41 protein-coding genes (2 of these 41 running past the window's edge) are annotated in these 57,671 nt (G+C 67.7%); 26 read left to right on the forward strand and 15 right to left on the reverse strand.

Translation table 11 applies throughout. The features are described from left to right. The 6 genes from ACEN9Q_RS07725 to ACEN9Q_RS07750 form a co-directional block, all read left to right on the forward strand. Window positions 1–783 carry the final stretch of a glycoside hydrolase family 3 C-terminal domain-containing protein gene (locus tag ACEN9Q_RS07725; protein WP_495628925.1) on the forward strand. It extends 1,428 nt beyond the left edge of the window, so 783 of the gene's 2,211 nt are visible here — the last part of the coding sequence; its start codon lies off the left edge, out of view; it ends in the stop codon at window positions 781–783. A 142-nt stretch (window positions 784–925) separates the two neighbouring features. Next, the gene (locus ACEN9Q_RS07730) at window positions 926–2,134 is read left to right on the forward strand and encodes a helix-turn-helix domain-containing protein (RefSeq protein ID WP_495627921.1); all 1,209 of its coding nucleotides are present in this window, start codon (window positions 926–928) and stop codon (window positions 2,132–2,134) included. 246 nt (window positions 2,135–2,380) lie between these two features. After that, a complete protein-coding gene (locus tag ACEN9Q_RS07735) occupies window positions 2,381–5,446 on the forward strand; it encodes a TonB-dependent receptor (RefSeq protein ID WP_495627922.1) in 3,066 nt (1,021 codons plus the stop codon). A 75-nt stretch (window positions 5,447–5,521) separates the two neighbouring features. Continuing rightward, a complete protein-coding gene (locus ACEN9Q_RS07740; RefSeq protein WP_495627923.1) occupies window positions 5,522–7,039 on the forward strand; it encodes a tryptophan halogenase family protein in 1,518 nt (505 codons plus the stop codon). Between the two features lie 95 nt (window positions 7,040–7,134). Next, window positions 7,135–8,766 (forward strand): alpha-L-fucosidase, encoded by a 1,632-nt coding sequence (locus ACEN9Q_RS07745; RefSeq protein WP_495627924.1) that lies wholly within the window; start codon window positions 7,135–7,137, stop codon window positions 8,764–8,766. A gap of 26 nt (window positions 8,767–8,792) precedes the next feature. Further along, window positions 8,793–9,713, forward strand: coding sequence for an alpha/beta hydrolase (locus tag ACEN9Q_RS07750; RefSeq protein ID WP_495627925.1), 921 nt, complete (start codon window positions 8,793–8,795; stop codon window positions 9,711–9,713). A 6-nt stretch (window positions 9,714–9,719) separates the two neighbouring features. Here the strand turns inward: ACEN9Q_RS07750 and ACEN9Q_RS07755 are convergent, their stop codons facing one another. Next, complete coding sequence (locus ACEN9Q_RS07755; RefSeq protein WP_495627926.1) at window positions 9,720–11,843, reverse strand: beta-galactosidase; 2,124 nt, start codon at window positions 11,841–11,843, stop codon at window positions 9,720–9,722. A 322-nt stretch (window positions 11,844–12,165) separates the two neighbouring features. Here ACEN9Q_RS07755 and ACEN9Q_RS07760 point away from each other — a divergent pair, with 322 nt between their 5' ends. The 4 genes from ACEN9Q_RS07760 (at window position 12,166) to ACEN9Q_RS07775 (ending at window position 17,591) form a co-directional block, all read left to right on the forward strand. Further along, window positions 12,166–13,575: a glycoside hydrolase family 5 protein gene (locus ACEN9Q_RS07760; protein WP_495627927.1), complete on the forward strand. Its 1,410-nt coding sequence runs from the start codon at window positions 12,166–12,168 to the stop codon at window positions 13,573–13,575. A gap of 195 nt (window positions 13,576–13,770) precedes the next feature. Beyond that, window positions 13,771–14,988, forward strand: a complete 1,218-nt coding sequence (locus tag ACEN9Q_RS07765) for a helix-turn-helix domain-containing protein (RefSeq protein WP_056442784.1) — start codon at window positions 13,771–13,773, stop codon at window positions 14,986–14,988. A gap of 430 nt (window positions 14,989–15,418) precedes the next feature. After that, window positions 15,419–16,618, forward strand: coding sequence for a XylR family transcriptional regulator (locus ACEN9Q_RS07770; protein ID WP_056442936.1), 1,200 nt, complete (start codon window positions 15,419–15,421; stop codon window positions 16,616–16,618). A gap of 103 nt (window positions 16,619–16,721) precedes the next feature. Next, entirely contained in the window at window positions 16,722–17,591 is an 870-nt protein-coding gene (locus tag ACEN9Q_RS07775; protein ID WP_495627928.1) for an aldose epimerase family protein, read from the forward strand. Window positions 17,592–17,617: 26 nt separating this feature from the next. On the opposite strand, the gene icmH is transcribed toward ACEN9Q_RS07775, so the two are convergent. Both icmH and tssK read right to left on the reverse strand, forming a co-directional pair. Continuing rightward, the gene (icmH, locus tag ACEN9Q_RS07780; protein ID WP_495627929.1) at window positions 17,618–18,382 is read right to left on the reverse strand and encodes a type IVB secretion system protein IcmH/DotU; all 765 of its coding nucleotides are present in this window, start codon (window positions 18,380–18,382) and stop codon (window positions 17,618–17,620) included. A 16-nt stretch (window positions 18,383–18,398) separates the two neighbouring features. Further along, complete coding sequence (tssK, locus tag ACEN9Q_RS07785; RefSeq protein ID WP_495627930.1) at window positions 18,399–19,760, reverse strand: type VI secretion system baseplate subunit TssK; 1,362 nt, start codon at window positions 19,758–19,760, stop codon at window positions 18,399–18,401. Window positions 19,761–20,077: 317 nt separating this feature from the next. Between tssK and ACEN9Q_RS07790 the strand changes: the two genes are divergently transcribed. The 14 genes from ACEN9Q_RS07790 to ACEN9Q_RS07855 all read left to right on the forward strand — a co-directional run bounded on the left by ACEN9Q_RS07790 (window position 20,078) and on the right by ACEN9Q_RS07855 (window position 40,518). Then, complete coding sequence (locus tag ACEN9Q_RS07790) at window positions 20,078–20,683, forward strand: outer membrane protein assembly factor BamD (RefSeq protein ID WP_495627931.1); 606 nt, start codon at window positions 20,078–20,080, stop codon at window positions 20,681–20,683. A gap of 29 nt (window positions 20,684–20,712) precedes the next feature. Further along, window positions 20,713–21,216 (forward strand): type VI secretion system contractile sheath small subunit, encoded by a 504-nt coding sequence (gene tssB / locus ACEN9Q_RS07795; protein WP_495627932.1) that lies wholly within the window; start codon window positions 20,713–20,715, stop codon window positions 21,214–21,216. Window positions 21,217–21,218: 2 nt separating this feature from the next. After that, a complete protein-coding gene (tssC, locus tag ACEN9Q_RS07800) occupies window positions 21,219–22,712 on the forward strand; it encodes a type VI secretion system contractile sheath large subunit (protein WP_495627933.1) in 1,494 nt (497 codons plus the stop codon). A gap of 55 nt (window positions 22,713–22,767) precedes the next feature. After that, entirely contained in the window at window positions 22,768–23,262 is a 495-nt protein-coding gene (locus ACEN9Q_RS07805) for an Hcp family type VI secretion system effector (RefSeq protein ID WP_056442839.1), read from the forward strand. A gap of 15 nt (window positions 23,263–23,277) precedes the next feature. Further along, complete coding sequence (gene tssE / locus ACEN9Q_RS07810; RefSeq protein WP_056442842.1) at window positions 23,278–23,772, forward strand: type VI secretion system baseplate subunit TssE; 495 nt, start codon at window positions 23,278–23,280, stop codon at window positions 23,770–23,772. Between the two features lies 1 nt (window position 23,773). Further along, the gene (tssF, locus tag ACEN9Q_RS07815) at window positions 23,774–25,615 is read left to right on the forward strand and encodes a type VI secretion system baseplate subunit TssF (protein ID WP_495627934.1); all 1,842 of its coding nucleotides are present in this window, start codon (window positions 23,774–23,776) and stop codon (window positions 25,613–25,615) included. Next, complete coding sequence (gene tssG, locus ACEN9Q_RS07820) at window positions 25,579–26,658, forward strand: type VI secretion system baseplate subunit TssG (protein ID WP_495627935.1); 1,080 nt, start codon at window positions 25,579–25,581, stop codon at window positions 26,656–26,658. Before tssF ends, tssG begins: the two co-directional genes overlap by 37 nt. 30 nt (window positions 26,659–26,688) lie before the next feature. After that, on the forward strand, window positions 26,689–29,304 hold the full coding sequence (tssH, locus tag ACEN9Q_RS07825) for a type VI secretion system ATPase TssH (protein ID WP_495627936.1): 2,616 nt from the start codon (window positions 26,689–26,691) through the stop codon (window positions 29,302–29,304). A gap of 378 nt (window positions 29,305–29,682) precedes the next feature. Further along, window positions 29,683–34,167, forward strand: a complete 4,485-nt coding sequence (locus tag ACEN9Q_RS07830; protein ID WP_495627937.1) for a discoidin domain-containing protein — start codon at window positions 29,683–29,685, stop codon at window positions 34,165–34,167. A gap of 12 nt (window positions 34,168–34,179) precedes the next feature. Next, window positions 34,180–34,812: an NF038129 family PEP-CTERM protein gene (locus ACEN9Q_RS07835; RefSeq protein WP_495627938.1), complete on the forward strand. Its 633-nt coding sequence runs from the start codon at window positions 34,180–34,182 to the stop codon at window positions 34,810–34,812. Between the two features lie 86 nt (window positions 34,813–34,898). Continuing rightward, on the forward strand, window positions 34,899–35,912 hold the full coding sequence (locus ACEN9Q_RS07840) for a hypothetical protein (RefSeq protein ID WP_495627939.1): 1,014 nt from the start codon (window positions 34,899–34,901) through the stop codon (window positions 35,910–35,912). Between the two features lie 121 nt (window positions 35,913–36,033). Beyond that, window positions 36,034–37,971, forward strand: a complete 1,938-nt coding sequence (locus ACEN9Q_RS07845) for a glycoside hydrolase family 97 protein (RefSeq protein WP_495627940.1) — start codon at window positions 36,034–36,036, stop codon at window positions 37,969–37,971. A gap of 44 nt (window positions 37,972–38,015) precedes the next feature. Next, complete coding sequence (locus ACEN9Q_RS07850) at window positions 38,016–39,671, forward strand: glycoside hydrolase family 43 protein (protein WP_495627941.1); 1,656 nt, start codon at window positions 38,016–38,018, stop codon at window positions 39,669–39,671. Window positions 39,672–39,798: 127 nt separating this feature from the next. Next, a complete protein-coding gene (locus ACEN9Q_RS07855; RefSeq protein WP_056442866.1) occupies window positions 39,799–40,518 on the forward strand; it encodes an SDR family oxidoreductase in 720 nt (239 codons plus the stop codon). Here ACEN9Q_RS07855 and ACEN9Q_RS07860 read toward each other — a convergent pair. The 6 genes from ACEN9Q_RS07860 to ACEN9Q_RS07885 are packed head-to-tail and all read right to left on the reverse strand — an operon-like array spanning window position 40,472 to window position 48,957. Then, window positions 40,472–41,404, reverse strand: coding sequence for a LysR family transcriptional regulator (locus ACEN9Q_RS07860; RefSeq protein WP_495627942.1), 933 nt, complete (start codon window positions 41,402–41,404; stop codon window positions 40,472–40,474). The genes ACEN9Q_RS07855 and ACEN9Q_RS07860 overlap by 47 nt on opposite strands. A 42-nt stretch (window positions 41,405–41,446) precedes the next feature. Then, entirely contained in the window at window positions 41,447–42,478 is a 1,032-nt protein-coding gene (gene tssA, locus ACEN9Q_RS07865) for a type VI secretion system protein TssA (protein WP_495627943.1), read from the reverse strand. A 19-nt stretch (window positions 42,479–42,497) separates the two neighbouring features. Beyond that, window positions 42,498–43,292: an OmpA family protein gene (locus tag ACEN9Q_RS07870; protein WP_495627944.1), complete on the reverse strand. Its 795-nt coding sequence runs from the start codon at window positions 43,290–43,292 to the stop codon at window positions 42,498–42,500. Window position 43,293: 1 nt separating this feature from the next. Further along, complete coding sequence (tagF, locus tag ACEN9Q_RS07875) at window positions 43,294–44,280, reverse strand: type VI secretion system-associated protein TagF (protein ID WP_495627945.1); 987 nt, start codon at window positions 44,278–44,280, stop codon at window positions 43,294–43,296. Then, on the reverse strand, window positions 44,277–48,065 hold the full coding sequence (tssM, locus tag ACEN9Q_RS07880; protein ID WP_495627946.1) for a type VI secretion system membrane subunit TssM: 3,789 nt from the start codon (window positions 48,063–48,065) through the stop codon (window positions 44,277–44,279). Before tssM ends, tagF begins: the two co-directional genes overlap by 4 nt. 52 nt (window positions 48,066–48,117) lie before the next feature. Beyond that, on the reverse strand, window positions 48,118–48,957 hold the full coding sequence (locus ACEN9Q_RS07885; protein ID WP_495628926.1) for a M15 family metallopeptidase: 840 nt from the start codon (window positions 48,955–48,957) through the stop codon (window positions 48,118–48,120). A gap of 202 nt (window positions 48,958–49,159) precedes the next feature. On the opposite strand from ACEN9Q_RS07885, the gene ACEN9Q_RS07890 reads away from it, so the two are divergent. Together ACEN9Q_RS07890 and ACEN9Q_RS07895 are read left to right on the forward strand one after the other, a co-directional pair. Next, complete coding sequence (locus ACEN9Q_RS07890) at window positions 49,160–49,960, forward strand: hypothetical protein (RefSeq protein WP_495627947.1); 801 nt, start codon at window positions 49,160–49,162, stop codon at window positions 49,958–49,960. A gap of 119 nt (window positions 49,961–50,079) precedes the next feature. Continuing rightward, a complete protein-coding gene (locus tag ACEN9Q_RS07895; protein ID WP_056442898.1) occupies window positions 50,080–51,348 on the forward strand; it encodes a cytochrome P450 in 1,269 nt (422 codons plus the stop codon). On the opposite strand, the gene ACEN9Q_RS07900 is transcribed toward ACEN9Q_RS07895, so the two are convergent. The 6 genes from ACEN9Q_RS07900 to ACEN9Q_RS07925 form a co-directional block, all read right to left on the reverse strand. Beyond that, complete coding sequence (locus tag ACEN9Q_RS07900; protein ID WP_495627948.1) at window positions 51,335–51,970, reverse strand: hypothetical protein; 636 nt, start codon at window positions 51,968–51,970, stop codon at window positions 51,335–51,337. The genes ACEN9Q_RS07895 and ACEN9Q_RS07900 overlap by 14 nt on opposite strands. A 106-nt stretch (window positions 51,971–52,076) precedes the next feature. After that, window positions 52,077–53,162 (reverse strand): protein-glutamate methylesterase/protein-glutamine glutaminase, encoded by a 1,086-nt coding sequence (locus tag ACEN9Q_RS07905; protein WP_495627949.1) that lies wholly within the window; start codon window positions 53,160–53,162, stop codon window positions 52,077–52,079. Further along, on the reverse strand, window positions 53,159–53,980 hold the full coding sequence (locus ACEN9Q_RS07910) for a CheR family methyltransferase (RefSeq protein ID WP_495627950.1): 822 nt from the start codon (window positions 53,978–53,980) through the stop codon (window positions 53,159–53,161). The genes ACEN9Q_RS07905 and ACEN9Q_RS07910 overlap by 4 nt, the downstream gene beginning before the upstream one ends. A 7-nt stretch (window positions 53,981–53,987) precedes the next feature. Then, entirely contained in the window at window positions 53,988–54,494 is a 507-nt protein-coding gene (locus tag ACEN9Q_RS07915) for a chemotaxis protein CheW (RefSeq protein ID WP_495627951.1), read from the reverse strand. Window positions 54,495–54,509: 15 nt separating this feature from the next. Beyond that, on the reverse strand, window positions 54,510–56,669 hold the full coding sequence (locus ACEN9Q_RS07920) for a HAMP domain-containing methyl-accepting chemotaxis protein (protein WP_495627952.1): 2,160 nt from the start codon (window positions 56,667–56,669) through the stop codon (window positions 54,510–54,512). 21 nt (window positions 56,670–56,690) lie between these two features. Further along, window positions 56,691–57,671, reverse strand: the 3' portion of a protein-coding gene (locus ACEN9Q_RS07925; protein ID WP_495627953.1) for a HAMP domain-containing methyl-accepting chemotaxis protein. 921 nt of this gene lie beyond the right edge of the window; the window shows 981 of its 1,902 coding nt (coding positions 922–1,902); the start codon falls outside the window, past its right edge; it ends in the stop codon at window positions 56,691–56,693.

Genomic DNA, 57,671 nt, shown 5'->3' on the forward strand with positions numbered 1-57,671 from the left:
GCGCTGCCCGACCGCCAGGACGCCCTCGTCGCGGCCGTGGCGGCGGCCAACCCGCGCACCGTGGTCGTGCTGGAAACGGGCGGTCCCGTCACCATGCCGTGGCTGGCCGACGTGGGCGCCGTCCTCGAAGCATGGTATCCGGGCACGAGCGGCGGCACGGCCATCGCGGACATCCTGTTCGGCATCGTCAATCCGTCCGGGCATCTGCCGGCCACGTTCCCGGCCTCGGAAGCGCAGTTGCCGCGTCCCGCGCTGGACGGCTTTCCGTACGTGGCCGACCGCCGCTTCGAGACCGATTACCACGAAGGCGCGGCCGTCGGCTACAAGTGGTTCGACCTGAAGGGCCTCAAGCCCCTGTTCCCGTTCGGGCATGGCCTGTCGTACACCGACTTCACGCTGTCCGGCCTTGCCGCCGACGTGAAGGACGGCATCGTGCACGCCGCGTTCACGGTGACGAACACGGGCAAGGTGGCGGGCCGGGAGGTGGCGCAGGTGTACGTGGCGCCCGTCGAGGCGCACTGGGAAGCGCCCAAGCGCCTGGCCGGGTTCGTGAAGGTGGACGTGAAGCCGGGCGCCGGCGTCGGGGCATCGGTGACGGTCGATCCGCGCCTGCTGGCCGTCTTCGACGCCACGGCGAAGACGTGGAACGTGGCAGCGGGCGACTACCGTGTCATCCTCGCGGCCAGCGCGGCGGACGCCAAGGCCGTCGCCACGACGGTGCACCTGGACGCGGCCGTGTACGACGTGCGCGGCAAGCTTCTGCGCGCGCGGACGGCGCCGTGAGCGCGGAGCGCCACCGCGTTGTGTAAGTGCAACGCGGCGGCGCCGCGGCGGGGAAACCGCGACCCGGCGAGAGTGGGTGTTATGATTCCAGCGACGTCCCCATCAGAGGTGACGGACCGGAGACAATCACCCACCATGCCATATGCAAGAGTTTTATAAGAAGGCGCTGCTCGCGTTCATTCTCATCGTGCTCGCGGATGCGCTGCTGGCGGCCATACTGGTCGAGCGAAGCTATCTGTCGGCGTCGATCCTGCCCGGGAGCGGCCATGCCGGCCGGGACGCGGTGCGCTGGCGCCGCGGCTTCACCACGGCCCCGTGGGCCTGGAACGCGGGCGTCATCCGCGTCGACGACGCGGCCTCGGACCAGCTGCGCTTCGACCTGAACCTGCCGGCGACCGGCGGGGACCCCAGCGTGTCCGCCGACCTGCTGGCGGTGGACGACAAGGACAAGCCTGCGCTGGCGGACCTGTCGACGTACAGCACCGTGTCGTTCGTCGCCCGTTGCGCGCCCGCCAATTCGATGGTGTTCATCGTGTCGATCTACGACGAACACATGTCGAAGCCCGGCAACTTCCTGACCTATCCGCCGGCCCTGACCTATTTCTCGTGCAACGAGGCCGGCGTGCCGGTATCCCTCGACCTGACCCGCTTGACGGTGCCGGAGTGGTGGTTCGAAACGCTGCACCGCGACCTGTCGCACCAGGACTTCAAGCTGGACCGGGTCGCGCGGCTCGTGTTCGGCGTGACGTCGCAGAGCCCGCGCGGCGTTCCGTCCCACGTGGAGATCGGCAAGCTCACGCTGCGCGGCCGCGATTACCGCTACCTCGCCTGGCTGGCCGGCATCGTGGCGGCGGGCTGGATCGCGTTCGGCATCTGGTTCTTCCGCGCCCATGCGCGCGCGACGATCGCGGGCCTCGATGCGCAGCTCAAGAAAGACCTGCCGCTCGTGGCCTACCGCCAGCTCACGCTGGAACCCTACCGCGACAAGGAAAAGGCGTCGGTCCTGCGCTTCATCGCGACGAACTACACCAATCCCGAACTGGACCTGGAGGCCGTCGTCGCCGCGACCGGGACGAACCGCACGAAGGTCAACGACGTGCTGAAATCGGAACTCGGCATGACGTTCACCAGCTACCTGAACAAGCTGCGGCTGACGGAGGCGGCGCGGCTCCTCACCGAGCAAAGCGGCACGGCCGTCGCGGAGATCGCGTACTCGGTCGGGTATGCGAACGTCTCCTATTTCAACAAGCTGTTCAAGGAAGAATACGGCTGCACGCCCAAGGCGTTCCGCACGCTGGCGACCCAGCAGGAGCAGGGCGCCGGTCCCGTCCAGGAACCCGCGGCTCCCTAGCCGCCGGCCTCTCCGGCCGCACGACCTTCCATCCCGCGTCTCATTCGTCACGCCCGCGCGCCCACGCGCGCGGCGTCGTTGTGCATTTCCCACACATCGCATTTTTCATGCATCGTGTTGGTGATTTTAAGAATTGTCCTACACGTGGCTGCAAATCAGAATGAATTCACCGGTACAGGCGCGGATGCCGCCGCCTTCCGGCACCCACAAGAACGGACGCACAGAATGTCGCAGAGGAGAATATCAGTGAAGCAGTTCCAAAGAACAGCCATCGCCGCAGGTGCGGCCCAGTTTGTGTTGATGGCGAGCGGGGTCCTGTTTGCGCACAGCGCACTGGCCGACGACACCACCACGAAGAAGGACGACACCACGACCACCGTCGTCGTCGTGGGCCAGCGCGCCGCGCTGGAATCGGCCGCGATGCGCAAGAAGAATTCGGACGAGATCGTCGATTCGATCGTCGCCGACGACATCGGCAAGCTGCCGGACAAGTCGGTGACGGAAGTGCTGCAGCGCGTGGTCGGCGTGACCATCGACCGTACCATGAACGTGCCGGACCGGCTGCAGAGCGTGGGCGACGGCATCAACCACTTCGCCGCCGAAGGCACGGGTGTGTCGGTGCGCGGCATGTCGTACGTGCGCTCCGAACTGAACGGCCGCGATTCGTTCTCCGCCAACGGCGGCCGCTCGCTGAGCTTCGAGGACGTGCCGCCCGAGCTGATGGCCGGCGTGGACGTCTACAAGAATCCGTCGGCCGAGCAGATCGAAGGCGCCATCGGCGGCCTCGTGAACCTGCGTACCGCGCTGCCGTTCGATTTTAAAGGCGCCAAGGGCGCGGTGTCGGTGGAAGAATCGCGCTCCCAACTGCGCGGCAAGAATTCGCCGTCGTTCTCCGGCCTGCTGTCGAACCGTTGGAAGACCGGCTTCGGCGAGTTCGGCGTGCTGGTCGACCTGGCGCGTTCGAAAATCGACACGCGCAGCGACGGCATGCAGATCTCGCCGTACGTCGCGCGCACCGATGCCGTGGTGGCCGGCGAGGCCGCCGGCCCCACGCGCTGGATCTCGGGCGGCGGCAGCTGGACGACGAACAACTTCGAACGCGAGCGCGACGGCCTGTACGGCGCGCTGCAGTGGAAGAAGGATTCGCTGTCGTCGCACCTGACCTATTTCCGCTCGAAGTACGACATGCACACGTCGGAATACTCGCTGTCCGCGGGCGCGAATCCGGCCACCATCATGCTCGATCCGGGCGCGGTGTTCGACGACCAGGGCGTGCTGCTGGCCGGTACGATGCGCGCGCCGAAGGACCCGGGCGTCGGCTTCGGCACCCAGACCCGCAGTTCCGGCCGCAAGTCCGATACGCGCGACGTCGCCTGGAACCTGCAATGGCGCGCGAACGACCAGTGGACGTTCACCGGCGACCTGCAGCATACGCGCGCCACGACGTACGGCTTCGACAACCTGGTCGGCCTGGGCGGCTACATGCCGAAAGAGGGCATCGACCTGCGCACCTCGCCGCCGACGCTGACGTTCGACTCGGCGGACCGCGCCTTCCTCAACGATCCGAACAACTACTACTGGTCCTCGACCCAGGAACACCGCGACGACGCCGTCGCCGCCCAGAACGCGGCCCGCCTGGACGCCAAGTTCATCTTCGACAGCCCGGTGCTGAACGACCTGCGTTTCGGCGTGCGCTTCACCAACCGCACGGCCGACACGCGCGCGACGCACGGCAACAACCAGTGGCACGAGATCACGGCGCCCTGGGCCGTCGGCAGCGACGGCTGGCAGCCGTTCAGCAAGCTGGCCTACCTGAGCGACCCGCGCTTTGCCGGCGACAAGGTCGCGCCGATGTCGTTCAATAACTTCTTCGGCGGCAAGACCACGATGCCGCCGTCGGTCGTCGTCGCGAACATGGGGCTGACGGACGGCGCGCCGCCGGCGGGCTTCGCCCAATTGCACGATATGGTGAAGGTCCTCTGCAGCACCGACCCGTGCTCGGGCGACGCCCTGTGGGATTATGCGAAGTTCGGCGATCCCGAAAGCCTGAACCAGCAGCATGAGAAGACCAAGGCCGCGTATGCCCAGCTGCGCTTCGGCTTCGACACGTTGCGCTATCCGGTGGACGGCAATGTGGGGGTGCGCGTCGTGCGTACCGACATGTCGGCGAACGGCTACCTGCTGTTCTCGCCGCCGGATACGTCCAAGCTGCCGACCGTGCCGAAGATCGCCGCGCTGTCCGACCAGACCCAGTTCGACAACAAGTACACGAACGTCCTGCCCAGCCTGAACCTGCGCATGAAGGCCAGCAACGAGCTGCAGTTCCGCGCCGCATACTCGAAAGGAATGACGCGTCCGGACTTCTACCAGATGCAGACTTATACGACGCTGAGCCAGAACGTCCACACGCATACGGACAAGGACACGAACGCCACCATTCTCGACGGCGTCGACTACACCGGCTCCGGCGTCGGCAACCCGATGCTCAAGCCCACGCGTTCGAACAACTTCGACCTGACGGCCGAGTACTATTTCGGCCACGGCGGCCAGCTGACCCTCGCGCTGTTCAACAAGCGCCTGTCGGACATCATCATCGGCAAGACGTCGATCACCACGCTCAACGACGAGACCGGCCAGCCGCACGACTTCGCGGTCACGTCGCCCGTCAACGGCGCGACCGGCCGCGCCAGCGGCGCCGAGATCGGCTACCAGCAGTACTTCGACAAGCTCCCCGGCCTGCTGTCCGGCCTCGGGGTGTCTGCCAACTACACCTATATCGACAGCCGCCAGGACCTCGGCAAGCCGCTGGCGCAGGTATGGTGCACGCCGCAGGACAACACGGCCACGCTGCTGGCGCGCGACCTCTCCGGTTGCGACACGGACGGCCACCTGCTGAACGTGGGTAACGTGCCGATGACGGGCCTGTCCAAGAACGCCTTCAACGCCGCGATCCTGTACGACAAGGGCCCGGTGTCGGCACGCGTGGCGTACAGCTGGCGTTCGAAGTACCTGCAGGCGATCAACGCCTACGGTACGAGCAGCAACGACGGCATCGACGCGAATCCGGCCAGCCCGAACTTCGGCAAGAACTACAACTTCTACTACGCACTGCCGACCTATGGCGGCGCGTATGGCCAGGTCGACGCGAGCCTGCAGTACAAGTTCACCGACAACCTGAACCTGTCCGTGCAGGCGACCAACCTGACCAACGCGCTGTACAAGCAGTACATGCAGCAAGGGATCGGCCTGATGGAGCGCGGCGCGTTCTACACCGGCCGCCGCTACTCGGTGCGGATGGGTTACTCGTTCTGATCGCAGCGTCGTGAGCACACCTCCCGCGCGCCATCCGGCGGCGGGAGGTTTTCGCGTTCTGACATGGGAGACAACATGCTTGATAAGCCCATCCGCAACATCGTCATCGTCGGCGGCGGCACCGCCGGCTGGATGACCGCCGCGCCGCTGGCGCTGCGGCTCGGCACGTCCTGCAACATCGTGCTCGTCGAGTCGCCCGAGATCGGCACCGTCGGCGTGGGCGAATCGACGCTGCCCACGATCCGCTACTACAACCTCGCGCTCGGGTTGGACGGGGCCGACTTCATCCGGCGCACCAAGGCCACCTTCAAGCTGGGCATCGAGTTCCAGGACTGGGGGCACGTCGGCAACCGGTTCTTCCACGGCTTCAGCGACTTCGGCCCGGCCATCGAAAACCGTCCCGCCTACATGTACTGGCTGCGCCTTTCCCGCGCGCGCAAGGACATGCCGTCGTACGAGGAATGGTCGGTGGCGACGGCGATGGCGCGCGCGCACCGTTTCATTCCGCCGTACGGCGACCGGCCATCCGTCACCAATGCGTATTCCTATGCCTTCCAGTTCGACGCCGGCCTGTATGCCGCCTATCTGCGCGACTACGCGACGGAGCGGGGCGTCACGCGCATCGAAGGCACGGTCAGCGACGTCGAGCAGCACCCGGACACCGGCTTCATCACGGCCGTGACGCTGCGCGACGGGCGCCGCGTGGAGGGCGACCTGTTCATCGACTGCACGGGCTTTCGCGGCCTGCTGATCGAAGGCGTGTACAAGGCCGGCTACGAGGACTGGAGCGCCATGCTGCCCTGTAACAGCGCCCAGGCCGTGCCGAGCGCCTGCGCCGACAAGCTCACGCCCTTCACGCGGGCGGCGGCCAAGAGCGCCGGCTGGACGTGGCGCATCCCGCTGCAGCACCGCACCGGCAACGGCCACGTGTACTGCGACGCGTTCATGTCGGACGAGGAAGCGGGCCGCGTCCTGCTCGACGGCCTCGATACCGAGGCGCTGGACGCGCCGCGCCAGCTGCGCTTCACGGCGGGCCGCCGGCGCAAGTCGTGGGTCAAGAACTGCGTGGCGATCGGACTGTCCAGCGGCTTCCTCGAACCGCTCGAATCGACGAGCATCAACATCGTCGAGCTGGCCGTCGGCTGGCTGCTCCAGTATTTCCCGGACCGCGACTGCCGCCCCGAGCTGGCCGACGAATTCAATCGCCTCATCGCGCAGCGCTACGAGTTCGTGCGCGACTTCATCGTCCTGCATTACAAGCTCACGAACCGCGACGATTCCGAATTCTGGCGCTACTGCGCGCACATGCCGATCCCGGACTCGCTGCGGCACCAGATCGACCTGTTCCGCGCGTCCGGCCGCGTCACCCTCTACGATCCGGAGGGGTTCTCGATGGACTCGCACGCGTCGATCATGCTGGGGCTCGGGATCAGGCCGGAGACGGGCGATCCGCTGATCGACCGCATGGACCTGAAGCGCCTTGACGAGCATTTCGGCAAGGTCCACGCGACGATCCGGCAGGCGGTCGGCGCGATGCCGGACCATGGCGAATTCGTCGCGCAACTCGCAGCCGGCGCGATGCGAAAATCGTGAGCGAGCCTGGACGATTTCGTTGTTGCCGGCGCCGGATACAGCGGGTATCATTTTGTGTATAGAATACATAAAAAACCGACCTCCGAAGGATAGTGATGAAACGACGTGCACTCTTGCAGCACATGGCGGCCGCCATCCCGGCGCTCGCCCTGTCCCCCTATGCCGGCGCGGCCGGCGCCCGCGTCCCCATGGCCACCGGCCCGTTCGAGCCGACCTGGCCGTCGCTGTCCAGGTACGAGACGCCGGACTGGTTCCGCAACGCGAAGTTCGGCATCTGGGCGCACTGGGGCCCGCAATGCGAACCCGAACACGGCGACTGGTACGCCCGCGGCATGTACGAGCAGGGCAGCGATCACTATAAATACCACGTGGCCAAGTACGGCCACCCGTCCAAGTTCGGCTTCAAGGACGTGATCCGCCGGTGGAAGGCGGAGCGCTGGAATCCGGACGAACTCGTGGGCCTGTACAAGAAGGCGGGTGCGAAGTACTTCGTCGCGCTGGCCAACCACCATGACAACTTCGACCTGTACAAGAGCCGCTACCAGCCCGACTGGAACGCGACGAAGCTCGGCCCCGGCAAGGACCTGATCGGGGGCTGGCGCAACGCCGCCCGCAAGCACGGCCTGCGCTTTGGCGTCTCCGTGCACGCGGCGCACGCGTGGTCGTGGTACGAGACGGCGCAGGGCGCGGACAAGAACGGCCCGCTGGCCGGCGTGCCGTACGACGGCCGCCTGACGAAGGCCGACGGCCGTGGCCAGTGGTGGAACGGGGTCGATCCGCAAGCGCTGTACGCACAGAACCACCCGCTCAGCAAGGACGGCGGCACCGTCGACCAGCGGTGGGAGTGGGGCGGCGGCGTGCTGGCGCCGGACAAGGCGTATGCGGACAAGCTGTACAACCGCACCGTCGACCTGATCGACAACTACGACCCTGACCTCGTGTACTACGACGACACGGTGCTGCCGCTGTATCCCGTCAGCGACATCGGCCCGCGCCTGGTCGCGCACATGTACAACCGCAGCGTCGCGAAGCACGGCAAGGTCGACGTCGTCGTCAACGGCAAGATCCTCGACGAGGTGCAGCGCCATTCGCTGGTGTGGGACATCGAGCGGGGCCAGAGCAGCCGCATCGAACCGCTGCCGTGGCAGACTTGCACGTGCATCGGCAGCTGGCACTACGACCGCCGCATCTACGACAACAAGGCGTACAAGAGCGCGCAGACGGTCGTGCACACGCTGATCGACGTCGTCAGCAAGAACGGCAACCTGCTGCTGTCCGTGCCGGTGCGCGGCAACGGCACCATCGACGAGCAGGAACGCGCCATCGTCGAGGAGATCGGCCGCTGGATGGCCGTCAACGGCGAGGGCATCTACGATTCGCGTCCATGGACGACGTGCGGCGAGGGTCCCGTGATCGAAGCGGCCGCGGCGCCGCTGTCGGGCCCCGGCTTCAACGAGGGCAAGGGCAAGCCGTTCTCCGCCGCGGACATCCGCTTCACGGCCGGCAAGGACGCCGTGTACGCGTTCGTGATGGGCTGGCCGGAAGACGGCACCGTGACCATCAAATCCATGCGCGCCGGCGGCGAGCACCTCAAGAAGGAGGTGGCCCACGTCGAACTCGTCGGCGGCGGCGCGCTCGCGTTCCGCCAGACCGCCGACGGCCTGCAGGTGACGCTGCCGCGCGAGCGCCCGGCGCTGCCGTACGCGATCGCGTTGAAAGTGGCGTGAACATGCCGCGTCCAAGGAGCCCACGCATGACCGACAACTTGTCCCGCATCCTGATCGCCGCCGCGCTGTGCGCCATCGGCAACGTCGTCCATGCGCAGGACGCTGACGTCAACGCGGACCGCGCGCGCGCCAACTTCGCCCGCCCCGTGGTCCTCGCGGCGGACGACGTCCGTGCTTTCGCCGCGCCGCCGGCGGGCTTCGCGGACGCGCACGCCGGCACCGCGCAAGGCAAGGTGGAGCCGTTCACGTATCAGTCGGCCGTCACGGGGACGCGGCGCGCCGCCAACGTGTGGCTGCCGCCCGGCTATGACAAGACGCACCGCTACCCGGTGCTGTACCTGTTGCACGGCATCGGCGGCAACCAGGACGAATGGCGCGGCTACGTGCGCGCGAACGACGTGCTCGACAACCTGGCGGCGGCCGGCAGGATCGTGCCGATGATCGTCGTGATGCCCAACGGCCGCGCGCTGGCGGACGACCGTTCGCCGCCGCCCGACCGCGTCTTCACGCCGGAAAACGCGGCAGGCTTCGCGCGTTTCGAGCACGACCTGCTCGAGTCGCTGATCCCCGCCGTCGACGCCGCGTATCCGACGCTGGCGGACAGCGGCCACCGCGCGCTCGGCGGCCTGTCGATGGGGGGCGGGCAGGCGCTGAACTTCGGCCTGAAGCATCCGCAGGCGTTCGCCTGGGTAGCGGGCTTCTCGCCGGCGCCGAACACGGAAGACGCGGCGAAGCTGGCCGCGGAGGCGCGCCAGGCCGGCGGCGGGCTGAAACTGCTGTATCTGTCGTGCGGCAACCGCGATGGCCTGATCAACGTCGCGCAGGGCGTGCACCGGCAATTGAAGGCGCAGGGCGTCGCCCACGTGTGGAACGTGGACGGCTACGGGCATGACCGCGACAGCTGGGCGGAAAACCTGTACCACTACGCCCAGCTGCTGTTCCGATAGGCGCCGTCAGTTCTCTTCGACGATCGCGAGGTCCCACGGTCCCAGGTTGACCGTCTCGTCCGCCTTCACGGCATGGGACGTCAGCAGGTCCGTGCCGGCCTTGTGGTGGTATGCGAAGCTTGCCGGGGCGCCCGAGTAGTTGAAGTAGTAGCGGATCGTCTTGCCGAACCGGTTGACGCCGGTGCGCGCCTGGATGTTCGCCGGCAGCTGCTGGTCGGGGCCGATCAGGCCCTGTTCCTGCAGCACCGATTGCAGCACCGCCTTCTGCAGCTGGTCCGACAGATACGTGCCTTCGTAGACGGCCTTGCCGCTGCCGTACTGGTTCGACGTGATGGCGGGCCAGCGGCCGAAGAACGGGTGGTCGTACCAGGCGAGGGCCTTGGCCGTGTCCAGCTGCAGGAACTCGGCCCAGTACCGCACCTTGTTGTCGGCGCCGGTGTGGTACGGATCGCCCTTGAGCGCGAGGGGCTGGGCGAGGTTCGAGAATTCCTGGTAGTGGAAGCCGAGCGCCTGGCGCAGCGGGCCGGGCGCCATCGTCCAGCGCACGGCCGCGTTCTCGTTCGTGAAGCCGCTCTTGAAGGTCATCACGACGTGGCCGCCCTTGCGCACGTAGTCCGCGATGCGCTGGAGCAGGGCGTCGTCCGCCACGTACAGCATGGGCACGATCAGCACCTTGTAGGCGGACAGGTCCTGCGTCTCGGGGAACACGAAGTCGGTGCCGACGTTCAGGTCGTACAGCGCGTGGTGGATCTGGCGCACCTGCGCGCCGTAGTCGGCGTTGCTGCCGCCCGCGCCCCATTGCGACGGCTTCGCGAACGGCATGTCGTTGACGGCGTTCAGCGAATCGCGGCTCCACAGGATCGCCACGTCGTTATGGATGCGCAGGCCGACGAGGCGCGGGCCGATCTTCTGCAGCTCGTGGCCCGTGCGGCTCATTTCCGCATACGCGCGGTTCGGCTCCAGGTCGTGCGACAGCACGCCTTTCCAGTACGTCTCCTGGTTCGCGTGGATCGACGCCCAGTGCCAGTATTCGACCATGTCGGCGCCGTTCGACAGGTGCGTGTAGACGTCCTCGCGGAACTGGCCGTCGTACGGCGGGTACTGGAACGACGAGCTCCAGTCGGTCGTCTGCGCATTCGTTTCCGTGACGAGGAAGTTGCCGCCCTTGAGCGAGCGCGTGAAGTCGGCCTGCAGCTTCTGGTCGGCGCCGTTGTACTGGTCCTGCGTGCCCCAGTGATAGATGTTCACGCCGGGGATGTCGAGTCCGCGCGCGACGGCTTCCTCGTTGACGTCCGCATGCAGCGAGCCGGCGAAATCGTGCGTGACGAACTGGCGCGGCCCGGCGCATTCGCGGATGAGCTGCGCCTGCCAGTGCAGGAAGTCGGTGACGCGCATCTGGCCCCAGCGCGACCATTCCAGCTTGTAGCCCGTGCTCTGCGCGCCGTCCGGCCGCGGCAGGTCTTCCCAGGTATGGAGGTTCTGGCCCCAGTAGTTCAGGAACCATGCGCGGCTGAGGTTTTCCGGCGTGCCGAATTTCTTTTCCAGGTAGTGCTGGAAGCGGATGAACACGTCGTCGTTGGCGGCGCCGTAGCTGCCGGTCTCGTTGTCGACCTGCCAGCCGATGACGTTGGGGTTGTCCTTGTAGTGGGCGGCGATGCGGCGGATCAGGCGCTCCGCATAGAAGCGGTAGGCGGGCGAATCCGTGTTCATGTTCTGGCGCATGCCGTAGGTGTTCTTCGCGCCGCCGAATTTCGTCGCCAGGATTTCCGGATGCTGGTGCGCCATCCACGCCGGGATCGAATACGTGGGCGTGCCCATGATGACCTTGATGCCCGCCTTGCCCATCGCGTCGACGACGCGGTCCATCCACGCATAGTCGAAGCGGCCGTCTTCCGGCTCCCACAGGCTCCACGTGGATTCGCCCAGGCGCACGACGTTGAAGCCGGCCGCCTTGATCATCTGGACGTCCTTGTCCAGCCGCTCGTACGGCATGTACTCATGGTAGTAGGCGGCCCCGTACAGTACGGTCGGGAAGTCCGGCTGCGTGGCCGCCGCCGGTGCCGCCCCTGCGGGCGCGCAGGCAGCGATCGCGCAGGCGACCGCGCAGGCGAGGAGTCTCCGTGTAAACATTCAATACCTTTCTTGTGGATACAGGTGTGGACAATATGCCATTGTGACGAGCCGCGCGATAGTCCTGCAATTACAAAAACCGCCAGCGCCGCAACGATTTGTCGCAGTCCGCGCCGGTGCGAATTTTCATCCCGGCGCTGGCGGATTTCACAATTGCGGCAGCATCGTCCCGCCGACACAATATAGACCAACAGCCGCTAACGACCGCTGAACGACATTGCCGCCCGCAGCCATGCGGCCAACCGCTTTTTTCCGACGATTTCCCAACCGGCCCGGCTGGAGGAGATGCCGGACCGGGCCCCTTCATGAAAGGTAGAACGACGTGAAATCACTGCTATCGAAGGCGATGTTGTCCATGCTGGTCGTCGCGGCACCGTTCGCGCAGGCCCAGAGCTGCGGCAGCGGCGGCGGCGCCACGGTATGCCTGTCGGCGACCGGCAACGGCAATGGCGTGCAGCTGAACTGGACCGTCAGCGGCGCCGTCAGCGGCATCCAGGTCTACCGCGACACCGACCCGGACCCCAGCGGCCGCACCCGCATCGCGCAGCTGGGTAATTCCGCGACGAGCTACACGGACACCAAGGCCGCGCCGGGCGAAGCTTACTGGTACTGGGTCAAGTTCACGGCCGGCGGCACCGGCTACAACGCCGGCGCCGCGCGTGCCGTACGCGTCGGCGTCATGCGCAACCTCACCAGCATGCAGTTGTCGGCGCAGATGTCGCCCGGCTGGAACCTCGGCAACACGCTGGAAGCGATGGGCACGTATGTGTGGGGCAGCACCAGCTTCGCCGAGACGAACTGGGGCAACCCGGCCGCGAACCAGGCGATCTTCGACGGCATCAAGGCGGCCGGCTTCAAGAGCGTGCGCATCCCCATCTCGTGGAAGGAATACGCGGACGCCAACGACAACATCAGCCCGCAGTGGATGGACCGCGTGACGGCAGTGGTGAACTACGCCCACAACGCGGGCCTGGTCACGATGATCAACATTCACTGGGACGGCGGCTGGATGCAGCCGACCTATGCCCAGCAGGGCACCGCCAATGCGCGCCTGACGAAGTTCTGGACGCAGATCGCGAACAACTTCAAGAACCATGACGACACGCTGCTGTTTGCGGGGACCAACGAGGTCATGGTCGACGGTAACTACAATCCGCCGACGACGGAATACTGCAGCGTGCAGAACGGCTTCAACCAGACCTTCATCAACGCCGTGCGCGCCACGGGCGGCAACAACGCCTCGCGCCACCTGGTGGTCCAGGCCTACAACACGAACATCAACAACGCGGTGACGTGCAACGCCACGATGCCGAGCGACTGGATCGCGAACCACCTGATGATGGAGGTGCACTTCTACGATCCGTACAGCTTTGCGCTCGACACCAGCTCGACCGAGTGGAAGTGGGGCCAGGCCGCCAATCCGTCCGGCTGGGCCAACGAGTCCTACGTCGACGGCCAGTTCCAGAAAATGAAGTCCGGCTTCGTCGACAAGGGCGTCCCCGTCATCCTGGGCGAGTACGCGGCCAGCGTGCGCACCGAGTACGACGCCGCCGGCACGTATCGCAAGTACTGGGACCAGTACATCACGCATTCCGCGTTCACGCACGGCGTCGTGCCGATGTACTGGGATAACGGTTACACCGCCAACCACCAGTCCGGCCTGTTCAACCGTTCGAACGGCACGCAAGGGTATGCGGACGTGATCGGCGCCATCGTGAACGCCGCCAAGTAATACACCCGGGAGGGGCGGGCGCGGTGCGTTCGCGACTCCGGGTTGACCGAGTAGTCTCCTACCGCCTGGCATGGTAGGTTTTCGGGGCGGCCCTGGCCGCCCCCTTTTTTTTGGGCCGTTGCGGACGTCGCTGTTATGATCGCAGCACGCGCCCCCGGCAGAGGCGGTGCACCGAGACACCAACCGACGTTCACAATGCAAGAGTTTTACAAGAAGTCACTGCTCGTCCTGATCGCGCTGCTGGCCGTGGATGCGCTGCTCGCCGTGTTGTTCATCTTCCTGAGCCAGCCGACCTACACGCTGTCGCCGACGCTCCGCGACGGCGTCCGCTGGGAGGCTGTCACGACCGCGGACGGCGATCAGGGCGGGACGTCGACGGTCCGGCTGCGCGCATCCGGGGCGGACAAGCTGGCGTTCGACTACAAATTGACGAGGAAGGCACCGTATCCTTTCGCCGGTGCCAGGTTCGTGGCAAAGGACGCGAAAGGCAGCCTCGCCACGGTGGATTTGTCGAAATACGACACCATCACCTTTCTCGCCCGTTGCAGCCCCGCGGATCCCATGGTGTTCGGCCTGACGATATTCGACGACAGAATTTCGAGGCCCGGCGAGTTCCTGACTTACCGGTCGCCCGTTACTTTCTTCTCGTGCAACGAGCAGGGCGTTCCCGTTTCCCTCGACATGCGGCGGATGACCATTCCGGGCTGGTGGTTCTACATGATGAAGCTGGACCTGGCGTCGCAGGGTTATAAGCTTGACAAGGTGACGGTGCTGGCCTTCGGATCGAGTTCGCAAACGCCGTTCAATATCGATTCGCGGGTGGAGATCAGCAATATCACATTGCGCGGGCACGATTACCGTTATATCGCCGCGCTCGTGGTGATTCTGCTGGCCGGCTGGATCCTGTTCGGCGTGTGGTTTTTCCGGACCCATGCGCGCACGCTGGCCGCCAGCCTGAATTACCGGCTGAAAAAGGATTTGCCGCTCGTCGCCTATCGCCAATTGACCGTCGCGCCTTATCGGGACGAGGAAAAAGCGTCGGTGCTGAAATTCATCGCGACGAATTACACGAATCCCGAGCTGGATCTGGAAAGTGTCGTGGCCGGCACCGGCGCGAACCGGAACAAGGTGAACGAGGTGCTGAAGACGGAACTCGGCATGACATTCACCAGTTATCTGAATAAGTTGCGGCTGACGGAAGCGGCCCGCCTGCTGACGGAAAAGAGCGCCGCGACCGTCGCCGAAATCGCATATTCGGTCGGTTATGCCAACGTGTCGTATTTCAACCGGCTGTTCAAGGAAGAATACGGCTGCACACCCAAGACGTTCCGGACGCTTGCGCCCCCGCAGGCGCCGCCCGCCGAGCCGGTCCCCACGGCGCCGGCGCCGCCGAAAAAAGTGGAAAACGGCTGATCCGGCCTTCCACTCCTTGCAGAAGTCATCGTAATTTCTGCACGGTGATAGAAAACGCGGTACGTACGTTAGAGGCGCCCGGGATGGCGCCCTATCCTTGAGTTGAAGGGCCGCCGCCGCCGGCGTCCAGGTCACGCTACGAGGAACCATCCCATGACTGCGCATCCCCCGTGCCTATCCCACTCCAGTCACGTGCTCGCAATGAGCGCGATGTCCTTATGGCTGGACCAATTCATTAGCGCTGCAATTCATCCCGACCCGCATGCCGTGCGCCGCCGGGATGCGGATTGATTCCGGCGCCCGTTCATTCCTTGATGCGCGCTTCGGCGCGGGCGGCATGGTTTTTATCGGCCGAATAAATCGGCATTAAAACAAAAAAAGAATCATTAGGAGACGACGATGAATGGAATCGATCTGCGGGGAACGCCGCATGAAGACTAAAGCCTATCGGATTGCGCTGCTGTTCAACGGGAATAAAACGTTCGACCGCGAAGTGATCGCCGGTATCGCCGCCCACCTGGGCGGTACCCGCGTCGCCTGGGATCTGTTTCTGGAGGAGGATTTCCGGCTGCGCCTGGCCGGCATGGACCGCTGGCAGGGCGACGGCGTCATTGCCGATTTCGACGACCCGGCCGTGGCACAGGCCTTGTCCGGCTGCAGGGTGCCCGTCGTGGCCGTGGGCGGTTCGTATGCCAGCGACGCCGCGTATCCGCCCGGCGTGCCGTATGTGGCGACGGATAATTTCAAGCTCGTCAAGCTGGCCCACGACCACCTGATCGACGTCGGCCTGCAACGCTTTGCCATGTTCAGCCTGCCGGAAGCGCAGGAAAGCCGCTGGGCGCAGGAGCGCGAGCAGGCGTTTCGCTGCCTGATGGCGGAAGACCGGATGGAAGCGGAGATCTTCCGCGGCTGCGAAACGAGCGCGGCGTCGTGGGACGCGGCGGTCCAGGGCCAGATCGACTGGCTGCGCAGCCTGCCCAAGCCGGTGGGCGTCATCGCCGTCACCGATGCGCGCGCGCGCCAGCTGCTGCAGGCCTGCGCCATCGCCGGCATCTCGGTGCCCGAGCAGGTGGCGCTGATCGGGATCGACAACGACCCCCTCGTGCGCATGCTCACCCGCATCCCGCTCAGTTCCGTGATCCAGGGCGCGCACGAGATGGGCCGCACGGCGGCGCATCTGCTGGAACAGATGCTGCACGGCGTACGTCTCGCGAACACGCAGATCCTCGTGCCGCCGGCGGGCATCAACGTGCTCGCGTCGAGCCGCTTCCAGGCCGTCAAGCATCCGCACGTGATGCGCGCCTGCCATTACATCCGCCAGTACGCATGCCAGGGCATCAAGACGCACCAGGTGGCCGAGTACGTGGGGGTGTCGCGCTCGTCGCTGGAAGTGTATTTCCGCCAGGAGCTGGGCTGCAGCGTGCACGACATGATCCTGCGTTCGAAGCTCGATGCCGCCAAGGCGGGCCTGGAAAGCGGCGAGCGCAGCATCGCGGACGTGGCGCTCGGCTGCGGGTTCACGTCCACCCAGTACATGCACCTCGTGTTCAAGCGCGAACTGGGTTGTACGCCGCGCGCCTGGCGCGACCGCGCGCTCGGCGAGCGCGACACGTTGTCCGTGGCGGCGTAGCGTCGGCGAGAAACGTTCTCCCCGTTGGTAATTTTCATAATTGAAAGGCCTTGCGCGGGCCGGGACAATGGCTTCATATCCGACATCAGGAAGCCAGACTGTAATGACGATCCATCTCATCCAGGGCGCCCCGGCCCCGTTGGCCGGCGAGCGCGCATTCATGCTCGAAAATGCGGCCGGCATGACCGTGACGATCGGCGAGCGGGGTGCGCAGCCGCGCGCCTGGCACGCGCCGGACCGCTACGGCCGCATGGCCGACATGCTGCGGGCCGGCCCCGCCGCGGCCGCGCCGGCCAAGGGCCGTGCCGCGCGCTGGGAGGGGCGCCAGACCGCCACCGGCGTCACGCTGGCGCTGACCTCGGGCGGCGACGGCGCCGGCATGCTGGTTCATTACCGGCTCGACGACGACGGCGCGCTGACGATCGAGTACCAGGCCGTGGCCGGCATGCCGATTCCGCTGGCGGCCCTGGCGCATCCGTCCTTCAACCTCTCCGGCGGCCAGGCCGACGTGGGCGACCACATGGTGCAGATCGACGCCGACTATTTCGAGGAAGCGGGCCCCGGCGGCGTCCCGGCCGGCGTGGCCGCCGTGGGCGGGACGCCGTTCGACTTCCGCCAGCCGGCCGCCATCGGCCCGCGCCTGCGCTGGACCGACACGCAACTCCACCGGGCCGGCGGATTCGACCACTGCTTTTGCGTGCGCAACCACTTCGCCGGCGGGCAGGGCGCCCTGCGTGAAGTGGCCCGCGTGTTCGACCCGGCTTCCGGCCGCCGGCTGCAAATGTACACGACCGAGGCCGCCGTGCGCTTCTGCAGCGGCCCCGTGCCCGCGGGGGCGCAGCGCCTGGACGCCTTCCGTGTCGAAGCCCACGCCAGGCCCGGCCTGATGAGCGCCGCCTGGCCGCGCGTGATGCTCCTGCCCGGGCAGGTCTATCGGCAGACGACGGTGTACCGGTTGTCGTTGCAGGGGTAGCGCTCTGCCTCGACGATCGCGGCTCGTTACGGCAGCGTGATCGTCAAATTCGCCGCCCGCGGCGCCATCTTGACGACATCGGTGTAGCCGTTCATGCGCGCCTCGCTCGTGCGGCCGAGCGACGTGCGCAGGCCCGCGTACCCGAGCACGCAGATCAGGCCGAACACCGAGTACAGCACCCACAGCGGCAGGTCGCTGCGCAGCTTGTGGCGGATCTGGTCCGGGCGCTCCGCATGCGGCGCGAAGCCGCCGCGCCGCCCCTTCATGTGCGCGATCTCGTCGCCCAGGCGCGACGTCAGGTAGTTCAGCTTTTCCGTCCCCTCCAGGATGTAGCGGCCCTGGAAGCCGAGCAGGAGGCACATGTGGAAGACCTCGAGCGCTTCCACGTGGCTGCTGCCGCGCGCGCGCAGCCGCTCCAGGCGCTCGAAGAAGTGTTCGCCGGCCAGCTGGTCGCCGAACAGCTGCAGCTGCAGCGGGCGCCGTTCCCACGCGTCGCGGATCGTGAAGGTCGAGCGCAGGATGATCTCGTCGACGGCCGCGCAGAACGCGTATTTCGCCGCGTCGACGTCGTCCGGCGACGCGTTGTGCTTGCGCGCGTTGCGGCCGAAGTCGTCAAGGAACTGCGTCATCTTGCGCGCGAACGCGGCGTCGTCCTGCGGGCCATTGCCGTTCTTGAGCATGAACAGGGCGTAGAAGCCGTCGTACATCAGGTCAAGCAGGGCCTGCGGCGCGGCGGGCGCGGACGCGGCGGCGCCGGCCGCCATGAGCGAAGGTGCGGTTGCGGTGGTCATGGAAAGTCTCTCGTTTTCAGGATGTCACGGCGACCAGGTCGGGCTTCACGTCGGCCATGCTGCCCGGGACGTAGATCGAGATCGACTGCGCCTGCAGCATGCGTTCGTACATCTGGCCCTTGGCCTCGATGGCGAAGTACACGGCGTCCGGGCGCACGGGCACGGCCGCGGGCACCTGCGGCGCGTGCACGAGGCGCACGCCGGGCATCGCCGACAGCACGAATTTCTCCACGTCGTCCGGCGCGCCGATCTTCAGGCGCAGCGGCACCACGTCCACCAGTTCGCTGGCCGGCGTGTCGCCCGACACGGCCAGATAAAACGTCGTCTTGTCGTCGATCTTCTCGGAATCGAGCATGCCGTGCCAGTACGACGGCTTCACTTCGCGCAGGGCGATGGCGAAGTAGCGCGACGAGATCACGGTGTCGAGCAGTTCGCGGATGATCTGGTGCAGCGTCGCGAACGCGGGGCCGGGATCGGCGTGCTGGTAGGGCGGCAGGTCGGCCAGCGTCCAGCTTTTCGAGAACGTCATCAGGCTGCCGGCCAGCGACAGCAGTTGTTCGTACAGCCGCTCCGGATGCAGCGACGGGTGGTGGAAGTAGTGCGCCAGCGTCGCGCATGCCGTGCTGGCCGTGTGCAGGAGCCAGAACGACGACATGTCGCCCGAGCGGAATTCGATCACGTGCCGGCTCGGCTCGCGGTGGTGGCCGTACAGGGCGCTCACCTTCGCCTGCAGCGCGTCGAGCAGGCGGCGCAGCTGCAGGAACAGCAGCGGCGCGCTCTTGATCGTCAGGCACGGCGGCACGAACGAACCATCCAGTTCGAAGCCGCCGGTGGCCGCGCGGCGCAGGCGCAGCACGGGCACGTGCACATAGGCGTCCAGCGGTTCCGCATCCGAGACGAGGCGCACGGTCTTGCGCAGATAGGTCAGCTGGGCGCTGGCGGCCTGCGTGTACAGGTCCGGCGTGTCGCGGTCGAGCTGGCGGAAGCGGGCGGCGTTGGCCGCGTCCGCGCCGTCCGCGCCATTCGTTCTGTGGCCGCTGAAATTGGCGCCGTAAGGCTTGAAGCCGGGCAGGGCGGCGTGATACGTCACGGCCTGCACGGATTGCGGCAGCTGGCCCAGGTCGATGGCGTCCGGCAGTTCGTCGCCGCCCGGCGCCGAATACAGCTCGCCGTCCGGGAAGCGCAGCGACAGTTCGAGCAGGCGCAGCGTGTCGTTCGCCAGCGCGTCGCGGTCGACCTGCAGCGCGCCTATGCCCCAGGCATACGGGTGCAGCAGGGCCGCCGTGCGGTGCAGGCGCTCCTCGTGGTAGTGGTCCTGCTGCTGGAAATGCTGGGGGCGCAGGAAGAGTCCTTCACCCCATAAGATTTTGCCGCTCATGCGCTCGTCGTCCCTGTGCTGCCGAAGATGAAAATGGCATAACAGTAACATTTATTACGGATATGTAGCGCACGATTAAGACACAAATTTTCTTTGTGACAATTCGTGATATTTCTCCATATAAACATAGGATTCCAGCCGGTTACGGGGCAATTCCCAAGGAAATAGTGAGTTTTAGTGAGTGTTTTACTACTCATCGACACGCGTACGATTGGCAAAAAATTGAGCTTGATCAAGAAAACAATTCTGATACTATAAAAAAAGTTTTACAAAGTTAATCGCGTGACATCATTTCTTTAACAGTTGCGAGGACCCGCATGACCCCAGCATTCCCGTTCGGCCGGATCAGCCGTTTCTTCGGCGCCGCCGCCTGCGCCATCCTGCTTTCGGCCTGCGCCACGACGAAGCCGGAGGTGGCCGAGAAGCCACCCGTCCCGACGATGGAAGAGCTGCTCGCCAAGGCCGCCGACGCCAATACGGCCGGCCGCAAGGAGGACGCGGTGACCCTGTGGAAGGAAGCCGCCGCCGCTTACCCCGCCGACAAGGCACCGTGGTCCAGCATCGCCCAGACCCGCTACGACGCCGGCCAGTACGGCGAGGCCATCGTCAACGCCCAGGAAGTGCTCGTGCGCGATCCGAACGACCGCCTGGCGAACAGCATCATCGCCATCAGCGGCCTGCGGCTGTCGACGCGCGCGCTGGCGGACCTGAGCCGGCAGAACAATTTGTCCGGCTCGATCCGGACCGAATCGCAGGACCTGGCCAAGCTGTTGCGCGAGAGCCTGGGCGAGCAGGTGCTCGTCCCGCCGCCCGTCGCCGCGCCTGCGCCGGCGAAGGCCGTCGCCCGCGGTCGCGCCAGGGCGAGAGTCAGGCAGGCCGCCGCGGGGTCGTCCGGTGCCGACCCGTTCGGCGCGCTGAAATAACAAGTCCGATTCAACCCCAGGGGAATCCCATGTCCAGAAATTCCAGTGTGCAGAAAAAGCTGCAGAAAGTCCGCCCGCCGCGCGTGCAAATGACGTACGACGTCGAGATCGGCGACGCGATCGAGAACAAGGAGCTGCCGATGGTCGTCGGCGTCGTCGGCGATTTCGGCGGCAATTCGGAAGCGCCGCAAAAACGCCTCAAGGAACGCAGCTTCGTCGGCATCGACCGCGACAACTTCGACGAAGTCATGAAGGGCGTCGAGCCGCACGCGGCGTTCCGCGTGCAGAACGAGCTGACGGGCGAGGGCGGCCAGTTCGGCGTCGACCTGACGTTCCGTTCGATGGACGATTTCCGTCCCGAGGCCGTCGTCAACCAGGTCGAGCCGCTGCGCAAGCTGCTCGAGGCGCGCACCAGGCTGGCCGACCTGCGCAACAAGCTGGCCGGGAACGACAAGCTCGAAGACCTGCTCAACGACGTGTTGAACAGCACCGAAACGATGGCCAGCCTCGGCCAGCAGACGACGAAAGAGTGATCATGTCCGCACTCCAAAGCACCGCCCTCGCGGCCGACACCACGCAGCCCGCTCCCGAAGCCGATCTGCTCGACCGGATCGTCGAGCAGAGCAAGGTCGCCAAGTCGAGCGCCGAGCATGCGCGCGCCCGCGACCTGATCGCGGAACTGGTCAACCAGGTCATGGAGGGCACGGTCGTCGTGTCCGACAACCTGGCGGCCACCATCGACGCCCGCGTGGCGGAGCTGGACCGCCTGATCTCGGCGCAGCTGTCGGCCGTGATGCACGCGCCCGAATTCCAGAAACTGGAGTCCAGCTGGACGGGCCTGAACTACCTCGTGAAGAATACCGCCACGAGCCCGAACCTCAAGGTCAAGATGCTCAACGCGACCAAGCGCGAGCTGGTGAAGGACTTCCAGAGCGCCATCGAGTTCGACCAGAGCACCATGTTCCGCAAGGTCTACGAAGAGGAATTCGGCACCTTCGGCGGCGCGCCGTTCGGGGCGCTGCTGGGCGACTTCGAGATCACGCGCCAGCCGGAAGACATGTACTTCGTCGAGCAGATGTCGCACGTGGCCGCGGCCGCGCACGCGCCGTTCATCTCGGCCGCGTCGCCCGAGCTGTTCGGCCTGGAGAGCTATTCCGACCTGGGCAAGCCGCGCGACCTGTCGAAGGTGTTCGACACCGTCGAATACGCGAAGTGGAAATCGTTCCGCGAGTCGGAAGACGCGCGCTACGTCGGCCTGACCCTGCCGCGCTTCCTGGGCCGCCTGCCGTACAACCCGGCCGACGGCGCCACGACCGAAGGCTTCAACTTCGTCGAGGACGTCGACGGCACCGACCATCACAAATACCTGTGGTGTAACGCCGCGTATGCGTTCGGCACCAAGCTGACGGGCGCGTTCGAGGACTACGGCTGGTGCGCGGCGATCCGCGGCGTCGAAGGCGGCGGCCTCGTCGAGAACCTGCCCACGCACACGTTCAAGACGGACGAGGGTGAGATCGCGCTCAAGTGCCCGACCGAGATCGCCATCACCGACCGCCGCGAAAAGGAGCTGTCGGACCTCGGCTTCATCTCGCTCGTGCACTGCAAGAACACGGACTACGCGGCCTTCTTCGGCGCGCAGTCGGCGCAGAAGGCGCGCAAGTACAACAGCGACGCGGCCAACGCGAACGCCGTGCTGTCGGCCCAGTTGCAGTACATCTTCGCCGTGTCGCGCATTGCCCACTACATGAAGGCCATGATGCGCGACAAGATCGGCAGCTTCGCCGCGGCGTCCAACGTCGAGGACTTCCTGAACCGCTGGCTGACCCAGTACGTCCTCCTCGACGACAACGCGAGCCAGGAACAGAAGGCGCAATTCCCGCTGCGCGAGGCGAGCGTGCAGGTGTCGGAAGTGCCGGGCCGTCCCGGCGTGTACCGCGCCGTCTCGTTCCTGCGTCCCCATTTCCAGCTCGACGAGCTGTCGGTGTCGCTCCGCCTGGTCGCCGAGCTCCCGGCATCGGCCAATAGCTGATCAACCCCGTTTTACCCCCCCCGTTATCAAACCGAACTGAAAGGAAGAGAACAACATGGCAATCGACGTCTACCTGCAAATCGACGGCATCAAAGGCGAATCCGCCGACGCCACCCACAAGGACTGGATCGAAGTGAAGAGCGTCCAGTGGGAAGTCCTGCAACCGAAATCGGCGACCGCGTCGACCGGCGGCGGCCACACGGCCGAGCGCACCGAGCACAAGGACATCGTCGTCTCCAAGCTGGCCGACCTGGCCACCCCGATCCTGCTGCAGACCTGCTCGTCCGGCAAGACCATCCCGAAGGCGAAGTTCGAGTTCCTGCGTGCCGACGGCCAGGGCGAGCGCGTGAAGTACTTCGAGATCGAGCTGGAAAATGTCCTGATCAGCAGCGTGGCGCCGGCCGTCGAGCCGGGCAACATCCTGACCGAAGACGTGGCGATCAAGTACTCCAAGGTCAAGTGGAAGTACACCCAGCAGAAGGTCGGCGGCGGCTCGGGCGGTAACACGTCGGGCGGCTGGGACCTGTCGGCCAACAAGATCGCCGCCTGATAGCGGGCCGGCACGATGTCCGCCAAAGGTTTCATGCCCGGGCTGTTCGACCGCCTGATCGAGCGGCCGGGGCACGCCCAGGCGGGCACCGTGCCGCGCGTCTCGCTCGAGGAAATGAAGGATTCGGTGGCGCGCGATCTCGAGGCGCTGCTGAATACCCGCTCCGTGATGCCGGAAGATACCTTCCGGCGCTTTCCCGAATGCGCACGTTCCATCGTCGCGTACGGCCTGCACGATTTCGCGGGCCTGTCGCTGTCGAGCACCGACGACCGCGCGTTCATCTGCAAGAGCCTGGAGGCCGCGATCGCGCGCCACGAACCGCGCCTGCGCAACGTCCAGGCCCGGCTCGAACTGCGCGAGGACGCCGTCAACCGCCTGAACTTCTCGATCACCGCGCTGATGGTCGTGAGCGCGGCGCACGAACCGGTGAACTTCGACGCCGTGCTGCAGCCCTCCAGCCAGCATTACACCATCAGCAAGGCACGCCGGCAGGCAGCCCCGGGAGCCTGAGTTGGACCAGTTATTACCGTATTACGAGCAGGAGCTCGGCTTCCTGCGCCGCCACGCGCGCGAATTCTCCGAGCGCTATCCCAAGATCGCGGGCAAACTGCTGATCGGCGGCGAGGTGTGCGAAGACCCGCACATCGAGCGCATGATCGAATCGTTCGCCCTGCTGAATTCGCGCATCGCCAAGCGCCTGGACGACGATTACCCCGAATTCACCGAGGCGCTGTTCGAAGTGCTGTACCCGCACTACCTGCGCCCGTTCCCGTCCTGTTCGATCGCGCGCATGGACTTCGGCGCGGCCGCCGCGCAGCCCGGCGCCGCCACGGAAATCCCGCGCGGCACGCAGCTCGCCACGCGTCCGGTGCGCGGCGCGCCGTGCACCTTCCGCACCGCGTATCCCGTGACGGTGGCCCCGCTGGCGCTGACGCGCGCCCGCTTCGACGCCATCCTCGACGCGCCGGACGCCGTCCGCCCGCCGACGCAGGCATCGTCGTCCATCGCGATCACGCTGGCCGCCACGGGCGCCGCATCGGTCGCAGGCCTCAAGCTCGCGAGCCTGCGCGTGTTCATCGACGGCGAGCCGTCGTTCTGTGCCGCGCTGCGCGACGCCTTGTTCATGCGCGCCGTCTGCGCCTACGTGGAGGCCGACGGCAACGGCCGCTGGATCCCGCTGTCCGCGCTGCCGCTGCGGCCGGCCGGCTATGGCGAGGACGAGGCGCTGATCGACTTCCCGGCCCGCTCGCACACCGCGTACCGCCTGCTCACCGAATACTTCTGCTTCCCGGAGAAGTTCAACTTCTTCGACGTCGACCTGGCCGCCTTGACGGCCGCGCTGCCGGCGGGAAGCCGCACCGTCACGCTGCACCTGGCGCTGTCCGGCCTGCGCGCCGATTCGAACACGGCGCGCATGCTCGGCACGCTGTCCGCCACCAACCTGCTGCTGGGCTGCACGCCCGTCGTGAACCTGTTCCGCCAGCGCGGCGAACCGATCCGCCTGACCCACACGACGGACAGCTACCCGGTGCTGGCGGACGCCCGCCGCGCCTTCGCGTTCGAGGTGCAGTCCATCGACAGCGTGCGCCTCGTGCGCCAGACGCCGCAGGGCGAATCCATCGTCGAGTTCCGGCCGTTCTACTCGCTGCGCCACGGCCAGGTGCCGGACAAGAGCGGCCATTACTGGATCATGCGGCGCGATCCGCTGCTGGCCGAGAGGAGCCCCGGCTACGAGACGCAGATCTCGGTCGTCGACATCGATTTCGATCCGGCCGACGTCGAGACCGACACGCTCAGCATCGAGCTCACGTGCACCAACCGCGACCTGCCGGCCCTGTTGTCGTACGGCGTGCGCGGCGGCGACCTGTTCCTCGAGGGCGGATCGGCCGTGCAGGCGATCAGCTTCCTGCGCAAGCCCACGCCGTCGTACCGCTTCGAGCGCGGGCGCGGCGCGCACTGGCGCCTGATCTCGCACCTGTCGCTGAACCACCTGTCGCTGTCGGGCGGGGGCATCGCCGCGTTCCGCGAGATGCTGACGCTGTACGACCTGCCGCGGTCGCCGGCGTCGCAGCGCCAGATCGGCGGCGTCCTCGCCGTCGAGCACCGCGCGACGACGGCCTGGCTGGCGGGGAATCCGTTCGCCTGCATGGTGCGCGGCATCGAGGTGCGCCTGACGATCGACGAGGAAGCGTTCGTCGGCAGCGGCGTCGACGCGTTCGCCCACATCGTCGAACGCTTCCTCGGGCTGTACGTGCATGCCAACAGCTTCACGCAACTCGTGATCATTTCGAACAAGACCGGGGGAGAGCTGCTGCGATGCACGCCACGAAGCGGCGATTTGAGCCTGCTGTAATCGAGCGGCTGTTCGCGCAGCCGTACCGCTTCCAGTATTTCCAGGCCGTGCGCATGATCGAGCTGTGGCTGCTGCGCCGCGGCATGCCGGAAGACGGACTGCTGCCGAACTTCCTGCGCTTTTCGAATTCCACCTCGCTCGCCTTCCCGGCCAGCGAGATCGAGTCGCTGCAGCCGGAACCGCGCGCCGTCGCACCCGGCAGCGCCGCGCTGGCCGCCGCGCTGCACGCGCGCGAGCTGCGCTACATCCGCCTGACGCCGACGTTCATGGGCATGCTGGGCTCGAGCGGCGCGCTGCCGGCCCATTACACGGAACGCGTCGCGGCGCAGCAGGTCGCCGAACGGGACGACGGCCCGCGCGCCTTCCTCGACACTTTTTCGAACCGCACGCTGGCGCTGTTCTACGAGGCCTGGCGCAAATACCGCCTGGAGCTGAAATACGGCGGCCGCAAGGACGGCTTCCTGCCGCTGCTGCTGTCCCTCGCCGGCATGGGGCATGCGTCGCTGCGGCGGCGCCTGTCCGATCACGGCGACGGCGTGCTGGACGAATCCGTGGCGTACTTCGCGACGGCCATGCGCCAGCGGCCCGCATCCAGCGTGCAGATCGCGCGTGTGCTGTCCGAGTACTTCGGCCAGGACGTGCGCGCCGAACAGTTCGTCGGCCGCTGGTACGACGTCCCGGCCGCCCAGCAGACCGCGCTCGGCATGGGCAACGCCACCCTGGGCGCGGGCGCCATGGCCGGCATGCGCGTGTGGCAGCGCGACCTGCGCCTGCGGCTCGTGATCGGCCCGCTGGACCTGAAGGCGTACGAAGACTTCCTGCCGGGCGGCAGCGCGGCGCGCGCGCTGGCGAACATGGTCACCATGTTCACCGGCCTGTCGCTCGAATACGAAGTGCGGCTCGTGCTGCGCGCCGCGGACGTGCGCGGCGTCGCGCTGTCGGGCGACCGCAGCGGCGCTCGTCTGGGCTGGGACGGCTTCCTCGTCGACGGCCCGCAAACGGCCGACCGCGCCGACGTGAACTATGAAATCCACGCCGCCTGAACGAGGCGGTTCCACTACTGAGGAGACTCGATGAGCATCAACCTGAAAACCCTGATCGGCAAACTGGACGACACCTGCCGCGCGGCCGCCACGCGGGCGGCCGGCCTGTGCGTGTCGCTCGGCCAGTACGAGGTCGACATCGAGCACCTGTTGCTGGCGCTGCTCGAACAGCCGGCCTGCGACCTGGCCGTCATCGCGCGCCGCTCGAGGGTCTCGATCGAACGGCTCGAGGCCGACCTGCAGGCGGAAGTGGCCGGTTTCAAGAGCGGCAACACGCGCACGCCCGTGTTTTCCGAGCGCCTGCCGAAGCTGTTCGAGCACGCGTGGCTGATCGCGTCCCTCGACCTGCGCGCGGGACGCCAGGCCAGCATCCGCAGCGGCCACCTGCTGCAGGCGCTGCTGAATTCTCCCGAGCTGTCGCAGCTGGCGCACCGCGTGTCGCCGTTGTTCGCGGAATTCGACCTGGACCGCATCAAGCACCACTTCGACGACGTCACGGCCGGCTCCGACGAAGACCCCGCCGTGGCGCCGGTGGCGGCGCAAGGGCAGGACCAGGGCGCTGACCCGCTGGGCGGGCTGCGGCGCGAGAAAGGTTCGAAAACGCCCGCGCTGGACCAGTTCACGACCAATCTTACGCAGCGCGCGCGCGACGGCAACGTGGACCCCGTGATCGGGCGCGATTTCGAAATCCGCCAGCTCGTCGACATCCTCATGCGCCGGCGCCAGAACAACCCGATCCTGACGGGCGAGGCGGGCGTCGGCAAGACGGCCGTCGTCGAGGGCCTCGCGCTGCGCGTGGCGACGGGCGACGTGCCGGAGGTGTTGCGCGGCGTGGAGATCCACGTGCTGGACCTGGGCGTGCTGCAGGCCGGCGCCAGCGTCAAGGGCGAGTTCGAGAACCGCCTCAAGAACACGATCGACGAAGTCAAGAAAAGCCCGCACCCCATCATCCTGTTCATCGACGAGGCGCACACGATGATCGGCGCCGGCGGCCAGGCGGGCCAGAACGATGCCGCCAACCTGCTCAAGCCCGCGCTGGCGCGGGGCGAGCTGCGCACGATCGCGGCCACGACGTGGAGCGAATATAAAAAATATTTCGAGAAGGACCCGGCGCTGGCGCGCCGCTTCCAGGTCGTGAAGGTCGAGGAGCCAAGCGAGGAACTCGCGTGCGCCATGCTGCGCGGGATGGCGCCGCTGATGGAAAAGCACTTCGACGTGCGCATCCACGACGAGGCGATCACGGACGCCGTGCGCCTGTCGCACCGCTACATCAGCGGACGCCAGCTCCCGGACAAAGCCATCGGCGTGCTGGACACCGCGTGCGCCAAGGTCGCGCTGGGCCGCGACGCGGCGCCGGCCCGCATCGAAGACCTCACGCGCAGCCTGGAACGCATCGCCGCCGAACGCGCGGCGCTGGAGCGCGAGCGCGACGCCGGGGAGGGTGCGCACGATGCGCGTCTGGCCGAACTGGCCTCCCTGCGCGGCGCGTTCGAGGACGAGCTGGCGACCCTGCGCGCGCGCTGGGATCGGGAGCGCGACCTCGTGCAGCGCATCCGCGATGCCGCCGACGCCCGCGCGTTGCGTGAGGAACTGCGTTCCCTGCAGGGCGAAACGCCGCTCGTGCCGCTGCAGGTGGACGGCCACGTCGTCGCCGGCATCGTCGCCGGCTGGACCGGCATCCCGCTCGGCAAGATGGTCAAGGACGAGATCCGCACGGTGCTGAACCTGAAGGACTTGCTGGAGCAGCGCGTGCTGGGCCAGCCGCATGCGATCGAGGCGGTCGCGCAGCGCGTGCGCACGGCGCGCGCGAACCTGGACGACCCGAACAAGCCGCAGGGCGTGTTCCTGTTCGTGGGCCCGTCCGGCGTCGGCAAGACCGAGACGGCGCTGGCGCTGGCCGACGTGCTGTACGGCGGCGAACGCAAGCTCGTCACCATCAACATGAGCGAATACCAGGAGGCGCACAGCGTCTCCGGCCTGAAAGGCTCGCCGCCGGGCTATGTGGGCTATGGCGAAGGCGGCGTGCTGACCGAGGCCGTGCGGCGCAATCCGTACAGCGTGGTGCTGCTGGACGAGGTGGAAAAGGCGCACCCGGACGTGCTGGAGCTGTTCTTCCAGGTGTTCGACAAGGGCGTGCTGGACGACGCCGAAGGCCGCGAAGTCGACTTCCGCAACACCATCATCATCCTCACGTCGAACGTGGCGTCCAGCACGCTGATGCAGGCCTGCCTGAACAAGGCGCCCGAGGAACTGCCGGCGCCGGACGAGCTGGAAGCGCTGATCCGGCCGGCGTTGACGAAGCAGTTCAAGCCGGCGTTCCTGGGCCGGTTGAAGGTCGTGCCGTTCTATCCGATCCCGGACGACGTGCTGGCCGGGATCATCGAATTGAAACTGGAGCGCATCGGCCAGCGCGTGGCCGCGAACCACAAGGCGGCGTTCGCGTACGACGAGTCGCTCGTGGACGCCGTGCTGGCCCGCTGCACGGAAGTCGATTCCGGCGCGCGCAACGTCGACAACATCCTCAACGGCACCTTGCTGCCGCAGGTCGCCGAGGCCGTGCTGGCGCGGATGGCGGACGGCGCGGCCATCGGGCGCATCGCGGTGGGGGCGGGCGACAGCGGCGATTTCACCTACGCGATCGACTGAGTTCACCGCCACCGGCACGACCCGCACGACTGTTTGATTGTATTGGATATATATCGGACCAATACCTGTCGACCACGTGCGGGACCGCGCCGAATGGATGAATTGCGGAAGAAAACGTAGACACGGCCGCAACAATGTCCTAGTATTTGATATCGATAACGAAAACAGGCCGGCCAGGCCCGCCGCGGAGCGTCCGCGGCGCGGGACGCGCATCCACCGTGCGTCTTTTTGCGTTGTTTCGCACGTCATGCAGCAAGCATCACAGAGGCCCGGGTATGTCGCCACAGGGCATTTTTTTTACGCGCCAGGGTATTTTATATACAAGAAACAAGCCGGAGCAGAACCGGCACCTTTGCAGTGCAACGAGGAGGAGACAAGATGAGAATATTAGGATTGGACGGTCCGTTCCGGCGGATAGCCCACATCGTCGTCGCGGCGGGCGCCGTCGCGGCACTTGGTACGTTGCCGGTGCGCGTCGCCCGGGCGGCGGACGCGATCCAGACGTTGGCCACGAGTTACCAGCCGACGATCAACGAGACGATCGACGCGAGCGGCTTCAAGCATCCCGGTGTCGGCCTGACCAAGGATGTGCTGGAGAATGTGCGCACCCAGGTGCGCGCGCAACAGGAACCGTGGAACACGTACTTCAACAATATGGTGCTTTCCGGCTCAGCGTCGACCACCCCGTCGATCAAGAACCTCAACGGGGCCGATCCTTCCAAGCCGCGCTACTACGGCTTGAACAGCCAGGGCGTGGAGGGCGGGTTCATCGCCGACGCGCTGACGGCCTATACGCAGGCCATCCTCTATTACATCACGGGCAACGAGACCTACCGCGCCAACGCGATGCGGATCATCCGCCTGTACGAGCAGATGGACCCGAGCCAGTTCGCGTACTACACGGACGCGCACATCCACACCGGCATTCCGCTGCAGCGGATGGTGGGCGCGGCGGAGATCCTGCGCTACACCAGCTACCAGACGTCCGCGCTGGCGTGGACGGATGACGACACGAACCTCTTCTGGAACAACTTCGTCCTGCCGACGATCGACATCGACGACAGCTGCAACTGCCGCTTCATGAACCAGCACCTGTACACGACGATCGGCGCCATGTCGGGGTACATCTTCGCCGGCGACCGGCCCAACTACAACAAGACGGTCGAGTGGTTCACGGTGAACAAGGACGCGGTCGACCAGGGCCAGAACGGCGCCATCAAGGCGCTGTTCCGCATGGTGACCAGGAACGACGACACGGGCGAGGACGTGACGCCCGGCGTGCAGCACGTCGAGATGGGGCGCGACCAGGCGCACGGCGCGGGCGACCTCACGAACGCCGCGATCCTCGCGCGCCTCATGATGGCGCAGGACACGAAGGTCGACCCGGTCGAAGGCACGGCGTCCACGGCGCCGGACGCCGTCGGGCCGTACGAATTCCTGGGCGACCGCATCTTCACGGCGACGGAGCTGTGGAGCAAGTACATGCTGGGCTACGAGATTCCCTGGGTGCCCACCGCGTCGCACACGGACGCCGACGGCAACCCGACCGTCGTGTACCACGGCCTGTCCGGCTACTACCGCGGGCGCATCGGCCAGAACACCTGGGAAACGTTTTACTATTACCAGTACAACCGCGGCGTGAACATGGAACAGGCCGCGCCCAATTTCACGCGCTTCTTCTCCAGCCGCACGGGCTATAACTGGGCCGGCGGCGATGGCGGCGGCGACTTCTGGCTGTTCATCCCCGCTGCCGCGGCGAGCGAGGGCAGCAAGTACCTGGCGAAGGTGCCCACCGGACCGTATCGCGAAGTCGAACTGCACTTCACGCCGCTCGACGCCAATTCCGTCGTCATGACGGACGCGACCGCGACCTACATCCACACCACGGCGACCGAGGCGGGCAGCAATTTCGTCGTCTTCGGTTATGGCGACGGCACCAGCAGCCTGGCCTTCAAGATCCGCACGAACGGCATCGCCACCATGGAGACCCTCGGGACGACGATCCAGCTGCCGAACACCAACGGCCAATGGATGTATGTGAATCACGCCGGATCGCTGGATGACTTCATGCACGCCACGATCAGGGGCGCCGGCACGACGGTGGACCTCGACCACATCAACGTCAACGGCAGCAGCCTCAGCCTGCCTGCGTTCACCGCCGGGAACGCCGACCAGACCGACTACACGTATGCCGGCGCCGGCCAGGCCGTCACCACCACCTTCGCGGCCACGGATTCGAGCCCGACGGCGACGTTGACCTACCAGATCGACCACCTGCCGCCCGGCGCCACCTTCAACGCCAGCACCGGCGCGTTCTCGTGGTCGCCCACCCAGGCCGGCACCTATACGTTCGTGGTCCAGGCCAGCGACGGCACGACCGTGGCGAGCAAGCGCTTCAGCGTGGTCGTGGGCGCCGACCGCCAGGCGACGGTCGATACCGTCACGGCGACGTATGACGCGACCAGGCCGTACGTCACCTCGACCCTGGCGACGTACCAGGCCGCGTACAACGACATGCGGAGCGTGATCGCGAGCGCGACCGACGACGTGTACTTCCAGAAGCTGGCCACGCTGAGGACGGCCACGGCCGGCCTGCAACTGCTGACGCCGGTAATCTACGACGGCAGCCTGGATTACACCAACATGCTCGTCGCCTCCACCTTCAACACGTCGGTGGCGGCGGCGCTGGACAACAATACCAGCAGCTTCGTGTATTTCGGCTGGGCGCAGAACCTGACCCACACCCTGGACTTCGGGCCCAGCTTCAAGATCGCCGCATCGGCCTTCGGCCTGCAGGTGCGCAACAGCTTCCCCGAGCGTATCGGCGGCACGACGGTGTACGGCTCCAACGACAACATCAACTGGACCCGCCTCACGCCGGGCCTGACCACCGTCACGGAAGACATGCAGACCCTGCCGGTCTCGGACGACCTGCGGAACCAGCGCTTCCGCTTCATCAGGATCGCGATGATCGAGCCGTCGAGCACCATGCTGGAGCTGAGCGAGTTCCACATCTTCGGCACGCGCTACGAGACCGTCAACCAGATCGCATCGGTGGGCTTGAGCTCGGACCAGGCGCTTAAAAGCCGCATCGTCCCCGGGAACACGGTGAAGCTGAAGTTCGTGTCGACCGCGCCGATCAACAACGTCGCCGTCACCATCCAGGGCCAGCCCGCGACGGTGACCACGACGGACAACCTGAACTGGACCGCGACCTGGGTCGCCACCGCCACGGCCGGGTATGGCAAGGTCGGCTTCCTGCTGAACTACAAGACGGCCGCGGGCGTCGACGCCGAACCGACCTTCATGACGACGGACGCCAGCACGCTGACCCTGGCCGACCAGACTGGCCTGATCGACAGCGTCACGACGATTGCCAGCGTGACGGATTCCTACGGCCGCAACGCCGCCGACGCGATTTCGACGGCCAACCTGCTGTTCGACAGTAACATCAACTCGGCCACCGACTACCGTCTCAACGGCAGCGGCGCCGGCAGCTGGGTCGAGTTCGACTTCCGTGGCGGCGGCAGCGTCGTCCTGTCGCGTGTCGAGGTGCTCGCCCGCCAGGACCAGGTCGGCCGCATCAACGGCGTCGTGGTGCAGGGATCGAACGACAACACGAACTGGGTCACGCTCACGAACGCGGCGGGCAATAACGCCGACTGGCAGACGTTGACGGCCAACAGTGCCACGCCGTATCGCTACCTGCGGGTCATCAACGGCAACGCCTGGTACGGCAACATGTCCGAGCTGCGCCTGTACGGTGTCTACAAGTCGTCCGCGCAGATCGCGTCGGCGTCGCTGACGTCCACCCAATCGCTCAGCCCGGCAAGTGTGCCGAACAAGCGTGTCGTCGCCGGCAACTCGGTGACGCTGAAGTTCACGGCCAAGGCGGCCATCGGCAACGTCACGGCCACGATCCAGGGCCAGGCGGCGGCCGTCGCCACGACGGACAACGTCAACTTCACGGCCACCACGACCTTGCCGCAAGGCGTGGCGCCGGGCAAGGTGGCGTTCGCCGTCAACTACACGTTGGCGGACGGTTCGGCGGGCTTTCCGGCCACGGCCACGACGGACGGCAGCGGGGCCTACGTGGTGGATGAATCGGACCTGATCCGCAACGTCTCGACCGTCGCGACCCTGATCGATTCGACCTACAACCGCAGCGCGGCGGCGACCAAGGCGAACGTCGACGCTTTGTTCGACAGCAATATCTTCTCCGCCTCCGACTTCCGCATCGGCACCAACAACAGCGGTACCGGCAGCTACATCATCTTCGACTTCAAGTCCGGCAACCAGGTCAGCCTGGCGAGCGTCGAACTGCTGGCGCGCCAGGACCAGGTCGGCCGCGCGAAATACACGGTGTTCCAGGGTTCCAACGATGGCACGACGTGGGCCGATATCACGGCCACCGCCGGCGCGGTGCAGGACTGGCAGACGCTTGCGATGAAGAGTACCGCACCGTATCGCTACATCCGCATCTACAACTTCTCCAACTGGGTCGGCAACCTGGCCGAAGTGCGCCTGCACGGCGCGCTCAGCGGTCCGGCCGACCTGGGCGCGAGCGTGCACATGACGCAGCAGGGCGCGACCCTGAACCGTGCGACCGGCAAGTATGTCGGCGCCGTCACGATCGCGAACACGAGCGGGGCGACGTTGAGCGGCCCCCTGGCGCTCAAGCTGAACAACCTGGCCAGCGGCCTCGTGCTCGACAACGCGACGGGCACGGATGGCGGCGCGCCGTATGTCAGCCTGGCCGATCCGCTCGCGGCCGGCGCGTCGGTCACCGTGAACCTGACGTTTTCGAATCCCGGCCGCGTCCCGGTCAGCTACACGCCGCAGCTGTTGCGCGCCCAGTTCTAAGGACACTCCATCATGCAAAACGATATCAAGCATCACGTTATTTCCCGCCTGACCCGCACGGCGCTGGCGCTGGCCCTGGCGGCGGGTTGCGGCCTGGCGGCGGCCAGCCCCGTCCATGTGACGATCGACACGTCCTCGTTCGGCGTGGGCAGCGGGTACCTCGACATGAACCTCAGTGCCACCGACAACGTGCCGCTCGCCACGGTGACGGTGACGGGGCTGGCCGGCTTTCAGAGTTCGCCCTATATCGATTCCTGGGGCGTGACCGGCGTGGCCGGCGGCTGGCGGTTCCGCAACGATACGGCGAACGACCTGTTCCAGTCGGTCGATTTCGGCGGCCCGCTGTCGTTCGACCTCGATGTCGAGGGCGCGCCCGATCCGGCCGCGGCGTTCATCTCGACATTCGCCGTGTCGGCGTTCGGCAGCGACGGCACGACGCTGCTCGGCCGCCACGACGCCCTGAGCGGCGCGCTTGCCGAATTCACGTGGACGCCCGCCGCGCTGGCGGGCATGGATGGCCAGCTCGGCATCCGTATCGTGGACCCGGGGGTGACGGTCGTTCCGGAGCCGGTCGACTGTGCGTTGCTGGGCATCGGCCTCGCCGGGCTGGCCCTGGCGCGGCGCCCGCGCAACAAGCGGCGCTAGCGCGACGACCTCTCCTGCATGTCGCCGGCCGGCGGGCGCAATGCCCGTCCGGCCGGATGACTCCGATCCGAAGAACCCGACGTATCATGAATTCGCTACTTGCCGCCCTGGCGCTTGCCGTGCCATGCGTTTTTTCCAGCTGGGCGCACGCCGCCGAGCTCGCTCCCAAGCCCCTGTACCGCGACCCGGTGTTCGACGGCGCGGCCGATGTTTCCATCGTGTTCGATCGCGCGGCCCATGTGTGGAAGATGTTCTACACCAATCGCCGGGCGACGATGACGCTGCCAGATCCGGACGACGTCGAATGGGTGCACGGCACCGCCATCGGCATCGCCGTCTCCAGCGATGGCGTGCACTGGCGCTACCGGGGGACGGCGGCGTTCCCGAAGGCATGCACGGACGTGACGCTGTGGGCGCCGGACGTGCTCTACGAAAACGGCACCTACCACATGTGGCTCACCGTCGTGCCGGGCATATTCCACCGCTGGGGCGCGCCCGGTTCGCAGGCGCGCATCGTGCACCTGACCAGCGCCGACCTGTCCAGCTGGAACTGCGCGGGCGACGTGACACTGGGCACGGGCAGCGTGATCGACCCCAGCGTCATGAAGCTGGGGCAGGGCTACCGCATGTGGTACAAGGACGAGCACGCCCAAAGCCGGATACTGGCGGCCGACAGCACGGATCTGCGCACCTGGACGAAGGTCGGCGACAAGCCGGTCAATCCGACGCACGGCGAGGGGCCGGTGGCGTTCCGGTTCAAGGGGCACTACTGGCTGATCGCCGACGTGTGGAAGGGCCTGATCGTGCTGCGTTCCGAAAATGCGCTCGACTGGACGGAGCAGCCGGGCTACATCCTCGGCACGCCGGGCCGCACGGCGACCGACCGGGCCATGGGACAGCACCCGGACGTCGTCGTCGATGGCGAGCGCGCATTCATCTATTATTTCGTGCACCAGAAGAACGAGGCCGAGGCGGCCGCCGATCCACGCTGGAACCAGCGCACGGTCATCCAGGTGGCGGAGCTGGTCTACAAGGACGGCAGGCTGATCGTCGACCGCGACGCGCCGCTCCGGTTCCGGCTCCACGCCCCGTCCCCGTGACGACCGGCCGGCGCGGCGCCGATTCCCATACTTTTGCCAATCACTTGGTATAGAATTTATTTTGGACCAACAAGGCGGCGCGGCTGCGCCGCCGATACAAGACCCTCCAGAGGATACTCGAATGACCTTGCCCCGATTTTCATCCGTGCTCGCGGCCGCCGTCGCATCCGTGCTCGTGCCGGCCGCTTCGGCCTGGGCCGCGCCGCTCGTCGTCTCGTCGCCGGACGGACGCGTCGCGATCCGCATCGAGCAGGATGCCAGCCGGTTCACCATCGCGCGCCGCGGCAAGACCGTGATCGCCGCGTCGCCGCTGGGCCTGGAGCTGGACGGCGTGCCGGCGTTCGGCGCGCTGGCGCTGGAACGGCGCGACGACGTCGCGGTCGACCGCACGATTCCGCTGACCGCGACCAAGGCCGCCGCGGCGCGCGACCATTATCTGGGCGCGACGCTGACGTTCCGCGAGCGCGGGGCCGCCGGCCGGCGCCTGTTCATCGACGTGCGCGCGTATGACGACGGCGTCGCCTTCCGCTACCGTATCGACGGCACCGATCCCGTGCGCCTGCGCGGCGAACGGACCGCGTTCGTGCCGGCGGGGGACCCGGAATGCCTGGTGTCGAAGGCCGCCGGCGCCCACGAGGTGCCGTTCGACCGCGTGAAGGTGTCGCAACTGCGCGAGGGCGTCGCCTACGACGTGCCGGTGGTGTGCACCACGCCGGCCGGCGACACCTCGTACGCCATCACGCAGGCCAACCTGAACGGCTATACCGGCGCGTCCCTGTGGCGCGAAGGCGGCGCGTTGCGGGTGCGGCTGTCGGCGGTGCCCAAGCGCGACGGTCCGGCGTTCGTGTCGAAGGGCGGGCTGACGACGGCCTGGCGCGCGGTCATGCTGGGCGACCGCATCGGCGACATGATCGGCTCCCAGCTGGTCGGCAACCTGAATCCCGCGCCGGACGGCGACTTCAGCTGGGTGCGGCCGGGCAAGGCCGCGTGGGACTGGTGGTCCGGCCCACTGGCGGGCATGAAGCCCGACATGGCAAGCTATCGCCGCTTCATCGATTTCGCCGCGGCCGCCGGATTGCCGTACTACCTGATCGACGCCGGCTGGGCCTACGGCTCCGGCCCCGACTGCTGGATCGCGCTGCCGGGGACCGACATCACCCGCGCCGCGGACGGCATCGACATCCCGGCGCTCGTGCGCTACGCGGCCGGCAAGGGCGTGGGCCTGATGTTGTGGGCCCATTGGGAACATGTCGCGCAACGCATGGACGAGGTGCTCGACACCTATGCACGCTGGGGCGTCAAGGGCGTCAAGATCGATTTCATGGACCGCGACGACCAGGAGATGGTCGACTTCTACCAGCGCGTCGCGCGCGCCACCGCGCAGCGCCACCTGCTGCTCGACCTGCACAGCGCCTACGTGCCGGACGGGCTGCAGCGCACGTACCCGAACTTCATCACCCAGGAAGGCGTGATGGGCGCGGAGTGGAACAAGATGAACCGGACGATCACGCCGCGCCACAACCTGATGCTGCCCTATACGCGCATGCTCGCCGGCCCGATGGACTACACGCCCGGCGGCTTCCACAACGCCACGCCGGACACCTTCACCGTGCGCGCCGAGATGCCGCAGACCCAGACGACGCGCGGCCAGGCGCTGGCGATGTACGTGGTGTACGACAGCCCGCTGCAGATGGTGTCCGACGACCCCGACGCCTACCGCGACGCGCCCGGCTTCGATTTCATCCGGCGCGTGCCGACCGCATGGGACGAGACGCGTTACCTGGCGGGCGAGCCCGGACGCGACATCGTGCTGGCGCGGCGCCAGGGCAGCACCTGGTACGTCGGCGCGATGACGGCAGACGATGCGAAGGACGGCCGCGTCGAGCGCGTCGCGCTGCGCTTCCTGCCCGCGGGGCGTTACCGTGTCACGACCTGGGAGGATGGCGCCACGCCGAACGACGTCGTGCGCAAGGAACGCGAGGTCGGCGCCGGCGACGTGCTCCCGTTGCGGCTCGCGTCCTCCGGGGGCGCCGTGGCGATCCTGGAACGCCTCGAATGACCGCGCACACCGTGGCCGGCGTAGACATGGTGGAACGCGTTCGCATGACTCCTGTCCGGCGCTGGCTCGGCGCACTGTGCGCCATCGCGGCCGGCGCCGCCGTGACGGCGAGCCCCGGCTGGACCGCGGAGCAGGCGCCGGCCGGTCGCACCGCGCAGTGGGGCGACCTCGGTAATGGGCGCTACCGCAATCCCGTCCTGCCGGCCGACTACAGCGACCTGGATGCGATCCGCGTCGGCGACGACTATTACGCGATTTCGTCGAGCTTCCAGTTTTCGCCGGGGATGGCGATCCTGCATTCGCGCGACCTGGTCAACTGGGAAACCGTGGGCCACGCGGTGCCCGACCTGACCCAGGTATCGCCGGAACTGAACTGGGACCGGATGAACCGCTACGGCCGGGGCATCTGGGCCGGCGCCATCCGCCATCACGCGGGCCGGTTCTGGATCTACTTCGGCACCCCCGAGGAAGGCTATTTCATGACGAGCGCAGCGCGGCCGGAAGGGCCGTGGGCCCCGCTGCGCCAGGTGCTGCGCGCGCCCGGATGGGACGACTGCGCGCCGTTCTGGGACGATGACGGCAAGGGCTATTTCGTCGGCACGAACTTCAGCGACGGCTACAAGATCCACCTGTGGGAAATGGGGGCCGACAACGCCACGCTGATCCCGGCGTCGGACCGGGTGATCTACCAGTCCAAGGGCAGCGAAGCCAACAAGCTGTACAAGTTCGACGGCACGTACTATCACTTTTTCAGCGAAGTGCAGGGCGACACCCGCGTGATGATGATGCGGCGCGCCCCGTCGATACACGGGCCGTGGTCCGCCAGGCGCCAGCTCATGCACGCCGACGTCAGCGCCATGCAGCCGAACCAGGGCGGGATCGTCCAGGGCCCGGACGGGAACTGGTATTTCTTCACGCACCACGGCGACGGCGATTGGTCGGGCCGGGCCGCAAGCCTGCTGCCGGTCCACTGGATCGACGGCTGGCCCGTGATCGGGCAACCCGACCGCGACGGCATCGGCACGATGGTGTGGGAAGCGGCCATGCCGGCATCGCATTCGCGCCGCCTGTTTCCGCAAGGGGGCGACGGCTTCGACGGCCCGGCACTCGCGCCGGCGTGGGAATGGAATTACCAGCCGCGCATGGACAAGTGGTCGCTGTCGGCCCGTCCCGGCTTTCTGCGGCTGCACGCGTTTTCCGGCCTGGATGGCGGCAACCTGCTCAAGGTCGGCAACGTGCTGACCCAGCGGGTCGTGCGCTCCGGCGGCCAGTCGTTCGCCGCGCAGCTCGAACTGAAGGGCATGGCCGACGGCCAGCACGCGGGCCTGCTCCACTTCACGGCGCAGCCGCGCGCCGCCAACCCGGCCGCCTCCACGGCGTCGGCCGGCATCGTGATGGCGGACGGCCGGCGCTACCTGGAAATCTCGCGCGACGGCACCTACACGCGGTTGCGGCCATGGCCGCATGACGCCATCTGGCTGCGTTCGAGCTGGGGACTGGACGGCAGGAGCACCCTGGCCGCCAGCGCCGACGGCAAGCGTTTCGAACCGGTGCTGCCGGACTTCCCGTTGACCTGGGGCGCCTACCGCGGCAGCCGCGTCGGACTGTTCACGTTCAACCAGGCGGGCGAACGCGGGTACGTGGACGTCGACAGCGTGACCTATGCCGTCGACAACCGTGCCGGTGCGCCCCGGCGCTGAGCCCGCACGCCCATCGGCATTGCCGATGGCGCCGATCGGCATTTCCCGTTTCCCCTCCGCGTCGATCGATACGAGAATCGGCTGCCTGCCAACGTGCAGTCGAATCAACGATCGACAAGGAGAGGAAATGAGTGAAATGATTTTGATCGTCGGCGGAAGCTCCGGCATGGGGCTGTGTCTCGCGAGGTCGCTGATCGCGGACGGCGCCCGGGTCGTCATCGCGGGCCGTTCTACCGACCGCCTGCGCCGTGCGGCCGACTCGCTGGCCGACGTCGGGGACGTGGGCACGATTGCCGCCGACATCACGCGCGAGGACGACGTCATCCGGCTGTTCGCGGAATGCGGCGACCTCGATCACATCGTGTCCACCGCGGCGGACATCGAAGGCGCCTACGAATTGCTGCCGGCGCTGGACGTGGCCGCCGCGCGCAAGGTCGTGGACTCCAAGTTCATCGGGCCGCTGCTGCTGGCCAAGCACGGCGCCGCGCGCCTTGCCGGGAAGGGCTCGATCACGTTCACGTCCGGCATCGCGGCCTATCGGCCCGCGGCGCGCGGTTCCGTGGTCGCCGGCGTCAACGGCGCGCTGGAATCGCTCGCCTACGCGCTGGCCATCGAACTGGCGCCGATCCGCGTGAACGTCGTGTCGCCGGGCTGGGTCGACACGCCGATCTGGAAGCAGGTCGCGGGCGACGAGGCCAGCGCCAGGTTGAACGACATGGCGAAGCGGCTGCCGGTGGGGCGGATCGGCCAGGCCGCGGACATCGCCGACGGCATCCGCTTCCTGATGCGCAACGGCTTCGCTACCGGGTCGGTGCTGCATCTGGATGGCGGACATCGGCTGGTGTAGCGCCGCCGCTTGCCAAAGGCAGCGCGGCGAGCAGCGCCGCCAGGCCGATCGACGACGGCCCGCGCTTGCGGTACGCGATCGACACCGGCACCGCCGCGGCGTCGCCGTGCAGGGGAACGACCGCCAGATGCGCGTCCCGGATCGACGGCACCATGCGCGGCACGATGGCGCAGCCCAGGCCGCGCTCCACGAGACCGACGATCGCCGCCACGCTGCCGGATTCGCCGGCGATCCGCGGCAGCCCGTCCGGGCGGGATCGAAACGCGGTCTCGAACATCCCGCGATAGGCGCAACCCTGCGCCGTCACGAGGAAGCGCTCGTGCGCGATGTCGTCGTGGCCGACGCTCGCGCGCGCCGCCAGCGGATGACCGGGCGGCGCGATCAGGACGAGCGGCTCGAGCGCGATCTCGCGGCAAACGAGGTCGTCGTCCGGCGCGCGCGTGCCGAAGAAGAATGCCGCGTCGAGCGTGCCGTCCTTGACGCCGGCGTGCAGTGCCGACGTCGAGGCGACGGCCACCCTGACGCTGACGTCCGGATGCGTGGCCGCCATCCGCGCCACGACGTCCGGCAGGAACGCGGCCGCGATGGTCTCGATGCCGCCCACGTCCAGCGTCCGGCACGCGACGCCGCCCGCGGCCAGCACGGCGCCGCGCGCCTCGTCCGCCAGGCCGGTCAGCCGGTCCGCGTAGCCGAGCAGGCACGCGCCCGCGGCGGTCAGGGCGAGCTTGCGGTTCGACCGGTCGAACAGCGCCACGCCGAGGTCGGCCTCCAGCGCCTGCATCTGTTCCGTGACGCTCGACTGCGTGCGGTGGATCTGGCGTGCGGCCTCGCTGAAGTTCAGGGTGCGGGCGACGCGTACGAAGGTCTTCAGGCGTTTCAGGTCCATGGCGTTCGGGCGGCTGGCGGAGGACCGATTGTACCCGTTCGCTTACTCCGCCCGCGGCACCCCCAGCAACTCTTCCAGATGCGCCAGCGACCCCTGGTCCTTGATCACGGACCGCAGCCAGGTATGCAGATCCTGCTCGCCGGCGCTCGCCGCCTTCTCCGCGAAATACGACACGGGGCTGTGCGGCTCCGTCTCGCGGAAGAACTTCGCGATGGTGCGCAGCTGGGCGATCGCATCGGCGCGCGTGCGGATCGGCCCCGGCCCGGCGGCCGGCGGCTGCGGCGCCACCGCGACGGCGGGCAGCGCCGGCGATGCCTGCGCGGCTGCCTCGACCGGCTGCGGCGCCTGTGGCGCGGCCGCGGGCGCCGGCAGCGCGTGCAGCAGCGTCTGCACCGCGTCGCGCGCGGCGGAAAAGCCGGGGCTGTCGTGGCCCAGGCGCGCGTCGGCCGCCCGCTCCAGCTGCGCCAGCGCGTCCAGGCAGGCCTGCGCGTCGCTACGCAGCGCGTCGCTGAAGGCGGGGGAGCTCGTGCGCTTCGCGGCTTCCAGGTCCGCCACGCGCGGCGGCGTGTCGGCGTCGCCGGCGGCGGCGCGGCGGCGCGCCGCTACGAAGTCGACCGTCGAGTAGGCGGTGCCGCGGCCTTCCGTCAGCGGCATCTCGCGCACGAGGGCGCGCGTGCGCGACAAGATCCACGCGAGGTTGCCGATGCGCTGTTCCTGGTCGCCGCCGTCCGCTTCCGGATACAGGCCCGCGTCCCAGAAGCGGTCGCACAGGCCCGCGAGCAGCAGGAATCCTTCGCTCAGGCCACGCATATGGTGCCGCTTGGCGGCCGCCTCGGTGAGCCAGACGGCAAGGCGCAGGTCCTTCGTCTGTTCGGCCAGCAGGCGCGCGCAGCGCTCGACGACGAAGCCCCAGTCGGCCTCCTTGAGCTCCGTGACCCATTCGCCTTGCGCGAGCGACGGGTCGTCGAACTGGCGCGCGCGGGCGATGGCGTCCAGGTCCGGGGAAAACGCGAGGTCGGCGCCGCACGGTTGCGCGGCGGAGATCGGGGCGAGCAGGGCGTCGGCGGTGAACATGGTGTCTTTCGTCATTGGATCATTGCGCGAGGCGGAATTCGATGCGGCGGTTGCGCGCGCGTCCCTCGGCCGTGTCGTTGCTGGCGATGGGGCGGTCCGGGCCCTGGCCGCTGGCGGCGAGGTTCTCTTCCGCGATGCCGTGCGCGGCCAGGTAGGACTTGACGGTGGCGGCGCGCGCCTGGCTCAGGCTCACGTTGCTGGCCCGCAGGCCGGCGCTGTCCGTGTGGCCGATGATCTCGATGCGGCGGCCCTTCAGCTTCAGCATCGCGGCCACCATCTCGTCGAGGATCGCGCGGCCCGTCGGGGTCAAGGTCGCCTTGCCGCTTTCGAATTCGACGGTGCGGTTGCCCAGCGTGTTGTCGAGCAGGGCCTGCTCGGCGGCGGATACGCGCAGGCCGTTGTTGACGGTATAGGTCGGGTTCAGGTTGGTGGCGACGTTGCTGGCGATGCGCTGGCGCAGCGCCTCGTTGGCCACCTCGCCGCGCAGGCTGACGTTGCTGCCGTCGATCTTGAGCTGGCCGCGGCTGATCTGGCGCAGGTCGGGTGTGATCAGCTTTTGCACATAGCCGTTCCAGTTCGCCGGCGTGGCGACGGGGCCGATGGCGATCTGGTCGACGACGCGTTCGGCCCCGTAGACGTCGCGCAGCCTCGCGAGCACGGCGGCCTTCGTCGCCTCGTCCGGCACGGTGCCGCTGGCCAGCACCTGGCCCGGCTGCGGGGTGGCCGGCGCCGGCGCGGTGTTCTGGGCCGCCGCCGCGCCGGCGCAGCACAGGATGAAAAAGGCGGCGAGGGCGCGCTGGGTGATGATTCGCATATCAGGTTCCGATGAATGCCGCGCCGACGGAATCGAGCGCGGACTTGAGGGACAGGCTGCCCTGGGCCAGGTAGGACGAGAGCTTGCGCACGGCGTAGTCGCCGTCGACCTGGTCCTCGACCCATTCGAGGTCCGCGAACGCGATGAGGTGGTCGAGGCCCGCCTGCGGGTCGATGAGGGTGCGCAGCGTCTGCGCCGACGCGCCGGAAAAACCGACGACGAGCGCGGGCCGGCCTTCCAGCCGGGTGACGAACAGCGCCAGCTCGAAGTCGGCGCGCGCGAGGAACGGGGCGATCACGTGCATCCAGAACGCGGCCACGAGGTTGCGGTGGATGAGGTCTTCCGGCAGCGGCAGCACGAGGCTTTTCTCGAGCCGGCCGGACCCGCTGTCCAGCACGGGCTGCAGCAGCATGCCCAGCGCCAGCAGCACCTGGCGCGCCGAGACGCGAAAGCCCGCACGGTCCAGGAGCGCGTCGAGCGCGCCGATGGTCAGCACGTCCAGGAAGTCCTCGAACGCGGCGTCGTAGGCGGACGCGCGCAGGTCCAGGTCGATCGGCTGGCTGCTCGCGGCGGCAAGCGGCGCGGCCGGATCGCCCGCGTTGCGCACGCCGAGCGTCAGCGTTTCGAGCCGGCTCCACAGGCGCGTGAACACGAGCGGGGTGGTCGGCAGGAAGGCCGCCGGCTCGGCGATTTCCATCGCACCGGCCATCAGGAACGGGTAGCGCCGGCTCGATTCGTCGCTGCTGGCGACGATGTGGCCGCCGATCGCGTGGCGCCGGCGCGGGCCGACGAAGGCGAAGTGCAGTGGCGCGGCGGCGTCGTAGGCGAGCTTCCAGCGCGCGTTGGCGCTCATCAGGTCCATCGCTTCGGACAGCCAGTCGTCCAGCACTTTCAACAAGGCCGGGCTGGCGCTGGCGCGCACGAAGTCGCCGCGGCTGGGCAGCTTGCCGAAATAGCCGACGCTGACGGGAGTGAGCTGGCGGCTCATTGCGCGTCTCCCGCCATGGCCGTGCGCAGCGGCGCGGCCGGCGCGGCCGGCTTCGGTGCGGTGATCGTGTCCGGCAGGCGCAGGCGCTTGAATCCCTGGCCCGGCGCGGGCGCCTGGGCCTGGACCGGCGCGGGCGCGGCCGGCAGGACCTTGAGGTTCGCCGTCACCGTGACGCCGGCATTCTGCCAGCTCATCTCGAACACGCCGCCGTCCTTGCGCTTGCGCTGGGCCGCGTCGATCATCTTCTTCAGGCCGAAGTGGCCCGGCTCGTCCAGCAGCACGACGTTGCGGCCTTCCGGCGTGACGGCCGTGATCTTCGCGCCCGGCACGCCGGCCGGATTCGGCCACACCATGTGCACCCAGGGCTGCGGCTGGCCGCGCCAGCGCAGCGCCTGGCCGTCGATCTCCAGCGTGAATTCGGTGGCGCCGGACGTGGCAAGGGCCTGCAGGTCGAAGCGGGTCTGCGCCTCGCCGCCGCTGGACGCGGCCGCGTTGGCGACGCCGCCGGCGGCCAGCGGCGCGACCCAGCCCGGGAAGCTCGCGACGACGTTCGGCGCCAGGTTCACGCCCATGTCGGCCCACGTGCGCGGGCTGAGCGAATCGCCGCGGCGCACCACCAGCGGGCCCACCGTCGTCGTGAAGAATTTCGCGATGGCGCCGTCCGGGCCGAAGATCTCGCCGATCTCGGCGTTGCTGGCCTCGGCCTTCGACTCGGTCGCGAACGGGTACTTCAGTGCCAGGCCGCGGTTGAACGGCTGGACGACCTGGGCGGCCCACACCTTGTTGATCTCGTTTTCGGCCGGCTGCACGATCACGGCGAACGTCTGCATCAGCGGGCGCACGAGCACGGGGCGCAGCGCCTGGCGCTGGGCGTCCGTCATCCCCACCAGCATCTGCTCGTCGACGTAGCGCAGCGCGTCGGCCAGCTCGGAACCGCTGCCGTCCAGCGTCTGCTGCATCAGCTGCTTGGCGCCGGGGCCCGGGTCGCCCTGGTTCTTGATCTGGTTGAAGCGGGCGCGCAGCTTCGACAGGTTGTCGATGTAGCCGCGCATCAGCGACGCGTCCTTGTCGCGTGCCACGACGAGGCGGGCGACGCCCGCGAACTCGCGGCCGACGGGACCAAGGGCCGGCGCGGCCGCCGCCTGTGTGCCGGGTGCCGGCAGGCTGACGTTCACGATGGCCGGTTTCTGGCGCAGGATCGTCTCGCGGAACCAGCCCGAGAGGCCGTTCTGCGCGCGCTGCAGGCTGGCGCCGGCCAGGGTCGGGTTGTCCCACGACGTCTGTTCATAGACCGTGGACACGAGCTTGTCGATCGGCGAATTCTGCGGATCGCCCAGGCGGTTCATGGCGCTGGCGGCGCCGTCGAAGCCGTCCAGGTCCTTCACCGTCACGCCCTGCATGAACTTCTGCCACTCGCGCGCGTACTCCGCCTTGTACAGGTCGACGAGCGATTTCTGGATCTGTTCCGGGCTGCCTTCCAGCGTGAGGTCGTCGCGCGCGGCCGTCTTCAGGACCCAGTCGGCGCTCTGCAGCTCGCGGTTGGCCGCGTCGCGGAACGCCTGCTGCACGAAGCCTTCCCAGGCCTGGCGCGTGAAGGCGCCGGAGATGGCATAGCTGCCGAGGACGAGTTCCTTGTCCTGGTCGCCCACGATGCGCGCCACCGTGATCGACGGATAGCGGGTCGCCGCGCGCGCCTTCACGTCCGCGTACACGCGTTCCCGCGCGGGCATGCCGCGCACGACGCGGCGCAGGCTGTCGCGGGTCTGGTCGACGAGTGCCAGCCGGGTGTCGATGACGGGCCAGGACGGATCGTTCACCTGCGCGAGGTAGAACGAGATCATGCGCTCGGCGCTGCGGATCAGCTGCTCGCGCGGCATCGCGCCGCGGTTCGCTTCCAGCCAGTTGCGCCAGAAGCGCGTGAGCTGGTCGTTCAGGTGGGCGCTTTCGGCGCGCGATTTATCGCCCAGCATCAGGTAGGTCTTCAGCGCGTTGTAGGCGTCCTCGGTGTCGAGCGGCGACGCGTCCTTGAACTGCTGCGGCGCGTCGGCCGCCGGAGCGCCGGCCGCCGTGGCGCCGGCCGGCTTGTTCATCGGTTGCAGCTGGGCCGCGTTGCCGTTGACGTCGGCGAGGTAGGATTCGAGCGATTGCGCGACGGGTTTCAGCATCACTTCGCGCACGCCGTTGAAGTATTCCTCCTTCAGCTTGCGGTTCAGGAGGTTGCCCTGGTAGAGGCCGAGGCCGAGCGACAGCGGGCGGTGCTCGGCATAGCGGTCGAGCTGCTCGATGCGGTCCTGCAGGATCTCCAGCGCCTGGAAGCGCGATTGCAGGTCCATGCTCTTGCCCTGCACGCGGATGGCCTGGTCGAGGTCGGCCTGGACGTTGGCGACGAGCTGGCGGTTGTTCATGTACGACCAGCTCCAGCCGGCCAGCGCGAGGCCGGCGAAGGCCGTCGCCGCGAAGAAGGCCGCATAGCGCAGGCGCGTCTTGGCCGGGCTGGCGTACTGCGCGACGAGATCCTTGTCGGCGAAGATCACCTTGCGGAACAGGTTGAGGAGGAAGTAACCCTGCTGCTGGTGCTGGTCCTCGTGCGCGGGCGGCTGCAGGCGCAGGTCGAAGCGCTGGGCGACGCGGGCCGACGACGTCGACACCGTCTCGCCTTCCTGCAGCGCGCTCGTGAAGTAAAAGCCGCGGAACACGGGCTTGAACTGGAACGGGTTGTCCTCGAACAGCGTGGCGACGAAGGCGTGCAGCGCCGGCTTGATGGACGCGAATTCGAGCGGGAACGTGAACACGCCGGACGGCATGTTCTCGCGCGCCTGCTGCGACATGTTCGCCAGGCTCAGTTCCTTGAGGCCGTCGTACAGTTCGTCGAAGCGGGCGTCGAACTGGTCGAGCAGGCGCTCGCTCGTCACGTTCTGGTCGTAGGGCAGCGTCGCGCCCCACACCTTTTCGCGTTCGGCGCGCTCGCTCTCCTGGAAGAATTCGTTGAAGCCGTCGATCAGGTCGGCCTTGGTGAACACGACGTAGACCGGCGCGTGCACTTCCAGGCGCTCGGTCAGTTCCTGCACGCGCTGGCGCAGGTTCTTGGCCAGGTTGATCGCGAACTCGGGCCGGTTGCGCGTCAGCTCCGCGATGCTGACGGCGATGATGACGCCGTTGATCGGGGCCTTGCGGCGGTGTTTCTTGAGCAGGTCGAGGAAGCCGAACCACTCGGCGCGGTCCTGGTCGACGACGGAATAACGGCCCGCCGTGTCGAGCAGGATGCCCTCGGTCGTGAAGAACCAGTCGCAGTTGCGCGTGCCGCCCACGCCCTGCACGACCTTGCTGTCGGCGAACGGGAACTGCAGGCCGGAGCTGGCGATCGCCGTGCTCTTGCCGGCCGCCGGGTTCCCGATGATCATGTACCACGGCAGTTCGTACAGCGCGGCGCTGCCCGACAACTGCCCCAGCTTGGAGCCCTTGATCGTCGCGATGGCGTCCAGCAGGCGCTTGCGGATGACTTCCGTTTCCTGGCGCTGCGTCGCGTCGGCGACGGGTTGATCGGCTTGCGGGCTGGCCTGCTGTTCGAGCATGGCGCCGATCCGGCCGGCCTTGCGCGCATGGCGCCAGCGGCGCCACAGCCACAGGGCCGCGCCCACGAGCAGGGCGGCGCCGAGCACGATCCAGGGGAGCGCGGGCGGCCATTGCAGCAGCCGCGCGGCCGCGAACAGCAACGCGGCGAAGGCCGCCCAGCCGATGACGGTGAGGCTGGTGCGGGCGGTCAGGAAATGCCAGATTTTTTGCATGATGACGAGAGAGTGGTTGATGCCGTGGTGCGCGTGGTGCGGGATTGGTGAGTCAGCGTTTCATGACGCCGGGCAGGCGCAGTTCCGTATGCCCGAAATCCATCATCTTCCAGCGGCCGCCCCAGGTCAGGCCGACGGATTCCGCCACCTGGCCGTACAACTGGTAGCCGCGCATGGCCCAGGGATCCTTTTCCGAGATCACGAGCCGGCCGTCGCGGACGAACGCGCAGTCGGCGGCGAGCCCGTACTGGTGCCAGCTCTGCCACGACCGGGCGTTCGTGACGCCGGGACCCAGCGCGGCCAGCGCATCCTGGCGCGCGGCGCTGCGGTAGCCTTCCAGGATCGCCATGTCGTAGCCGTAGCGCTCCTTCATGATCCGGAAGACCGTGAGCAGGCGCTGCGTGTAGTCCGCGTTCAGCATGGCCCAGTCGCGGCTGGCCGAAGCGAGCAGCGGCCGCTCCTGCGCCACTTCGGCCGTCGCGAACACGAGCGGCGGCAGCGGGGGCGGCGGCACGAGCTGCTCGCCCTGCAGCAGGTCGGCCACCTGCTCGTTCACGGCGTGCGTCGACGGCTCGTAGCCGCTCAGCACGGGCCGTTCCGCGAGCAGCAGGGCGGCCAGCGGCGGCAGGCAGACGAGGGCGGCGCCGCACGCGCAGGCGATCCAGTGGCGCCGCACGAAGCCGGCCAGCCGTCCCGCCGCCGCGCGGCCGTTCGTGCGGACCGCATCGGCGTCGCGCATGCCCTGCTGCGCCAACGCGCCCGCGCGGCGGCCGAGCCGCACTCCGGCCCCGGCGAGCGCGCTCAGGACGAATTCGCGGCCGGCCGGAAACAGCACCATCCAGCTGACGGCGCACGCCACGATGAAATAAACGGTTACTGCCAGGACCCACACCAAGGACACTCCGGATAGTCGGACACATAGTTGTCGTTAAAATATTTCCAGAAAGTATAAATCCGGCAATCGACAACCCCGCGCACGATTGAAAAAACGCAAAAACTCACCAAATGTGTTAATCGCGCACGATTAAAAGCAAATTCGCGGCACAATTGTCTTGATTCTTGTAAAGTAATGCAAACTTTTTTAAGGAGCTAAATTGCAACATCAAGGCGATCGCCCGGTCCGAGGCGGCCGGCCCAGTCTGCTTTCGCCCGACGAGCAGGCTGTCCCGGAACAGAAGGGCATCCTGAGCTCCCTGGACGGCATGCACGGGCAGCCCCGTGCCGCGCAGGGGCCGCGGCCCCGTTCGCGCGCGCTGGCGTGGGGCGTTGCCGCCGTCGGGGCGGTCGTCGCGGGCGGTGCGCTGCTCCTGTTCGGCGGCGGCGAGGAAGGCCGCACGCCGGCGGTCGCCGTGGCCGCGGCGCCGGCCGTGACCAGCGTGGCCGAGGTGCCGCGCGCCGCGCCGGTCACGCCCGTGTCGATGCCGGCGCCCGCCGCGTCGACGGCGGCCGTGCTGCGCGACGAGCCCGCGGCGCCGGCGGTGCCGGAACCGGCCGCGCCGATGGCCAATCCGCTGGCCGACATGGCGGCACCGCCCGCGCCGGAACGCCACAAGACGCATGCGGCGAAGGCGGAACCGAAGGAAGCGCATGCGAAGGCCGCGCACCGCAAAGCGCACGACGCGGCACGGGACACGGCGCGCGACGGCGGCAGGGAAAAACGCGCGAAACCGCGCGCGGCGCGCGAGCAGGACAGCGACGTCGTGCTGCTGGCGGCCCTGATGAGCCACATGGAACCGGTGAACCGCAAGGCCACGCCGGCGCAGCAACTGGAGGCGTGCCGCCGCTACAACGCGGCCGGCGAAGAGCAGTGCCGCGTGCGGGTGTGCGATGCCGTGGGGCGCAGGGAGGCGGCGTGCAAGCGGGTGCCGGCTGCACGGTCCGAGCCGGAGACCTGAGCACGGCAAGACGGCCGTGGCGCCCGTCGGCGCGGTCGTCGAACGGGACCGGTGCGCCGAAAAAATGGTAAAGTGCGAGCCCCCGGCATGTGCCGGCCGTTCATCATCTTTTGAATCGCATGAGAGACTTCGCGACCACGGCGCCCGACGCGGCACCGGCGGCGCCGTCGTTCGACGCCGCCTTCCTGCACGACCCGTATCCCGCCTACAGCCGCTTGCGCGCGGCGGGACCGGTGCTGTGGCGCGACGACGTGTTCCAGGGCGCGTGGCTGCTGACGCGCCACGAGGACGTCGAGCTGGCCCTGCGCGATCCGCGCTTTTCGTCGCAGCGCACGGGTGGCTGGGTCAAGCGCATTCCCGGCGTCGACGCGAGCTTTGCGGGCCGCCGCGCGCAGGCGGGGCTGGAAGCGTTCCAGCGCCTGTTCGGCAGCGCCATGGTGTTCCTCGACGGCGCCGACCACCAGCGCGTGCGCAAGGCCATGGCGGCCGGCTTCCATCCGACCCTGGTGAAAACCTTGCGCGTCGAGGTCGAGCGTCTCGCCGACGAGCTGCTCGACGAGCTGGATGCGGGCGCCGGCTTCGACTTCATCGCCGCGGTCGCGCGCCCGCTGCCGTCGCGCGTCATCGGGCTGATGCTGGGCATACCCCGCGCGGACGAAGCGCGCTTCATGGCCTGGTCGGACGATCTGGCCGCATTCATCGGCGCGCTGCAGCCGACGGCCGAGCAGTTGCGCGCCGCCCAGCGCAGCCTGCTGCAGATGGTGCGGTATTTCGACGCGCTGCTGCCCGCGCGCAGGCGCGAACCCGGCACGGACCTCGTCAGCCGCATGCTGCTGGCCGAGGCCGCGGGCGACATCCAGGCCGACGGCGAACTGCTGGCGCAATGCGCGATGCTGCTGTTCGCGGGCCACGAGACGACGCGCAACCTGCTCGGCAATGGCCTGTACACCCTGCTCACGCATCCGGACGCGTGGGCGCGCCTGTGCGCGGACGAGGAGGGCGTGCCGCTGGCCGTGCGCGAACTGCTGCGCTACGACAGTCCCGTGCAGTACACGGGCCGGCGCGTCGCGACCGAATTCACGCTGCACGGCACGACGCTCAAGCGCGGCGACCTCGTGATCGCCATGATCGGCGCGGCCAACCGCGATCCGGACCGCTTCCTTGACCCCGATACGTTCGACATCGGCCGGCGCGCCGGCAGCCACCTGTCGTTCGGCAGCGGGCCCCACGTGTGCATCGGCGCCGGGCTGTCGCTGCTGGAGGCCGACGTCGTGCTGCGCGCCGTCCTGCGGCGCTGGCCGGGGCTGGCGCTGGCCGATGCGGTCCCGCGCTGGAACGGCATCGCGGGCCTGCGCGGGCTCGCTGCGCTACCCGTCATTTCTTCGTGAAGTGTTCGACGGCGTCGAAATTGGTGCCGTTCGACTTGACCTCGTACAGATCGGTGCCCAGCACATACAGGCCGTCGAAGGGGGCTGCGCCGGCCGCGTAGACCTGGTCGGGCACGCACACGGAACCGCCCGCGTAATCGACGCACCAGTTGGGCTGGCCGTCGATGATCTTGTGGCTGACGAAGGTCCCCGTGAGCGTGACGCTGCGCTGCGGCACCTGCGTCGTCACCTTGTCCACGGAAGCCGAGATCACGGCCACGCCGGGGGCGGGCGTGATGCTCGATGCCACGGTGCCGATATAGGTCGCCGTCGTGTCGGCGCTCCAGGTCTGCGTCGCGATGATGTCGCCGGTGCAGGTCGTGTTGGCGTAGTAATTGGTGGTGACGCCGATCGTGAGCGTGTTGGCCGATCCGGCGGGGCGCTGGATGACGGCCGTGTCGAGCGCGTGCGACGTGCAGGCGGACGTCCAGGTGCCGACGTAGGCGTCGAGGTTCCCGCCGCCCGTCGCCGGCGGCGGCGTCGGACTGCTCGCGGAACCCGGATTGCCGCCACCGCCGCCGCATGCCGCCAGCAATGTCGCCAGCAACATCGCCAGCGCGGCGCTACCCATCATGTTTTTCATCGTCGTCTCCCGTCTCGGCGTGTGGACTCACTGTTCAGGGAGGCATGATACCCGCGTGCGCCGCCGCATGGCTCACCGTTTGTCACGGCGGGCCGGACCGGCCGGGTCAGCGCGCGGCCAGCTGCTGCAGGATCTCGCGGTCGAGGGCCTTCAGCGGCACCGACTTTTCCACGCCGCCGCGCTTGATCGCTTCCTTCGGCATGCCGTAGACGACGCAGCTGTCCTCGTCCTGCGCGACGGTGCGGCTGCCGGCCTTGCGCATTTCCAGCAGGCCGGCGGCGCCGTCGTCGCCCATGCCCGTCATGATGATGCCGAGCGCGTTGGTGCCGGCGTGTTTGGCGACGGAACGGAACAGCACGTCCACCGACGGACGGTGGCGGTTGACGAGCGGACCGTCGATGACGTCCACGCAGTATTGCGCGCCGTCGCGCCGCAGCAGCATGTGCTTGCCGCCCGGGGCGATCAGCGCGCGGCCCGGCAGCACGCGGTCGCCGTGGCGCGCCTCGCGCACCTCGATCAGGCACAGGCCGTTGAGGCGCTCGGCGAAGGCGGCCGTGAATTTTTCCGGCATGTGCTGCACGATGACGATGCCGGGCGTGACCCGCGGCAGCGCCGTCAGGACTTCTTCCAGCGCCAGCGTGCCGCCCGTCGAGGTGCCGATCGCGACGACGCGTTCCGTCGTGCGCAGCAGGGGGCGCGCATCGTGCGCGGCCGGCAGCACGGCGTCCGCCGTCAGCTTCGCGGGCACGGGCGCGGGGGCGGGCGCGACGCGCGCGGCGAGGCGCCGCACATTGACCTGGCTGGCCGCCCGCACGGCCGCAACCAGCTCGTCCGCGCTCTCGTTGAGGAAGTCCTTCAGCCCCAGCTTGGGCTTGGTGATGATCGATACGGCGCCTGCCGCCAGCGCCGCCATCGTCGTCTCGGCGCCCTTGTCCGTCAAGGTGGAACAGATCACGACGGGCGTCGGCCGCTCCGCCATGATTTTCTTGAGGAAGGTGATGCCGTCCATGCGCGGCATTTCGACGTCCAGCACGATCACGTCGGGCCACGCCAGCTTCATGCGCTCGATCGCGAGCAGCGGGTCGGACACGGCGTGCAGCAGCCGGATGCCGGGGGCGCCTTCCAGCATCGCGCCGACGATCTTGCGCACGACGGCCGAATCGTCGACCACCATCACATCGATCGTCTTCATGCCGGTTTGCGGTAGACGGAAGGGATGACGGGGCGGACCAGGTCGCCCATGTCCTGCAGGCTCTCGGAATGGCCGATGAACAGGTGCCCGCCGGGTTTCAGGCGGCCCAGCACACGCGTGACGACCTGCCGCTTGGTCTCGCCGTTAAAGTAGATCATCACGTTGCGCAGGAAGGCGACGTCGTACATGCCCAGGTCCCCGGGCAGCGCCGTGTTCAGGTTCACCTGGCGGAACTGCACGCGCTCGCGCAGGGCGCGGTTGACGAGCAGGGTGCCCTGCTGCTCGCGGATGCCCTTGAGGCAGAAGCGGCGCAGGTAGTCCGGCGGCACGTGGCTGGTCCGCTCCAGCGGATAGTGCCCGCTGCGCGCGCGCTGCAGCACGCGCGTGCTGATGTCGGACGCCGTGACTTCCCACGGCGCCGCTTTCAACACGTCGGCCAGTACCATCGCGATGCTGTACGGTTCCTCGCCGGACGAGCAGGCGGCGCTCCACACGCGGAACGGCGCCCCTGTGCGCAGCTCCGGACTCGCCGCTTCCGCCGCCTCGCGCAGCAGCTCGAAATGGCGCGACTCGCGGAAGAAGTAGGTCTCGTTCGTCGTCAGCAGGTCGACGGCGAGCTGCACCTCGTCCTTGTGCGCGCCGTCCGTCAGCAGGCGGAAATAGGCGTCGTACGAGGGCAGGCCGAGATGCTGCAGGCGCTTGGCGAGGCGGCCGCTGACCAGCGCCTTCTTCGAATCGGACATGGTGATGCCGGCCATGTCGAAGATGAAGCGCTGGAAGCGCGCGAATTCGCCCTGGCTGATCGCACTGTGCTGCATGGGTGCCTCAGGCCAGCGCGGCGTCCGCCGCCAGGTCGGGCAGGCCCGCGAGCGCCAGCACCGAGTCGACGTTCAGCAGGATGACGAACCTGCCGTTCACCTTGCCCATGCCGGCGATGAAGTCGCCGCGGATGCGCGTGCCGAACGACGGTGCCGGCTCGATGTCCGCGGCCGGGATGTCCAGCACGGCGCTGACGGCATCGACGACGACGCCCGTCAGCTGGCGCTCGCCGTCGCCTTCCAGCTCGACGATGACGATGCACGTGCGCTTGCCGGCCACGGTCTGCGGACGGCCGAAGCGGGCCGCGAGGTCCATCACGGGCACGACGGCGCCGCGCAGGTTGATCACCCCGCGGATCGAGTCCGGCATCATCGGCACTTCGGTGATGCCGGCGAATTCGATGATCTCCTTCACGGCCATGATGCCGATGCCGAACGATTCGCCGCCCAGCATGAAGGTGAGGTATTGGGCGGTCTGGCCGTCCACATTGGTTTCCTGGTTCGTGTGCTTCATTCGGTCACCCCTGGATCAGAAATTGGTGAAACTGGCTTCGTCCGGCTCGGCCTGCGCACTCAGGCCGCCCGCCACGCGCAGCGGGGCGCGCCTGGCGCGCGGGGCCTGTCGCGCCGCGGGACGGGCGGACGCGCCAGCGGCCAGGCGGAAGAAGCTCATCGTCTGCTGCAGCTGCTCGGCCTGGGAACTCATCTCCTCGGCCGTCGCCGCCAGCTCTTCCGAACTGGAAGCGTTCTGCTGCGTCGTATGGGACAACTGGCCGACCGCCGCGTTAATCTGGCCCACGCCGGACGATTGCTCTTCCGAGGCGGCCGTGATTTCCTGTACCAGGTCGGATGTCTTGCGGATGCTCGGCACCATCTCGTCCAGCAGCTTGCCCGCCTTCTCGGCCAGCGCTACGCTGTTGGTCGCCACCTCGCCGATCTCCTGCGCGGCCACCTGGCTGCGCTCGGCCAGCTTGCGCACCTCGGCCGCCACCACCGCGAAGCCCTTGCCATGCTCGCCGGCGCGCGCCGCCTCGATCGCTGCATTCAGCGCGAGAAGGTTGGTCTGGTACGCGATGTCGTCGATGATGCCGATCTTGCGGGCGATCTGGTTCATCGCCAACACCGTTTCCTTCACCGCCTCGCCGCCTTCCGACGCTTCCTTCGCCGCCTTGGTCGCCATGCCGTCGGTGACCTTCGCGTTCTCGGTGTTTTGGGCGATCGACGCCGTCATCTGTTCGATCGAGGCGCTGGTTTCCTCGACGCCGGCCGCCTGTTCGCTCGACGCCTGCGACAGCGACTGCGCGGTGGCGCTCACCTGTTCGGATGCGCTGGCGAGGGAGTCGGCCGCGCCGTTCACCTCGGCCACCACCTGCGCCAGCTTGTCGACCGTGTTGTTGGAATATTCCTTGAGCTTCGCGAACTCGCCCTCGTACGACTTCTCGATGCGGCGGGTCAGGTCGCCCTCGGACATCGCGCCCATTACCCGCACCACGTCCTCGATCGACGCGCTCGTGGTCGCAACCAGCCGGTTCAACCCCTCGCCCATCTCTTTCTGGAAGCCCTGCAGGCCGGTCAGGTCGACGCGCTCGTCGAAGTTGCCGCGGTTGGCCGTTTCCACCACGCGGCGCTGCCCGTCGATCACCTGGGTCAGCTTGCCCACGGTGTTGTTGGCATATTCCTTGAGTTCGCCGAACGCGCCCTGGTAGGCCTTGTCGATCTTGTTCGACAGGTCGCCTTGCGACACGGCGCTCATCACACGGACCACGTCGCCGATGCTGGCGCCGGTGGTCGTCACCAACTGGTTCAGTCCTTCGCCCATCTCCTTCTGGAAGCCCTGCAGGCCGGCCAGGTCGACGCGGGCATCGAAGTTGCCCCGGTTCGCGGCTTCCACCACGGCGCGCTGCCCGTCGATCACCTGCTTGAGCTTGCCGACCATGCCCTTGACGGCGGCCAGCATGCTGGCCTCGTCGCCCGCCCTGGTCTTGATTTCCACATCGAGGTCGCCGCCCGCGATACGCGCCATGACGGCGCCCGCGTAGGCCGGTTCGCCGCCGAGCTGGGCCAGCAGGTTGCGGGTGATGAAGAAGCCGAGCAGGCCGACCGCGGCCAGCGTGAGGACGGACACCGCCAGTGACGTCATTTCCGCCGAGTTCTGCACGGTGACGGCCGTCGCGCCGCTGTTCGTGGCGAGTTCCTGGTTATATTTGCGATGGTCGTTGAACGCGTCCCAATTCTTGTCCACGAGCGCGGTGTTCGCCAACATCAGGTCGCGGGCCTCCACGTTCTTGTTGGCGCGCGAGAGCCTGATCACCTCGTCCGCCAGCTTCCCGTACTCCGCCAGACTGGCGCGGTCGGCCGCCAGCAGGGCCTTGTCCTTGTCGTCGGCCACCAGCGCATCGTATTTTTTGAGGGCCTCGTCGATCTTGCGGCGATGCTCGGCGATCTGCTGCTCGATCGTGGTCATCTTGTCGGCGTCGGTCTGCGCCATGTGCTGCCAGACGCGGGTCCGCAGCGAGGCCAGTTGCTCGAATGCTTCGTCGAGCGCGATGAAACTGGGCACGGAATTGACCGTGCCATAGCTGGCCGCCTCATAGACGCGGGCGAGCTGGTAGCGGCCCATTGCCGCCAGGGCGACGATACCGATGAGGGCTGCCAGCACGAGCAGCATCATCTTCTTTACGACTGTCATGGTGTTTTTTCCGGATTGTCTTTAGAAATTGGTGAAATTTGCCTCGTCGGGCGCGGCCTGCGCGGCGAACCCGCCGGCCACGCGCAAGGCGCCGCGCCTGGCGGCACGGGCCGGGCGCGCCGCGGCGCCGCGCGCCGCGTCGCCGGCGAGCTTGAAGAAGCCCATCGCCACCTGCAGCTGCTCGGCCTGGGAACTCATCTCCTCGGCCGTCGCCGCCAGCTCTTCGGAACTGGAGGCGTTCTGCTGCGTCGTCTGGCTCATCTGGCCGACGGCGGCGTTGATCTGGCCGACGCCGGCCGACTGCTCTTCCGATGCCGCCGTGATTTCCTGCACGAGGTCGGACGTCTTGCGGATGTTCGGCACCATCTGGTCGAGCATCGTGCCCGCCCGGACGGCCAGTTCCACGCTGCTCGACGCCACTTCGCCGATCTCCTGCGCGGCCACCTGGCTGCGCTCGGCCAGCTTGCGCACCTCGGCCGCCACGACGGCGAAACCCTTGCCGTGTTCGCCCGCGCGCGCGGCCTCGATGGCGGCGTTCAGCGCCAGCAGGTTGGTCTGGTAGGCGATGTCGTCGATGATGCCGATCTGCCTGGCGATCTGCTTCATCGCCGCGACCGTGGCCTTCACTGCGTCGCCGCCTTCGGCCGCCTCGCGCGCGGCCTGCGTGGCCATGCCGTCGGTGACGCGGGCGTTTTCGGTGTTCTGCGAAATCGACGCCGTCATCTGCTCCAGCGAGGCGCTCGTCTCTTCGACGCCGGCCGCCTGTTCGGACGCGGACTGCGACAGCGATTGCGCGGTGGCGCTGACCTGTTCCGACGCCGACGCCAGCGACTGCGCGCTGCCGTTCACTTCGCCGACGACCTGCGCCAGCTTGTCCATCGTGCCGTTCGAATAATCCTTCAGCTTCGCGAACGCGCCGCGGTAGTCCTTGTCGATACGCTTCGTCAGGTCGCCGTCGGCCAGCGCGGACATCACGCGCACCACGTCGTCGACGCTCGCGCC

Source organism: Massilia sp. Masssp93, assembly GCF_059491295.1.

Excerpts from the sequence above, each read along its gene's own strand:
- ACEN9Q_RS07730 (WP_495627921.1), top strand. The coding sequence starts at position 926 with ATGCAAGAGTTTTATAAGAAGGCGCTGCTCGCGTTCATTCTCATCGTG.
- ACEN9Q_RS07740 (WP_495627923.1), top strand. The coding sequence starts at position 5,522 with ATGCTTGATAAGCCCATCCGCAACATCGTCATCGTCGGCGGCGGCACC.
- ACEN9Q_RS07745 (WP_495627924.1), top strand. The coding sequence starts at position 7,135 with ATGAAACGACGTGCACTCTTGCAGCACATGGCGGCCGCCATCCCGGCG.
- ACEN9Q_RS07750 (WP_495627925.1), top strand. The coding sequence starts at position 8,793 with ATGACCGACAACTTGTCCCGCATCCTGATCGCCGCCGCGCTGTGCGCC.
- ACEN9Q_RS07755 (WP_495627926.1), bottom strand. The coding sequence starts at position 11,843 with ATGTTTACACGGAGACTCCTCGCCTGCGCGGTCGCCTGCGCGATCGCT.
- ACEN9Q_RS07765 (WP_056442784.1), top strand. The coding sequence starts at position 13,771 with ATGCAAGAGTTTTACAAGAAGTCACTGCTCGTCCTGATCGCGCTGCTG.
- ACEN9Q_RS07770 (WP_056442936.1), top strand. The coding sequence starts at position 15,419 with ATGAAGACTAAAGCCTATCGGATTGCGCTGCTGTTCAACGGGAATAAA.
- ACEN9Q_RS07775 (WP_495627928.1), top strand. The coding sequence starts at position 16,722 with ATGACGATCCATCTCATCCAGGGCGCCCCGGCCCCGTTGGCCGGCGAG.
- icmH (WP_495627929.1), bottom strand. The coding sequence starts at position 18,382 with ATGACCACCGCAACCGCACCTTCGCTCATGGCGGCCGGCGCCGCCGCG.
- tssK (WP_495627930.1), bottom strand. The coding sequence starts at position 19,760 with ATGAGCGGCAAAATCTTATGGGGTGAAGGACTCTTCCTGCGCCCCCAG.
- ACEN9Q_RS07790 (WP_495627931.1), top strand. The coding sequence starts at position 20,078 with ATGACCCCAGCATTCCCGTTCGGCCGGATCAGCCGTTTCTTCGGCGCC.
- tssB (WP_495627932.1), top strand. The coding sequence starts at position 20,713 with ATGTCCAGAAATTCCAGTGTGCAGAAAAAGCTGCAGAAAGTCCGCCCG.
- tssC (WP_495627933.1), top strand. The coding sequence starts at position 21,219 with ATGTCCGCACTCCAAAGCACCGCCCTCGCGGCCGACACCACGCAGCCC.
- ACEN9Q_RS07805 (WP_056442839.1), top strand. The coding sequence starts at position 22,768 with ATGGCAATCGACGTCTACCTGCAAATCGACGGCATCAAAGGCGAATCC.
- tssE (WP_056442842.1), top strand. The coding sequence starts at position 23,278 with ATGTCCGCCAAAGGTTTCATGCCCGGGCTGTTCGACCGCCTGATCGAG.
- tssG (WP_495627935.1), top strand. The coding sequence starts at position 25,579 with ATGCACGCCACGAAGCGGCGATTTGAGCCTGCTGTAATCGAGCGGCTG.
- tssH (WP_495627936.1), top strand. The coding sequence starts at position 26,689 with ATGAGCATCAACCTGAAAACCCTGATCGGCAAACTGGACGACACCTGC.
- ACEN9Q_RS07830 (WP_495627937.1), top strand. The coding sequence starts at position 29,683 with ATGAGAATATTAGGATTGGACGGTCCGTTCCGGCGGATAGCCCACATC.
- ACEN9Q_RS07835 (WP_495627938.1), top strand. The coding sequence starts at position 34,180 with ATGCAAAACGATATCAAGCATCACGTTATTTCCCGCCTGACCCGCACG.
- ACEN9Q_RS07840 (WP_495627939.1), top strand. The coding sequence starts at position 34,899 with ATGAATTCGCTACTTGCCGCCCTGGCGCTTGCCGTGCCATGCGTTTTT.
- ACEN9Q_RS07845 (WP_495627940.1), top strand. The coding sequence starts at position 36,034 with ATGACCTTGCCCCGATTTTCATCCGTGCTCGCGGCCGCCGTCGCATCC.
- ACEN9Q_RS07850 (WP_495627941.1), top strand. The coding sequence starts at position 38,016 with ATGACTCCTGTCCGGCGCTGGCTCGGCGCACTGTGCGCCATCGCGGCC.
- ACEN9Q_RS07855 (WP_056442866.1), top strand. The coding sequence starts at position 39,799 with ATGAGTGAAATGATTTTGATCGTCGGCGGAAGCTCCGGCATGGGGCTG.
- ACEN9Q_RS07860 (WP_495627942.1), bottom strand. The coding sequence starts at position 41,404 with ATGGACCTGAAACGCCTGAAGACCTTCGTACGCGTCGCCCGCACCCTG.
- tssA (WP_495627943.1), bottom strand. The coding sequence starts at position 42,478 with ATGTTCACCGCCGACGCCCTGCTCGCCCCGATCTCCGCCGCGCAACCG.
- ACEN9Q_RS07870 (WP_495627944.1), bottom strand. The coding sequence starts at position 43,292 with ATGCGAATCATCACCCAGCGCGCCCTCGCCGCCTTTTTCATCCTGTGC.
- tagF (WP_495627945.1), bottom strand. The coding sequence starts at position 44,280 with ATGAGCCGCCAGCTCACTCCCGTCAGCGTCGGCTATTTCGGCAAGCTG.
- tssM (WP_495627946.1), bottom strand. The coding sequence starts at position 48,065 with ATGCAAAAAATCTGGCATTTCCTGACCGCCCGCACCAGCCTCACCGTC.
- ACEN9Q_RS07895 (WP_056442898.1), top strand. The coding sequence starts at position 50,080 with ATGAGAGACTTCGCGACCACGGCGCCCGACGCGGCACCGGCGGCGCCG.
- ACEN9Q_RS07900 (WP_495627948.1), bottom strand. The coding sequence starts at position 51,970 with ATGAAAAACATGATGGGTAGCGCCGCGCTGGCGATGTTGCTGGCGACA.
- ACEN9Q_RS07905 (WP_495627949.1), bottom strand. The coding sequence starts at position 53,162 with ATGAAGACGATCGATGTGATGGTGGTCGACGATTCGGCCGTCGTGCGC.
- ACEN9Q_RS07910 (WP_495627950.1), bottom strand. The coding sequence starts at position 53,980 with ATGCAGCACAGTGCGATCAGCCAGGGCGAATTCGCGCGCTTCCAGCGC.
- ACEN9Q_RS07915 (WP_495627951.1), bottom strand. The coding sequence starts at position 54,494 with ATGAAGCACACGAACCAGGAAACCAATGTGGACGGCCAGACCGCCCAA.
- ACEN9Q_RS07920 (WP_495627952.1), bottom strand. The coding sequence starts at position 56,669 with ATGACAGTCGTAAAGAAGATGATGCTGCTCGTGCTGGCAGCCCTCATC.